The sequence below is a fragment of the Mesorhizobium sp. IMUNJ 23232 genome, assembly GCF_044326205.1.
Lineage (GTDB): Bacteria > Pseudomonadota > Alphaproteobacteria > Rhizobiales > Rhizobiaceae > Kumtagia.
Map to the genome: position 1 here is coordinate 1 of NZ_JBIRCY010000039.1, position 55,617 is coordinate 55,617.

Annotated in this window: 60 protein-coding genes (1 of these 60 only partly in view); 35 read left to right on the plus strand and 25 right to left on the minus strand. The window is 63.3% G+C overall.

What is annotated here, in order from left to right:
* Positions 1-93: 93 nt before the first annotated feature.
* On the plus strand, positions 94-1,083 hold the full coding sequence (locus tag ACH196_RS24665; protein WP_396649573.1) for a DUF2950 domain-containing protein: 990 nt from the start codon (positions 94-96) through the stop codon (positions 1,081-1,083).
* Between the two features lie 99 nt (positions 1,084-1,182).
* Here ACH196_RS24665 and ACH196_RS24670 read toward each other — a convergent pair whose 3' ends face one another.
* Positions 1,183-1,911 (minus strand): Crp/Fnr family transcriptional regulator, encoded by a 729-nt coding sequence (locus ACH196_RS24670; RefSeq protein WP_396649574.1) that lies wholly within the window; start codon positions 1,909-1,911, stop codon positions 1,183-1,185.
* A 210-nt stretch (positions 1,912-2,121) separates the two neighbouring features.
* Here ACH196_RS24670 and ccoN point away from each other — a divergent pair, with 210 nt between their 5' ends.
* From ccoN to ccoS, 8 genes are read left to right on the plus strand one after another with little or no spacing between them, the layout of a single operon-like run.
* The gene (gene ccoN / locus ACH196_RS24675; protein WP_396649575.1) at positions 2,122-3,780 is read left to right on the plus strand and encodes a cytochrome-c oxidase, cbb3-type subunit I; all 1,659 of its coding nucleotides are present in this window, start codon (positions 2,122-2,124) and stop codon (positions 3,778-3,780) included.
* A 3-nt stretch (positions 3,781-3,783) separates the two neighbouring features.
* On the plus strand, positions 3,784-4,518 hold the full coding sequence (gene ccoO, locus ACH196_RS24680; protein WP_396649576.1) for a cytochrome-c oxidase, cbb3-type subunit II: 735 nt from the start codon (positions 3,784-3,786) through the stop codon (positions 4,516-4,518).
* Positions 4,519-4,520: 2 nt separating this feature from the next.
* Positions 4,521-4,682, plus strand: coding sequence for a cbb3-type cytochrome c oxidase subunit 3 (locus tag ACH196_RS24685; protein WP_396649577.1), 162 nt, complete (start codon positions 4,521-4,523; stop codon positions 4,680-4,682).
* Entirely contained in the window at positions 4,673-5,542 is an 870-nt protein-coding gene (gene ccoP / locus ACH196_RS24690) for a cytochrome-c oxidase, cbb3-type subunit III (protein WP_396649578.1), read from the plus strand. Before ACH196_RS24685 ends, ccoP begins: the two co-directional genes overlap by 10 nt.
* The gene (locus ACH196_RS24695) at positions 5,539-5,757 is read left to right on the plus strand and encodes a hypothetical protein (protein ID WP_396649579.1); all 219 of its coding nucleotides are present in this window, start codon (positions 5,539-5,541) and stop codon (positions 5,755-5,757) included. Before ccoP ends, ACH196_RS24695 begins: the two co-directional genes overlap by 4 nt.
* A 10-nt stretch (positions 5,758-5,767) precedes the next feature.
* Complete coding sequence (locus tag ACH196_RS24700; protein WP_396649580.1) at positions 5,768-6,550, plus strand: DUF2189 domain-containing protein; 783 nt, start codon at positions 5,768-5,770, stop codon at positions 6,548-6,550.
* Positions 6,547-8,799, plus strand: coding sequence for a heavy metal translocating P-type ATPase (locus tag ACH196_RS24705; RefSeq protein WP_396649581.1), 2,253 nt, complete (start codon positions 6,547-6,549; stop codon positions 8,797-8,799). Before ACH196_RS24700 ends, ACH196_RS24705 begins: the two co-directional genes overlap by 4 nt.
* A complete protein-coding gene (ccoS, locus tag ACH196_RS24710) occupies positions 8,796-9,032 on the plus strand; it encodes a cbb3-type cytochrome oxidase assembly protein CcoS (protein WP_396649582.1) in 237 nt (78 codons plus the stop codon). The genes ACH196_RS24705 and ccoS overlap by 4 nt, the downstream gene beginning before the upstream one ends.
* A gap of 87 nt (positions 9,033-9,119) precedes the next feature.
* On the opposite strand, the gene ACH196_RS24715 is transcribed toward ccoS, so the two are convergent.
* Complete coding sequence (locus tag ACH196_RS24715) at positions 9,120-9,440, minus strand: hypothetical protein (RefSeq protein ID WP_396649583.1); 321 nt, start codon at positions 9,438-9,440, stop codon at positions 9,120-9,122.
* A gap of 290 nt (positions 9,441-9,730) precedes the next feature.
* A complete protein-coding gene (locus tag ACH196_RS24720) occupies positions 9,731-9,922 on the minus strand; it encodes a hypothetical protein (RefSeq protein ID WP_396649584.1) in 192 nt (63 codons plus the stop codon).
* Positions 9,923-10,499: 577 nt separating this feature from the next.
* Between ACH196_RS24720 and ACH196_RS24725 the strand changes: the two genes are divergently transcribed.
* From ACH196_RS24725 to ACH196_RS24735, 3 genes are all read left to right on the plus strand, one after another.
* Entirely contained in the window at positions 10,500-12,548 is a 2,049-nt protein-coding gene (locus ACH196_RS24725) for a calcium-binding protein (RefSeq protein WP_396649585.1), read from the plus strand.
* 429 nt (positions 12,549-12,977) lie between these two features.
* A complete protein-coding gene (locus ACH196_RS24730) occupies positions 12,978-14,909 on the plus strand; it encodes a hypothetical protein (protein ID WP_396649586.1) in 1,932 nt (643 codons plus the stop codon).
* Between the two features lie 215 nt (positions 14,910-15,124).
* Complete coding sequence (locus tag ACH196_RS24735; RefSeq protein WP_396649587.1) at positions 15,125-15,571, plus strand: hypothetical protein; 447 nt, start codon at positions 15,125-15,127, stop codon at positions 15,569-15,571.
* A 72-nt stretch (positions 15,572-15,643) separates the two neighbouring features.
* Here ACH196_RS24735 and ACH196_RS24740 read toward each other — a convergent pair whose 3' ends face one another.
* From ACH196_RS24740 to ACH196_RS24750, 3 genes are all read right to left on the minus strand, one after another.
* The gene (locus ACH196_RS24740; protein WP_396649588.1) at positions 15,644-16,324 is read right to left on the minus strand and encodes a hypothetical protein; all 681 of its coding nucleotides are present in this window, start codon (positions 16,322-16,324) and stop codon (positions 15,644-15,646) included.
* 167 nt (positions 16,325-16,491) lie between these two features.
* The gene (locus ACH196_RS24745) at positions 16,492-17,253 is read right to left on the minus strand and encodes a TylF/MycF/NovP-related O-methyltransferase (RefSeq protein ID WP_396649589.1); all 762 of its coding nucleotides are present in this window, start codon (positions 17,251-17,253) and stop codon (positions 16,492-16,494) included.
* A gap of 99 nt (positions 17,254-17,352) precedes the next feature.
* A complete protein-coding gene (locus ACH196_RS24750) occupies positions 17,353-17,553 on the minus strand; it encodes a hypothetical protein (protein WP_396649590.1) in 201 nt (66 codons plus the stop codon).
* 268 nt (positions 17,554-17,821) lie between these two features.
* Here ACH196_RS24750 and ACH196_RS24755 point away from each other — a divergent pair, with 268 nt between their 5' ends.
* Together ACH196_RS24755 and ACH196_RS24760 are read left to right on the plus strand one after the other, a co-directional pair.
* Entirely contained in the window at positions 17,822-18,754 is a 933-nt protein-coding gene (locus tag ACH196_RS24755) for a hypothetical protein (protein WP_396649591.1), read from the plus strand.
* A gap of 336 nt (positions 18,755-19,090) precedes the next feature.
* Positions 19,091-20,143, plus strand: coding sequence for an aldo/keto reductase (locus tag ACH196_RS24760; RefSeq protein WP_396649592.1), 1,053 nt, complete (start codon positions 19,091-19,093; stop codon positions 20,141-20,143).
* A gap of 127 nt (positions 20,144-20,270) precedes the next feature.
* Here ACH196_RS24760 and ACH196_RS24765 read toward each other — a convergent pair whose 3' ends face one another.
* The 4 genes from ACH196_RS24765 to ACH196_RS24780 all read right to left on the minus strand — a co-directional run bounded on the left by ACH196_RS24765 (position 20,271) and on the right by ACH196_RS24780 (position 23,721).
* The gene (locus ACH196_RS24765) at positions 20,271-20,888 is read right to left on the minus strand and encodes a hypothetical protein (protein ID WP_396649593.1); all 618 of its coding nucleotides are present in this window, start codon (positions 20,886-20,888) and stop codon (positions 20,271-20,273) included.
* 472 nt (positions 20,889-21,360) lie between these two features.
* Positions 21,361-22,113, minus strand: coding sequence for a DNA repair protein RadC (radC, locus tag ACH196_RS24770; protein WP_396649594.1), 753 nt, complete (start codon positions 22,111-22,113; stop codon positions 21,361-21,363).
* A 150-nt stretch (positions 22,114-22,263) separates the two neighbouring features.
* Complete coding sequence (map, locus tag ACH196_RS24775) at positions 22,264-23,091, minus strand: type I methionyl aminopeptidase (protein ID WP_396649595.1); 828 nt, start codon at positions 23,089-23,091, stop codon at positions 22,264-22,266.
* Positions 23,092-23,217: 126 nt separating this feature from the next.
* Complete coding sequence (locus tag ACH196_RS24780; RefSeq protein WP_396649596.1) at positions 23,218-23,721, minus strand: DUF1993 family protein; 504 nt, start codon at positions 23,719-23,721, stop codon at positions 23,218-23,220.
* 146 nt (positions 23,722-23,867) lie between these two features.
* On the opposite strand from ACH196_RS24780, the gene ACH196_RS24785 reads away from it, so the two are divergent.
* Positions 23,868-24,911 (plus strand): DUF1176 domain-containing protein, encoded by a 1,044-nt coding sequence (locus ACH196_RS24785; RefSeq protein ID WP_396649597.1) that lies wholly within the window; start codon positions 23,868-23,870, stop codon positions 24,909-24,911.
* 62 nt (positions 24,912-24,973) lie between these two features.
* Here ACH196_RS24785 and ACH196_RS24790 read toward each other — a convergent pair whose 3' ends face one another.
* The 7 genes from ACH196_RS24790 to ACH196_RS24820 form a co-directional block, all read right to left on the minus strand.
* Positions 24,974-25,861, minus strand: a complete 888-nt coding sequence (locus ACH196_RS24790; protein ID WP_396649598.1) for an alpha/beta hydrolase family protein — start codon at positions 25,859-25,861, stop codon at positions 24,974-24,976.
* A 283-nt stretch (positions 25,862-26,144) separates the two neighbouring features.
* A complete protein-coding gene (locus tag ACH196_RS24795) occupies positions 26,145-27,752 on the minus strand; it encodes an NTP transferase domain-containing protein (protein WP_396649599.1) in 1,608 nt (535 codons plus the stop codon).
* Positions 27,749-28,459 (minus strand): XdhC family protein, encoded by a 711-nt coding sequence (locus ACH196_RS24800; RefSeq protein ID WP_396649600.1) that lies wholly within the window; start codon positions 28,457-28,459, stop codon positions 27,749-27,751. Before ACH196_RS24800 ends, ACH196_RS24795 begins: the two co-directional genes overlap by 4 nt.
* 3 nt (positions 28,460-28,462) lie before the next feature.
* Complete coding sequence (locus tag ACH196_RS24805; RefSeq protein WP_396649601.1) at positions 28,463-28,798, minus strand: XdhC family protein; 336 nt, start codon at positions 28,796-28,798, stop codon at positions 28,463-28,465.
* A gap of 23 nt (positions 28,799-28,821) precedes the next feature.
* Positions 28,822-30,072, minus strand: a complete 1,251-nt coding sequence (locus ACH196_RS24810) for a VWA domain-containing protein (RefSeq protein ID WP_396649602.1) — start codon at positions 30,070-30,072, stop codon at positions 28,822-28,824.
* 4 nt (positions 30,073-30,076) lie between these two features.
* Complete coding sequence (locus tag ACH196_RS24815; RefSeq protein WP_396649603.1) at positions 30,077-31,006, minus strand: AAA family ATPase; 930 nt, start codon at positions 31,004-31,006, stop codon at positions 30,077-30,079.
* A 15-nt stretch (positions 31,007-31,021) separates the two neighbouring features.
* Positions 31,022-31,516 carry a flavin reductase family protein gene (locus tag ACH196_RS24820; RefSeq protein ID WP_396649604.1) on the minus strand — a complete coding sequence of 165 codons (495 nt, stop codon included), beginning with the start codon at positions 31,514-31,516 and terminating at the stop codon, positions 31,022-31,024.
* 183 nt (positions 31,517-31,699) lie between these two features.
* On the opposite strand from ACH196_RS24820, the gene ACH196_RS24825 reads away from it, so the two are divergent.
* From ACH196_RS24825 to ACH196_RS24855, 7 genes are all read left to right on the plus strand, one after another.
* Entirely contained in the window at positions 31,700-32,755 is a 1,056-nt protein-coding gene (locus ACH196_RS24825; RefSeq protein ID WP_396649605.1) for an ABC transporter substrate-binding protein, read from the plus strand.
* On the plus strand, positions 32,752-33,750 hold the full coding sequence (locus ACH196_RS24830) for a P1 family peptidase (protein ID WP_396649606.1): 999 nt from the start codon (positions 32,752-32,754) through the stop codon (positions 33,748-33,750). The genes ACH196_RS24825 and ACH196_RS24830 overlap by 4 nt, the downstream gene beginning before the upstream one ends.
* Before the next feature lie 120 nt (positions 33,751-33,870).
* On the plus strand, positions 33,871-34,608 hold the full coding sequence (locus ACH196_RS24835; RefSeq protein ID WP_396649607.1) for a DUF2259 domain-containing protein: 738 nt from the start codon (positions 33,871-33,873) through the stop codon (positions 34,606-34,608).
* Between the two features lie 6 nt (positions 34,609-34,614).
* Positions 34,615-35,151, plus strand: a complete 537-nt coding sequence (locus ACH196_RS24840; protein ID WP_396649608.1) for a hypothetical protein — start codon at positions 34,615-34,617, stop codon at positions 35,149-35,151.
* A 57-nt stretch (positions 35,152-35,208) separates the two neighbouring features.
* Positions 35,209-36,510: an adenylosuccinate lyase gene (purB, locus tag ACH196_RS24845; protein ID WP_396649609.1), complete on the plus strand. Its 1,302-nt coding sequence runs from the start codon at positions 35,209-35,211 to the stop codon at positions 36,508-36,510.
* A gap of 53 nt (positions 36,511-36,563) precedes the next feature.
* The gene (locus ACH196_RS24850) at positions 36,564-37,136 is read left to right on the plus strand and encodes an RBBP9/YdeN family alpha/beta hydrolase (RefSeq protein ID WP_396649610.1); all 573 of its coding nucleotides are present in this window, start codon (positions 36,564-36,566) and stop codon (positions 37,134-37,136) included.
* A gap of 72 nt (positions 37,137-37,208) precedes the next feature.
* Positions 37,209-37,376: a hypothetical protein gene (locus tag ACH196_RS24855; protein ID WP_396649611.1), complete on the plus strand. Its 168-nt coding sequence runs from the start codon at positions 37,209-37,211 to the stop codon at positions 37,374-37,376.
* Positions 37,377-37,651: 275 nt separating this feature from the next.
* Here ACH196_RS24855 and ACH196_RS24860 read toward each other — a convergent pair whose 3' ends face one another.
* Complete coding sequence (locus ACH196_RS24860) at positions 37,652-38,551, minus strand: VOC family protein (protein ID WP_396649641.1); 900 nt, start codon at positions 38,549-38,551, stop codon at positions 37,652-37,654.
* Positions 38,552-38,751: 200 nt separating this feature from the next.
* On the opposite strand from ACH196_RS24860, the gene ACH196_RS24865 reads away from it, so the two are divergent.
* Both ACH196_RS24865 and ACH196_RS24870 read left to right on the plus strand, forming a co-directional pair.
* On the plus strand, positions 38,752-39,306 hold the full coding sequence (locus tag ACH196_RS24865) for an RBBP9/YdeN family alpha/beta hydrolase (RefSeq protein WP_396649612.1): 555 nt from the start codon (positions 38,752-38,754) through the stop codon (positions 39,304-39,306).
* Between the two features lie 7 nt (positions 39,307-39,313).
* Positions 39,314-40,393 (plus strand): NAD(P)/FAD-dependent oxidoreductase, encoded by a 1,080-nt coding sequence (locus ACH196_RS24870; RefSeq protein ID WP_396649613.1) that lies wholly within the window; start codon positions 39,314-39,316, stop codon positions 40,391-40,393.
* A 566-nt stretch (positions 40,394-40,959) separates the two neighbouring features.
* Here ACH196_RS24870 and ACH196_RS24875 read toward each other — a convergent pair.
* Positions 40,960-41,925 carry an AraC family transcriptional regulator gene (locus tag ACH196_RS24875; protein WP_396649614.1) on the minus strand — a complete coding sequence of 322 codons (966 nt, stop codon included), beginning with the start codon at positions 41,923-41,925 and terminating at the stop codon, positions 40,960-40,962.
* A 70-nt stretch (positions 41,926-41,995) separates the two neighbouring features.
* On the opposite strand from ACH196_RS24875, the gene ACH196_RS24880 reads away from it, so the two are divergent.
* Complete coding sequence (locus ACH196_RS24880) at positions 41,996-43,216, plus strand: MFS transporter (protein WP_396649615.1); 1,221 nt, start codon at positions 41,996-41,998, stop codon at positions 43,214-43,216.
* On the opposite strand, the gene ACH196_RS24885 is transcribed toward ACH196_RS24880, so the two are convergent.
* Entirely contained in the window at positions 43,213-43,992 is a 780-nt protein-coding gene (locus tag ACH196_RS24885; RefSeq protein WP_396649616.1) for an HpcH/HpaI aldolase/citrate lyase family protein, read from the minus strand. The genes ACH196_RS24880 and ACH196_RS24885 overlap by 4 nt on opposite strands.
* A 112-nt stretch (positions 43,993-44,104) precedes the next feature.
* Positions 44,105-44,425, minus strand: coding sequence for a DUF1476 domain-containing protein (locus ACH196_RS24890; protein WP_396649617.1), 321 nt, complete (start codon positions 44,423-44,425; stop codon positions 44,105-44,107).
* A 271-nt stretch (positions 44,426-44,696) separates the two neighbouring features.
* Between ACH196_RS24890 and purC the strand changes: the two genes are divergently transcribed.
* From purC to purQ, 6 genes are read left to right on the plus strand one after another with little or no spacing between them, the layout of a single operon-like run.
* Positions 44,697-45,488, plus strand: coding sequence for a phosphoribosylaminoimidazolesuccinocarboxamide synthase (purC, locus tag ACH196_RS24895; RefSeq protein WP_349006003.1), 792 nt, complete (start codon positions 44,697-44,699; stop codon positions 45,486-45,488).
* 50 nt (positions 45,489-45,538) lie between these two features.
* A complete protein-coding gene (gene purS, locus ACH196_RS24900) occupies positions 45,539-45,781 on the plus strand; it encodes a phosphoribosylformylglycinamidine synthase subunit PurS (protein ID WP_396649618.1) in 243 nt (80 codons plus the stop codon).
* A gap of 20 nt (positions 45,782-45,801) precedes the next feature.
* Positions 45,802-46,059 carry a hypothetical protein gene (locus tag ACH196_RS24905; protein WP_396649619.1) on the plus strand — a complete coding sequence of 86 codons (258 nt, stop codon included), beginning with the start codon at positions 45,802-45,804 and terminating at the stop codon, positions 46,057-46,059.
* Positions 46,056-46,355 (plus strand): hypothetical protein, encoded by a 300-nt coding sequence (locus ACH196_RS24910; protein ID WP_396649620.1) that lies wholly within the window; start codon positions 46,056-46,058, stop codon positions 46,353-46,355. The genes ACH196_RS24905 and ACH196_RS24910 overlap by 4 nt, the downstream gene beginning before the upstream one ends.
* A 3-nt stretch (positions 46,356-46,358) precedes the next feature.
* Positions 46,359-46,619, plus strand: coding sequence for a hypothetical protein (locus tag ACH196_RS24915; RefSeq protein ID WP_396649621.1), 261 nt, complete (start codon positions 46,359-46,361; stop codon positions 46,617-46,619).
* 25 nt (positions 46,620-46,644) lie between these two features.
* Complete coding sequence (gene purQ, locus ACH196_RS24920; RefSeq protein ID WP_396649622.1) at positions 46,645-47,313, plus strand: phosphoribosylformylglycinamidine synthase subunit PurQ; 669 nt, start codon at positions 46,645-46,647, stop codon at positions 47,311-47,313.
* 71 nt (positions 47,314-47,384) lie between these two features.
* On the opposite strand, the gene yidD is transcribed toward purQ, so the two are convergent.
* Entirely contained in the window at positions 47,385-47,747 is a 363-nt protein-coding gene (yidD, locus tag ACH196_RS24925) for a membrane protein insertion efficiency factor YidD (protein WP_396649623.1), read from the minus strand.
* Positions 47,748-47,850: 103 nt separating this feature from the next.
* Positions 47,851-48,456: a LytTR family DNA-binding domain-containing protein gene (locus ACH196_RS24930; protein WP_396649624.1), complete on the minus strand. Its 606-nt coding sequence runs from the start codon at positions 48,454-48,456 to the stop codon at positions 47,851-47,853.
* 895 nt (positions 48,457-49,351) lie between these two features.
* Between ACH196_RS24930 and ACH196_RS24935 the strand changes: the two genes are divergently transcribed.
* A complete protein-coding gene (locus ACH196_RS24935) occupies positions 49,352-52,411 on the plus strand; it encodes a calcium-binding protein (RefSeq protein WP_396649625.1) in 3,060 nt (1,019 codons plus the stop codon).
* A 21-nt stretch (positions 52,412-52,432) separates the two neighbouring features.
* Here the strand turns inward: ACH196_RS24935 and ACH196_RS24940 are convergent, their stop codons facing one another.
* A complete protein-coding gene (locus ACH196_RS24940) occupies positions 52,433-52,630 on the minus strand; it encodes a hypothetical protein (RefSeq protein WP_396649626.1) in 198 nt (65 codons plus the stop codon).
* 233 nt (positions 52,631-52,863) lie between these two features.
* Here ACH196_RS24940 and ACH196_RS24945 point away from each other — a divergent pair, with 233 nt between their 5' ends.
* Positions 52,864-53,814 (plus strand): LysR substrate-binding domain-containing protein, encoded by a 951-nt coding sequence (locus ACH196_RS24945; protein ID WP_396649627.1) that lies wholly within the window; start codon positions 52,864-52,866, stop codon positions 53,812-53,814.
* Positions 53,815-54,003: 189 nt separating this feature from the next.
* On the opposite strand, the gene ACH196_RS24950 is transcribed toward ACH196_RS24945, so the two are convergent.
* Positions 54,004-54,288 (minus strand): glycine zipper 2TM domain-containing protein, encoded by a 285-nt coding sequence (locus tag ACH196_RS24950; RefSeq protein WP_396649628.1) that lies wholly within the window; start codon positions 54,286-54,288, stop codon positions 54,004-54,006.
* A 427-nt stretch (positions 54,289-54,715) separates the two neighbouring features.
* On the opposite strand from ACH196_RS24950, the gene ACH196_RS24955 reads away from it, so the two are divergent.
* Together ACH196_RS24955 and ACH196_RS24960 are read left to right on the plus strand one after the other, a co-directional pair.
* Entirely contained in the window at positions 54,716-55,033 is a 318-nt protein-coding gene (locus ACH196_RS24955) for a hypothetical protein (protein ID WP_396649629.1), read from the plus strand.
* Between the two features lie 103 nt (positions 55,034-55,136).
* On the plus strand, positions 55,137-55,617 hold the 5' portion of the coding sequence (locus ACH196_RS24960) for an alpha/beta hydrolase (RefSeq protein WP_396649630.1). It continues 1,205 nt past the right edge of the window; the window shows 481 of its 1,686 coding nt (coding positions 1-481); its start codon is at positions 55,137-55,139; its stop codon lies beyond the right edge, outside the window.

Sequence of the window (55,617 nt, forward strand, 5' to 3'; positions counted from 1 at the left end):
GGTCGATGGGCGGCGGCGGCAGACCGCGCGGCGGCGGTGGCGGCCGTGGTGGCGGCGGGCGCAGGCGTTGAGAGCAATGAGAGGAGCAGGACCATGAACGCGATCCTTCATCACATGCTGCGCAGCGTCTGCCTGTCCGCCCTGGCGGCGGGGCTCATCGCCATGCCGGCGGCCTCGTTGGCGCAGGCGCAATCCGATCAGCCGGCACAGGCGGCGGACGCCGGCGAGGACCCCGGCATCTTCGCGCTGGAGGCGGAAGAAGACCCGCCGCTGTTCGACAGCGCGGAGGCGGCCATCGACGCCTTCAAGAAGACGCTGGTCGACAACGACTTCGACGGACTGGCGAAGCTGCTCGGCCTCGACGCGGCGAAGCTCAAGGCCGAGGACGGGATCATGGACACCTTTGCCCGCATCCGCGAGGGGGCGGCCAAGAAACTCGTCGTCACCGACATCGACAACGGCAAGACCCTGCAGATCGGTGAAAAGCTGTGGCCGTTTCCGTTCCCGCTCTTGAAGGGCGGTGAGGACGGCAAATGGGCCTTCGATTCACAGGCGGGTCTGGAGGAGATCGTCAACCGGCGCATCGGCGAGAACGAGCTGGAGGCGATTGCCACCATGCGCGCCTATGTCGAGGCGCAGGAAGACTATACCGAGGATGACCACGACGGCGACGGGGTGGAGGAGTTTGCGCAAAAGCTGATCAGCAGCGAGGGCGCCACCGACGGCCTCTACTGGCCGGCCGACGAGGTCAACGGCGAAAGTCCGGCTGGCGACCTCAACCAGGCGGAACTGGAGGACGCGAGCAAGGGCGAAGGCTATTTCGGCTACCGCTTCAAGATCCTCACCAGCCAGGGCGACAACATCGCCGGCGGAACCTACGACTACGTCATCAACGACAATATGATCGGCGGCTTCGGGCTACTGGCTTGGCCAGCCAAATATGCCGAGACCGGCGTCAAGACCTTCGCGGTCAACCAGGACGGCATCGTCTACGAGACCGACCTTGGTCCGGCAACCGACCAGATCGTCAAATACATCGAGCGATTCAATCCGGATGACAGTTGGGAAGTAGTCAAAGACTAATGGGATTAGAATCTTCGCCAGATTTTCGGGGCGCCTCATTTCGGCGCTCAGGCTTGATCGCAGGCGTGCGAGTCATCTCCACGGAGTTGTGAACACCCATCAGCCGGACCTTTGTAGAAGCCGCAGGCTGTCGAGAATTTCGATCCGTCGGTGGGATTTGATGTCGATCACCTTGTCGCGCCTCAGCTTGGATAATTCTCTCGAGACGGTACCGATGGTCAAACCAAGGAAATCAGCGATCTCGGAACGCGTTAGAGGCAGTTCAAAAACCAGGATGGGAGCGTGGTTTTCGACGATCGGGTCGAGGTGCCTGCCGATCTGGCCTAGAAAGCTTGCCACCTTTTCGGATGCCGTCTTGCGCCCCAGCGCGACCATCCATTCGCGCGCTTCGTCGACCTCTCGCAGCGCCTGTGCGAGCAACCGCCGTTCCAGCGTCGGGTTGTCTGCGACGAGACGCTCCAGCGCCGGTTTGGAAATTCTGCAAAGCTCGACCTCCGAGGCAGCTTCGGCGGTGACCACGCTTGCATCCGCGTGCAGCCTGCCGACAAAATCCGGTGCGAACTGCAAGCCGACGATCTGGCGCCGGCCATCGGCGAGGGTCCTGACAAGCTTCACGACGCCGCGTATCATATTGCCGTATGACGTGATCGGTGCGCCCTCCGTCAGGAGTTCCTCGCCGGCGCCATGCCTCACCACTCTCGTGTGCCTGGCGAAGGCGAGCAGTTCCTCGGCATTCAGCGCGCCGCACATGCCATTGTGCCGCGCCTCGCAGCTTTGGCAGAGTACGGGAACGCGGGAATTGTGGATGTCCTTGCGAGCCGGGCTCATCTCGTTTCGGCGTCTGTCATGCTCACAATGACCCCGAAAGGCCGCGTTCAGGATGCGATGTCATCGACGTGCATACCCCAGATGAACCACCATTCCAAATCACAGGAAAGATTTCGGCAGCTCTTTGCGCTAGCGCAAAGACAACATAGGCGTGCCCTTGTAAGGCGAGCCAACCACCGGCGGTTTTTTCACGCAGAAGGCAGGCCCTGAATGTCCAAACTGACTGTCATCGAACGGCAGATTGGCCTCCTTATTGCCCTGATCGTGGCTGCGATCGGGCTTGCCATGGCCGTTTCCGGCCGGGGAGAATTGTTTGGCGCCCAGGGTTTCATCGTGCTTTTCTGCGCTTTGGCGCTGAGCGGCTTCATCATCGCCAAATGGGATGCGCCAGCGCCCGACCCGTCCCAGTTCGACCGCTACTATGACGATCCCACCAAGGTAGGCATCGTGCTGACCATGATCTGGGCGGTCATCGCCATGTTCGTCGGCGTTTGGGTCGCCGCGCTCCTTGCCTGGCCGGAACTGACCTTCGACGCAGCCTGGGCAAGTTTCGGCAGGCTGCGGCCGGTCCACACCAGCGGCGTCATCTTCGGGTTTGGCGGCAATGCCTTGATCGCCACCTCCTTCCATGTCCTGCAGCGGACGTCGCGGGCACGGCTACCAGATCAGCTTAGCCCGTGGTTCGTGCTGATCGGCTACAATCTCTTCTGCGTCGTTGCCGCCAGCGGCTATCTGATGGGCGTTACCCAGTCCAAGGAATATGCCGAGCCGGAATGGTATGCCGACCTGTGGCTGGTCGTGGTCTGGGTCGTCTATTTCCTCATCTATATCCGCACGCTCGCCCGCCGCAAGGAGCCGCATATCTATGTGGCCAACTGGTACTACATGGCCTTCATCCTGGTCGTGGCGATCCTGCACATCGTCAACAATCTCGCGGTGCCGATCTCCTTCGGCAGCGCCAAGAGCTACTCGGCCTTCTCCGGCGTGCAGGATGCGATGACGCAGTGGTGGTACGGCCACAATGCCGTCGCCTTCTTCCTCACCGCCGGCTTCCTCGGCATGATGTATTATTATCTGCCGAAGCGCGCCGGCCGACCGATCTTTTCCTACCCGCTGTCGATCATCAGCTTCTGGGGCATCACCTTCATGTATATGTGGGCGGGCTCGCACCACCTGCACTACACGGCGCTGCCGCAATGGGTGCAGACGCTCGGCATGACCTTCTCCGTGATCCTGCTGGTCCCCTCCTGGGCCTCGGCCGGCAACGCGCTGGCGACGCTCAACGGCGCCTGGCACAAGGTGCGCGACGACGCCACGCTGCGCTTCATGATGGTCGCCGCGGTGTTCTACGGCTTGTCGACTTTCGAGGGCTCGTTCATGGCGATCCGCGCTGTCAACTCGCTCTCCCACTATACCGACTGGACCATCGGCCACGTGCATGCCGGAGCGCTGGGCTGGGTGGCGATGATCACCTTCGGCTCGATCTATGCCCTTGTGCCATGGATGTGGAAGCGCGAGACCATCTATTCGCCGAAGCTCGTCGAGGTGCACTTCTGGCTCGCGCTCTCCGGCACCATTGTCTACGTCTTCTCGATGTGGAACTCGGGCATCATCCAGGGCCTGATGTGGCGCACCTACAACGCGAACGGGACGCTCGCCTTTTCCTTCATCGACTCGCTTGTGGCGATGCACCCCTATTACATCGCGCGCACCTTCGGCGGATTGCTGTTCCTGCTGGGCGCGATTGTCGGAACCTATAATGTGCTGATGACGATCCGGCAGGCGCGCCTCGAGCGCGATGCCGCGCCGGTCGCGGAACCGGATCTGCCGGTCGGCTGGCCCGCCCGCGTCAATCAGCCCGGAGAATGACCAGTGGCTGACTTCCATCGCAAACTCGAACGCAGCGCGATCGGCTTCATGCTGGCCATCGTCGGCGTCGCCTCGATTGGCGGCCTGGTCGAAATCGCGCCGCTCTTCACCATCGGCGAGACCGTGGAGGCAGCGCCGGATATGCGTGTCTACACGCCGCTGGAGGTCGCCGGCCGCAACATATACATGCGCGAAGGTTGCTATGCCTGCCATTCGCAGATGATCCGGTCGCTGCGCGACGAGGTCGAGCGTTACGGACCCTATTCGCTTGCGGTCGAATCCAAATACGACCATCCGATGCTGTGGGGATCGAAGCGCACCGGTCCCGACCTTGCTCGCGTCGGCGAGAAATATTCCGACGCCTGGCAGGTTGCGCACCTGAACAACCCGCGCGATGTCGTTCCCGAATCCGTGATGCCGGCCTATCGCTGGCTGCTGCGCGATACGCTGAAGACCGACGATCTCGGCGAGCATCTCGCTGCCCTGCGCACCGTCGGCGTGCCCTATACCGACGAAATGATCGCCAACGCCCCGGTCGACGCGTTTGGCCAGTCCGCGCCGGATGACGACAAGGCGGCCGGTGTGACCCAGCGATACGGTGAGGCCACCAATGTGCGGGCCTTCGACGGCAATCCCGGCCGGCTTACCGAAATGGACGCTCTGGTCGCCTATCTGCAGATCCTCGGCGGGCTGACCGATGCCGCTGAGAAGACCGAGCAGACGGCGCTGGGAGATTGACCATGCATGATGCGGTGGTTGCATTCTCGAAAAGCTGGGGCCTGTTCTACCTCATCGCGCTGGCTGTCGGGGTCGTGATTTACGCCTATTGGCCCTCCAACAGGAAGGGCTTCGATCGCGTCAAGAAGAGCATCCTGGACAAGGACGACAAGCCGTGGACGTAGGACATCGCGACTCGATCACCGGTCGCACCACGACTGGCCATGAATGGAACGGCATCGAGGAACTCAACACGCCGGTTCCGAAGGTGGTGCTGTTCTTCCTCGCCTTGGCTGCATTGTTTTGCGTCGGCTACTGGCTGCTGATGCCCGCCTGGCCCCTCGGCTCGACCTATACGAAGGGCCTGCTCGGCAATGACCAGCGCCGCATCGTCGATGAACAGGTCGCAACCGCAAAGGCCGAACGCGCTGCGTGGCTGGACAAGATCGACGGGATGGATTTCGCCGCCGTCAAATCCGACCCGCAATTGATGCAGGACGTCGTGCAGGCGGGCCATGTGCTGTTCGCAGACAATTGCGCTGTCTGCCACGGCGTGAAGGGAACCGGAGGACCGGGCTTCCCCGATCTGACGGCGCAGGCGTGGCTGTGGGGCGGCGAACCCGAGAAGCTCGCCGAGACAATCGGCATCGGCATCAATGCGGCCAACGACGACACGCGGGTGTCGCAGATGATGGCGTTCGGCCGCGACGGAATTCTCAATCGTCAGCAGATCGCCGATGTGGTTGCCTATGTCCGGTCGCTTTCGATGCCCGATACGGGGTCGCCCGAAAGCATCAAGGCCGGTCAGGAGGTTTTTGCCGCCAACTGCGTGTCATGCCACGGCGAGGATGCGAAAGGCCTGCACGATCAGGGTGCGCCTGACCTGACCGACAGCCATTGGATCTATGGCGGCACGCTCGGCGATGTCTATTCGACGGTCTATTCCGGCCGGCAGGGCCATATGCCCAACTGGAATGCTCGCCTGACACCGGCCGAAATCAAGCTGCTTGCCCTCTATGTCGATCAGATGGGGCAAACGAAATGACGGCTGCAAGCGCAGCGCCCGAAGTATTGCCACAGCGGCGCGCCAACCCGCGTCTCAGGTGGTTTGCCGTGATTGCGACGCTGCTGGCCATCTTCGTTGGCGCTAATGCGCACCTCGTCTACGTGGCGATGCAATCCCAGCCGGAATGTGTGGTGCATGACGGCGGGGATGCTGCGTCCGCGACCGCTCTTCGCCCGGCCAAGCCGGCCTGCTGAGGAAAAACGCATGAGCGATGCACCCGATACCTCGCTGTCACGGCCCTATATCGAGCGGAACCGCCGCAACCTGCCGGCAAACACCGCCCTCATCTGGCTCAAGGACGGATGGCGCGACTTCACGATCCAGCCTGCTTTAAGCCTCGCCTATGGCGTAGGGGTTTTCGCGGTATCGCTGGCCATTGTTTGGACGCTGTTTGCGCTCGGCATGGACTACATCCTGTTTCCCGCGCTCGCCGGCTTCATGGTCGTCGGGCCGCTGATCGCCATCGGCCTCTACGAAAAGTGCCGGGCGATCGCCGCAGACCAACCGGCATCGCTGCTGCGGATGATCTTCGTGAAAGCCAATTCGGGCGCGCAAGTGTGGTTCACCGGAGCGATCCTGTGCCTGCTCATGCTGGTCTGGATGCGCGCCGCGGTACTGATCTACGCGTTGTTTTTCGGCCTTACGCCCTTCCCCGGCCTCGACCACGTCGCGTCCATGCTGTTCACCACGGCGACCGGCTGGGCGATGCTGCTGGTCGGATCCGTGGTCGGGGGCGTGTTCGCCGCCTTCGCCTTCGCCGTCAGCACCTTCTCGGTTCCGATGCTGCTTGACGAAAAGACCGACGCCTTCACGGCCATGGGCACCAGCATCTCGCTGGTCTGGAGCAATTTGCCGGTGATGATCGCCTGGGGCCTGATCGTGCTCGCCCTCTTCCTCGTCAGCGTCGCCACTGGCCTGCTCGGCCTCATCGTTGCCTTCCCGGTGCTCGGTCATGCCACCTGGCATGCCTACAAGGCGATGAGATGAGTTGCTGCGCGCCCGGCGTGGAAGCTGCCTCCGAGATCGGCGGGGCTCCGTCGCGCGATGAAATCCTGCTTGCCAGCCGCGACCTCAATAATGGCCTGCGTCAAACGGACCTGTCCGTTCCCGCCATTCATTGCGGCGGCTGCATTGCCGCAATCGAGCGCGCTTTCCGGGATGTTCCCGGCGTGGAACAGGCGCGCGTCAATCTTTCGGCCAAGCGCCTGTCGGTGAAGTGGCGGGGCGAGATGCCGCCCCCAATCATCGAGACGGTCGCTCGGGCCGGCTACGAGGCGCATCTGTTCGATTCGGCGGACGCGGCCGCCGATCCGGAACTTTCGCGCCTGGTGCGCGCGACCGCCGTCGCCGGCTTCGCCTCGATGAACATCATGCTGCTGTCGGTGTCGGTGTGGTCCGGCGCCGAGCCGGAGACCCGGCAGGCATTCCATTGGATCTCGGCGGCGCTGGCTTTCCCGGCCTTGGTCTATTCCGGGCGGGTATTCTTTGCCTCTGCCTGGTCCGCTCTGCGCCAGGGGCGGACCAACATGGACGTACCGATCTCCGTCGGCGTCATCCTGGCGTTCGCGCTCAGCCTCTACGATACGATCGCCGGCGGCGCCTATGCCTTTTTCGACGCGGCGGTATCGCTGCTCTTCTTCCTGCTGATCGGACGCACCCTCGACCACATGATGCGTGAAAAGGCGCGCAGCGCCGTGCGCGGTCTGATCAAGCTCACACCGCGCGGCGCGACCGTGGAACGCCAAGATGGCACGCGCGACTACCTGCCGGCCAACCAGATCGAGTCCGGCATGGTGCTGGCGCTCGCGCCGGGAGAGCGCCTGCTGGTCGATGGCATCGTGCAGTGGGGCCGATCCGATATCGATTGCGCGCTAGTCAGCGGCGAGAGCGCGCCTCAACCGGTCGAGTCCGGATCGGCCGTGCGCGCCGGCACGCTCAACCTCACCGGCGCCTTGAAGGTGACCGCGACGTCCGATGCGAGGAATTCCTCGCTCGCCGAGATGGTGACACTGATGACTGCCGCGGAGGGCGGCCGGGCCCGCTACAGGCGTATCGCCGACCGGGCCGCGCGGCTTTATTCGCCCGTGGTCCACGTCACGGCATTCCTCACCTTTCTCGGCTGGATGTTTGCGACTGGCGACTGGCACCGCGCGATCGGCATCGCCATCGCCGTCCTGATCATCACCTGCCCATGCGCGCTCGGCCTGGCGGTGCCGATCGTGCAGACCGTGGCCGCGCGCCGGTTGTTCGAGGCCGGCATCATGGCCAAGGACGGTTCGGCGCTGGAGCGTCTGGCTGAAATCGACATGATCGCCTTCGACAAGACCGGAACGCTGACGACGGGCCGCCCCAGGCTGGCCAACGCGGCGGAAATCGACCCCAAAGCGCTCGCCCTGGCCGCAGCGATCGCCGCACATTCGACCCATCCCGTTTCGCGGGCTCTGGCCCCCTTTGATGACGGATCGCAACGGACACCCGGCGCTATCACCGAACATCCCGGACTGGGCGTCGAAGCCCGCATCGGCCCGCACCTCTACAGGCTGGGGCGGGGAGAATGGGCCATGCCCGGCGGCAAGGCTGGTACGGTGCTTTCCCGGGACGGTCATGCGCTGGCGACGTTTGTTTTCGAAGACAGCCTTCGGCAGGACGCGGCAAGCTCGGTACAAGCCTTGAACGGCGATGGGTATGCGATCGCGATCCTGTCCGGTGACGCCGCCCAGGCGGTCTCACGGGTCGGCGTGCAACTCGGCGTGAAGGATATTTCAGCCCGCCTGTTGCCTGAAGAGAAGGTTGCCCGCATCGCAGCGCTCGCCGCTGCCGGCCGCAAGGTGCTGATGGTCGGAGACGGGCTAAACGATGCACCGGCATTGAGCGCCGCGCACGCCTCGATGGCACCGTCCAGCGCAAGCGACATAGGCCGCAACACCGCCGACTTCGTCTTCCTTCGCCCTAGCCTGCTGTCTGTTCCCAATGCCATCCGCGTGGCCAGGGACGCCAATCGCCTCGTCCATCAGAACTTCGCCCTCGCGGTCGGCTACAACGCTGTCGCCATACCGTTTGCGATAGCGGGTCACGTTACGCCGCTGATCGCCGCGTTGGCGATGTCTCTGTCGTCGATCGTTGTCGTTGCCAATGCCCTGCGGCTTCGTGGCATCGCGAACCATGATGCAGCCGGCGAACCGGCAACCGATCGAACGCCGCCAAGAGCCTTCCAGCCGTTGGCGGGACACACATGAGCAGTCTCGTCTACCTTGTTCCGCTTGCACTTTTGCTCGGCGCCGTCGCGCTGGGTGCGTTTCTGTGGTCGCTGAGAAGCGGCCAATACGACGATATGCAAGGCGCTGCGGAGCGTATCCTTTTCGATGGTGACGAGCCCGAGAGTTATGTTCGCCCGCAACAGCCACGGCGTCCATCCGAATCAAGCTGGCCCGACGGAATCAGCCAAGCGGCAATCCGGAATACGCATTAACTGAAATCAGCAGCCCTGCGTCCGGCCCCGGACATGTTGACGACCTCCATTTCAACATTGTGGGCTTCTGCGGACAGAGGCCGCCCTTCATTCGGCCGTCGATATCACGCTCGCCACGATTCCACTGTTGGACGTCATGCACAGCCACGGGGTCTTGTCCGGGCCGACGCCGACCTTCACCTGCGAATTCTGTGGGGAATAGACCTTTTCAAGCACCACGAGCTGGGTGCTTTTGGTCGTGCGGCCGACTTCCTTCACGCAAGCATCCTCTGCGACCTGCGGTACGGCGGCGTCCTCCCGATTGTCGGCCGAGCTGGAGGCCATGCTTACTCCCGTATCCTCGTTGGATTGGCAGCCAGCGAGCGCCAGCAAAGCGACGCCAATCGCAAGGCATTGAATCTTGGTCATGCATTGTTCCCTTCCGATGCCCCCTCGGCATCGAGGTGACCATAAGGCAGGCGGTGGAGGCCGTCGAGGGAGCGCACAAATAGAAACGATGGAACTGCTCCGGCATAGGCCGTTAAGCCCGGTTACGTTTCCGCAGCCGGGTTAAATTCAGAAGCGTTCTGGATTTGGTACAGGGCGGGCCGCTGGCCTTCATCCTCGCCGTCGACGGGCGCCTTCACAACCGAGATTTGCGCAATGGCCGGAAAATTTCGACTGTAGTGGTCCGGATGAGTGCTGCCCTGGAGCAGTTCCTATTCAAATTCGTCGGCGACTTCCTGAGCCGTTTCCCGGACCGCAAAAATGTTTCGCCGATCGCCGCCGCTCGAAACGCAGCATACGATCGTGGCCGATGCAGTCGGTGTCCGGTAGACGGCCACGACATGGGCGGGGTTTATGAAAACCGGGGTGGCGGCGTCATCATTCAGCGTCAGTTCGATCAACATCACAGTCTCCCAAGAGGCGGCATCGATCTGGCACGATGCAGGAAAGTGGCGAAAGGGCTTCCACGTCGTCAGCCAAGCCATATTGGAGCATCCGACCTGTCGACGCCAGCGTTCATGGTTTTGAAACGGACGGTGCAATTCCCTCGCCCGGCACGCTGCCTTCGCCGCACCGTACCCTTTGCAGTGATACACCGTAATGACGTCCCTGCAGGGAGACGCCCGAGGTTTCTCCAATTCCCCTTACCCGCCTCTCCAAAGCGGCAGGGAACGGCCTTCCGTTACATCATCCGTTACATGCAGTTTTTGCCGGCGACATCCTGGCGTTGCATGGCCCGGCGATGGTCCGCACGCTTGGAAGTACGTGGGCCTCGTTGAAGCCTGACTGGCGCGAGGCAGTTCATCCGGCCCAGGCTCCGACGCAGATGGATCGTCTGCGGGGAGCCTCTTGCTCGGTTCATATGCGGCCGCGCTTCATCCGCTTCCCGTCGTGCCGATTTCCGCCGGATGCCCCTATGCATCGATCCGGCGAAACAGCCAGGCCTCCGCCTCGTCACCAACCGACGAAAGGAGAAATCCCATGGCCACCGAACTCACCGACAAGAGCGACGCCTACCAGGCCGAGGCAGGGGAGGAAGTGCATGCGCTTCATGGCGACGACCAGATTTGGGTGATCGACGAAGACCCGCGGCTGGAATACGACCCCGCCTATATCTATGGCGACCAGGGCAACGACCAGTTGGTCAGCTATACCTATGGCGACCGCCTCTATGGCGGCTCCGGCCACGACACGCTTTATGGCGGCGGCGGTGCCGACTACCTGAACGGAGGGTCCGGCAACGACACGATCTGGACCGGCGGCTTCGGCGGCGGCGAGATTTTCGGCGGCGGGCCGGATGGCGACATCGTCTGGGCCGGCAGCGGCAACGACACCGTGCACATGCAAGCTGCGTCGAACGACAAGGCGGTCCATGGCGAGGGCGACTACGACACGCTCTATCTCTACAACAGCGAGGACGCGATCGACAATTTCTCGCTGATCCTCGGCGGCTCGACCGGCGGGCTGATCGCCGACGGTTTTGAGGAACTGCACTATTCCGGCGGCGACAATTTCGAATCCATCGAAGGCGGCAATTTCGACGACTGGATTCGCGGCAATGGCGGCACCGACATCATCTCCGGCCTCGACGGCGTCGATTTCCTGTTCGGCGGCGACGGCGCGGACCTCGTCGGCGGCGGCAAGGGCGACGACCGGCTCTATGGCGATGCCGGCGACGACACGCTTCGCGGCGCCGAAAATGATGACCTCATCTACGGCGATGTTGGCAAGGATTGGCTCTACGGCGACGACGGCGACGACCAGCTATACGGCGAAGACCAGGACGACACGCTCTATGGCGGAGACGGCGACGACCTGATCAATGGCGGCACCGGCAACGACACGATCCGCGACGGCGGCGGCGACGATACGGTCAACGGCGACAGCGGCAACGACACCGTCCACACCGGCACGGGAACCGACAAGGTTTATGGCGGCGCCGATAACGACACGATCGACGAGGAAGGCAGCGACCTCAGAACAGTCACCGTCGGTCATTCGACCTTCGTCATCGTCGGCGGCGATATCCTGCAGGGCCAGGGCGGAGACGATACGATCCGGGGCGGTAGCGGTGACGACCACCTTGAAGGCGGCACCGGCAACGACAAGCTGTATGGTGGCGACCACAAGGACTGGATTTTCGACAGCGACGGCGACGACCTTCTCAGCGGCGAGGCCGGCGATGACACGATCGCTACAGGCCGCGGCCGCGATACGGTTGCCGGCGGCGACGGCAATGACACCATCAGCGAGGCATCCCCGGACACCACGACTGTGACGCTCAACGGCCATACCATAACGCTGGTCGGCGGCGACACGATCCGCACCGGCAACGGGGACGACACGGCCTATGGTGTCACCGGCCACGACATCATGGAAGGCGGCGCCGGAGACGACATGCTCAATGGCGGCGAGCACAACGACACTCTGATGGGCGGCACAGGCGCCGACACGCTGATCGGCGAAAGCGGCAATGACACCGCATCCTATCGCGACGCGGCGACGGGGCTGGTCGCCAGCCTGGCCAACCCCGCCATCAACACCGGCGAAGCCAAGGGCGATACCTATGGGTCGATTGAAAACCTGCTCGGCTCGCGCTACGACGACGCACTCAACGGCAACAATGCCGCCAACACCATCAACGGCCAGCTCGGCAACGACGACATCAAGGGCTATGATGGCAACGACACGCTGATCGGCGGCACCGGCAGCGACAATTTCATCTTCAACTCGGCGCTGGACGACACGGACAATGTCGATACCGTCGCCGACTTCAACGTTGCCGCCGACACCATCCAGCTCGACAATGCCATCTTCACCGCCTTGACCGCGACCGGCGCGCTGGCGGCTTCCGCCTTCAAGGATATCGCCGTGAGCCCGAAGGACGCCAACGACCGCATCATCTACAATTCCGATACGGGCGGTCTCTATTATGACGCTGATGGCTCTGCCGGCGCGTTCGGCAACACAAAATTTGCGATGCTCGACGGAACTCCGACGCTCACGGCCGCCGATTTCGTCGTCATCTGACGGACGCAATCTCCAAGCTCTTGAGCGGGAATCGGATCCCGTCCCTCGGGGAATTTGACCTCGTCTCATGCAAGGGCGGGAGACCGGCAGGTCTCCCGCCCTTGGTTCGGCAGAAAGCAGCCTTTCCCAGCCTCATCCGTTACAGGCGGCTCTGCCGGCGACATCCCGCCGTTGCATCGGCAGCCGATAATCGCAACGCTTGGAAGTACGTGGGCCTCGTTGAAGCTGAAATAGCGCGAGGCAGTTCATCCGGCCCAGGCTCCGAACGCAGGAGGTTTTTCTGCGGGGAGCCGAGTGGTTGGCCGGTGGACGATGTCCAGGCTTTTCCGCTCCTCGCAATGCCCCGACGCAGAACGGATTTTTCCGAAGCTGCCGGTGCAACGCCACAGACCTCCCGATGCGTCGGCAACCGCTGGCGAGGAGAATGTCATGGCTACCACTTTGACGACCGGCAACGACGGCTACGTCGCCGATGGCGGCGAGGTCGTATACGCGCTTCAAGGCAACGACCAGATCAACATCATTCACGTCGACGACAGCGGGGGCGGCCAACTCGACTTCGACTATTTTTCACCTGGCCAGGCCTACGGAAACCAGGGTGACGACTTTCTGCGCAGCTTCGATTTCGGAGACATGCTCTACGGCGATTCCGGCAACGACACGATCTATGGCGGAGCGGGCTGCGATCATCTCGAAGGCGGCTCCGGCCATGACACGATCTGGACCGGCACCAGCGAATGGGTGGTCAATGTCTTCGACGAACTCTCCGCCACGCTCGACGGCGAACTCGTCTGGGCGGGCACGGGTGACGACAAGGTCTACCTGCAAAACGCCGACAATGGCGACATCGTGCATGGCGAGGACGGCCACGACACGCTCTATCTCTACAACAGCGACGAACTGATCTCGCAGTTCTCGCTGATTGCCGGCGGTTCCAATTCCGGGCTGGTCACCTCCAGCTTCGAGGTCCTGCACTATTATGGCGGCGACATTTTCGAGGTCATCGAAGGCGGCAACGAACAGGACTGGATCTACGGCAAGGGCGGGACCGACCTCATCTCGGGCTGGGATGGCGACGATCTGCTGCGCGGCGACGAAGGAGCCGACATCATCAACGGCGGTGACGGCGGCGACGACATCCTCGGCGGCGACGAGGACGACGTGCTGCGCGGCGACGCCGGCAACGACCTCGTCCGTGGCGGAAACGGCAATGACGAGATCACCGACGGAGCCGGCAACGACGACGTCTTCGGCGACGCGGGCAACGATACGATGCGCACCGGCACGGGAACCGACACGGTTCGCGGCGGCGCGGGCAACGACGTCATCCGCGAGGACGGATCGGACATCACCTACCGCAGCGTTGGCGGAACCCAGATTCCCATCATCGGCGGTGACACGCTGCGCGGCGAGGACGGCAACGACAACATCCAGGGCGGCTCCGGCGCCGACATCATCGAAGGCGGCAACGACGCCGACACGCTGCGCGGCGGCGACCATAACGACACGATCTCCGACGGCGCCGGCAACGACACCGTCTTCGGCGACGCCGGTAACGACACCATCCACACCGGCACGGGAACCGACACGGTTCGTGGCGGCGAGGGCAACGACATCATCCGCGAGCAAGGCAGGGATGTCGCGACGATCAGCGGAGTGGAGGTCATCGGCGGCGACGTCCTCCACGGCGAGAGCGGCAACGACGACATCCAGGGCGGCACGGGCGACGACGACCTCTATGGCGGCGCCGGCGACGACATCCTCAACGGCGGCGCGCACGGCGATCTTCTCGACGGCGGCAGCGAAACCGACACCGCCTCCTATGCGCTCGCCAGCGCCGGCGTCACCGCCAGCCTGACCAACACCGCCATCAACACCGGGTATGCCGTCGGCGACTCCTATGTCTCGATCGAAAACCTTACCGGATCGAGCTTCGACGACGTCCTCAATGCCGACAATCTCGTCAACACCGTCAATGGCGGCATCGGCAACGACAATTTGAAAGCCTATCGCGGCAACGACACCCTGACCGGCGGTGCCGGCGCCGACAATTTCATCTTCAATTCGGAGCTCGATGACGCGACCAATGTCGACACCATCACCGACTACAGCGCGTTCGCCGACACGATCCAACTCGACAATGCGTTCTTCACCGGCCTTGCAGCCGGGGTGCTGGCAACCTCGGCCTTCAAGGACATCGCAGGCGGGCCGAAGGACGCCGACGACAGGATCATCTACAACTCCGGCACGGGCAATCTCTATTACGACGCCGACGGCTCCGCGGCTGTCTTCGGCAATGTCAAGTTCGCGGTGCTCGACGGAACGCCGACGCTTACGGCGGCCGATTTCGTCGTCATCTGACGGCGACGAAATATGGCCGAAGAGGCCGGACAGTCATCCGGCAGCCTGTATGCGATTCGGGGCGATGGACAGCGCGGCATCGCGCTGCCACCTCTGCGCGATCAATTGCGTGCATCGCAATTGTCTCAATTCCGGCCGAAGGTTCCGGCAGAATCTTAACGCTCCGAGGGTACTGTCGGGACCGAGTTGGCGCTCCGTGGATTGACGCGTCTGTCATGGGAGAATTGGAGAACCGGGATTTTGCATCCCTCCTCGACGATCTGATCGCCGTGCGCGATCAGGCCGGGGCTCCCGCGGCTGCGCCCACCATTCCCTTCGACTATCTCTCCGTCGCCGAGGAACTGCACTCCGGCCGCATCCGGGTCTCGGACGATGCCGTCGAGGCTGAGTATCGCGAGGCCGCGGGCGACGAACTTGCGAACGAGCCACCGGTCGTGGCGCCGCCGGACCCGCCGCTGGCTATCGAACCCGAAGCAATCGCCATCGAACTCGGCCTCGAACGGGCCGGCATCGAGGATTTCACCCGAATCCGCCGCCGCTTCGCCTTCGCCAACCATCCCGACCGCGTCGCGCCGCATCTGCGCGAGCGGGCAATGGTGCGCATGCAGGTCGCCAATATGCTGATCGACGAGGCCTCGCGGCGGGCGATTGCGAGGCGCTGACCAGTCCAACGGGTTGGGTCAGGCCGAACCGTGCTTTGCAGATCTCGTGCGCGTCCGCAAAGATGATACCCGTCACCCCTCCGCGATCGAAATGGCCAGACTTCTAGCCTTCGCCAGGATGACGTTGTCCGGCGCTATCTCGAATTTTTCACAGAATGCAGAGAGGCGATGTTCACCCTTTTCGCGCTCGCCCAAAGCGATAAGGATCAGACCCCAGGCGATGTCCGTCTGCACATAATTATCCAGCGAGAAGCGCTGAAAATCCATTTTCGACCGGTTCTCGAAGCAATCAGCGACGTCTTTCAACGTGTTCAGCTTCGACCAGTCGGCCTTGGCGGCCTTATGGACAGCAAGCGCCACCTTTCCAATTCGCCGGTCACCCTCATTGTTGTCGAATGAGCACCAGCGGGGGATGGAGCCGGACATGTCGATGGGATCAATGCAGAGATCGAAGCGGGCTGTCTTTGCAGTTCTTTTCCAACTCAATCCCTTTGATTTCAAGCAGGGAACGAAGTCGACCGAAATCCCCCAGCATAAAGAAAATGTCATTCCCTTCATTGCATGCAACCGGAACAGGCGGCGTATGTGGTTTGTCGGGGCATTGACCCACAAAACGCCGTCGTTCCGCTGAAAGTCTCCCGGCCATTGGCCTTCCAAGGCGATCTCTATTACGTCGCCAATAGATTCGCCTCGCCTGGCCGGCTTGCTCATATTGTATTGTCGCCGGAACAAATCGATGAACCGCGAAAACATTTCGGCTCCTCAGGCCAGGTAAGTTAGCAGAGGGATCGGCGAGAGTGGCAGGTTCCTGTTCAATGGACGTTGCCTTCTGGAAAACGTTTTGGACGGCAAGTCTGCGTGACGTCAATCAAGAGATGGTTGCAGATTCCAGGCGTACATGATCGGGCTCGGTCCCAACTTCAGACGACGATCACCGCCCCCATCAGGTGACTTTCCAGGAAGAACGCCGGCTTCGCCTTGGCCAGATATTCGTCGACCGCCGTTTTCGAGCCGGGGAACAGCGCCGAGCCGTAATCATCGATGACGATGATGCCGCCCGGGTTCATCCGGGGGTAGAAGAATTCAAGGCTGTCGCGCGTCGGCTCGTAGAGATCGACGTCGATATGGACCAGCGCGAACCGGCTCTCGGCCAGTCCCGGCACATCGAATGACGCGGGAATCCAGCCCTTGTGCAGCGACACGAATGGAAACGGCGCCAGCGACGCCTTCACCGCGTCGTAGTCGGAAAAAAAACTTTCCTTCTGGTTCCTTGTCGCCTCGGGGCTGGTGTCGCCGCGTCCGGTCCGGTCCTTCGGCGTCTTGTCGGACAATCCGCCCTCGAACGAATCGAAGACCCAGAAGTGGCCCGGCCAGCCGCCGGCCTTGAGCAGATTGGCCACCATATAGGTCGAATGGCCGCGCCAGCAGCCGCATTCGGCGACGTCGCCCGCCGGCCCCTGCGCCAGCACCCGCGACGCCATCTGATAGAGGGTGAAGAACCGGTTCTGCTTGAAGATGTTGTCGTTGGAGCCGGTGTTCCGCATCGCCTCGAAATAGGCGGAGAGATAGGCGTCCTTGCCCTCGGCGTGGCGGACATAACGGTCGATACGCTCGACATCGACAACACGCTTTCGGGCTTCGTTTTTCTTCTTGGGGCCGAGCAGGCGCCGGATGAACCGCATCTTCACGTCCAACTGTCGTTGTGTTGAGCCGCTTCATAGTATGGTTTGACGGATCGGCGCCATAGCGGAAGACGCCACTGCGGCTAGAACGCTTGGAAGCTATATCGCGCTGCTCGCCGCGATATCCCGGCAAGCTTCCGTCGCGCCGATTGGCGAGATCGCCACGAATATCTGTTCCCGCGTATGCGCCGGCTCGGCCGCCAGCTTCCGACAAACCGAATTCGGGTTTTCAGGTAGATCGAGTAAACCGTCCCCGGATTCCGATCGCCGCTTCGTCGCTTTTTCAGCCTCCTTGGTCATGCCTGTTCCGCAAAAATCCACGCGGGTTCCGATCAACTCCCTGTTTCTGCTTGGTTTTACAAGCATGACATCCTTTTCGAACCACCGTTGGGAGAGCCCTGAAGCATGCCGCCGCCCATCGAGAAATCAAACCTTTTCAATGTGTTGCGCAGGCAGCGTAACAGCGGGTCGCCGCGCCACCATCGTGAAGGATTATTTTCTTAGGCCGCTTGTGTTTGTTCCCTTTATGTTCCATATTGGATGCCGGCCCTGTCCGGAGGTGGCATCGGTGGAGTTGGGAGACGCGAGGACGACAATCGAGGGATATCGGCAGGCGCTGAAACACATCCTCATGATGCTGGTCGGCATGGCCGAGATGGGTTTTGGCAGGCCGCTGTCGCTGGTGCTCGGGGAAGCCGCTGTCGCCCCGAGGACGGGACGAGCGGGAAAGACGGGGAGAAACAAACCGTCTCCGGCGCTCTGCCTGCCGCGCCATCTCTATCGCGCCATTCTTCTGCTCTTGCGCCCGGTCGAATCCGCGGCGCGGCGGTTGATCATCGCGACAGCGCAAGGCATCGTGGTGACGCTGCCGCCGTTTCGTCCGCGAAAGCCAAAACCAAAAATTTCCGACACGGTGGCCGCCATGCGCCGCCTCGGCCTTGCCGTCACCCTGTCGAGAGAAGACTTTGCCCGTTATGAAGCCGAACGGCGCGCCGCCAAGCCGCGTGGACAAAACCTTTCGCTGCTTGATGCGCTCAAGAATCCGTTCCGCATCCGCCGCAAATATGTGCCGGCGCGTGCCGTGCCGCGCATCCGGTCGCTCGACGACGATGCGCCACGCATCCCCCTGCCGCCGACGCCTTCGCAGAACGATCCGATCAATGCGGCAAAACTGACCTTGCGACTAGACGCGCTGGCCTCAGCGCTCGACGATCTTGACGGCCAGGCGCAGCGTTTTGCCCGCTGGAAGGCGCGCAACGACGCCGCCCTTCAACGCGACAGGGAGGCCCGCGACGCGGCGGCCGCAAGCGGCAAGCCAGGCCCGGCCCGGTTCCCGCGCATGTCGCCGCTGAGGCGCGGGCCACCGCCCGGCGGACGGCTGCCGCGTTTCGATCCGGACGCGCCGAAACGCAAGAACATCCGCGAGGTCGACGAGATTCTGGCGCATGCCAATGCGATGGCGTTCTACGCACTGGAGCCGCCGCGGCGAGATACGTCATGACGTCCGCCTGACGGACGCGGAAAGCCAAATATTCCAGCATGTTAGTGGCCACACGGAAGAGAATCAGGGCGTGGCAGCGATCCGTGCTGTCAAAAAATACCGGTGCGCGCCCGGTGGCGACGCCGGCCAAAAACTGCTTGGGCCATCCCCATAAGTTGAGCCGCTCCGGCGAAACCCGATCCGAAGACTCTGGGCGGTTCACTTCGCAACCCGCGCATGGCGAATTCCGGACCGAGATGCTGCCGGCTCTTGGGATTTTCGGTTTTCCCGGATAGGGTACCGAACGGATACCTCTTCCGTTCCTCCCGCCTGACAAGATTCCGGAGACGACCCGATATGCAGAAGCGCCGCCTTGGCCGCACCGATTTGCTCGTTTCGAGCGTTTGCCTGGGCACCATGACCTGGGGGCAGCAGAACACCGAAGCCGAGGGCCATGCCCAGATGGACCTTGCCTTCGCGCGTGGCGTGAATTTCCTCGATACGGCCGAACTCTATTCCATCCCGCCGAAGGCGGAGACCCAGGGCAGCACCGAGCGCATCGTCGGCAACTGGATGAAGGCGCGGAAAAATCGCGACAAGGTCTTGCTCGCCACAAAAGTCGTCGGGCGCACCCCGATGGACTGGTTCCGTGGGGGCAGGCCGTCCAAACTGGTCCGCAACGACATTTTCGACGCGATCGACAAGTCGCTGGCACGCCTGCAGACGGACTATGTCGACCTCTACCAGATCCATTTTCCGGAACGCCGGGTGCCGTGGGGCGCCAACCCGGCGCGCGTCGGCGACTGGCCGGCGCCGCGCGACGAGGACGAGACGCCAATCGCCGAGACGCTTGCCGTCTTCGACGAACTGGTGAAGGCCGGCAAGATCCGCCATCTCGGCCTGTCGAACGAAAGTTCGTGGGGCATCATGCGCTTCCTGTTCGAATCCGAGACGGGCGGCGGCCCGCGCGTCGTGTCGGTGCAGAACGCTTACAATCTGGTCAACCGCACCTTCGAGGTGAACCTCGCCGAGGTGTCCGACCGTGAGGACGTCAGCCTGCTCGCCTATTCGCCGCTGGCGCAGGGTTTTCTGAGTGGCAAATATGATCACGGGGCTCGGCCGGCCGGATCGCGCACGGCTCTGTTCAACCGCAGCCAGCGCTACCAGACGCCACACGCCGCCGAGGCGATCCTCGCCTACAATGAGCTTGCCCGCTCCTTCGGCATGGAACCGGCGCTGTTTGCCGGCGCTTTCGTGCTCAACCGGCCGTTCGTGACGTCGAGCATCATCGGCGCCACTACCATCCCGCAACTGGAGACGGCCCTGAATGCGGCCGAATTCAAATGGACCGAAGAGATGCAGAAGGCGGTCGACGATGTTCACCAGCGGGTGGGGAATCCGTGTCCGTGAGGGAGTTGGGTGCCTTGCGAGCGGCCCTCGCAAGCCTCTCAGTAACCGACCCCTATTTGTTCTTCCCCTACTCTCTTACATCCCCCGAGCTAGGGAGATCACGTAAGGCAAGTGCGGTGGCGTGCCGCTATTCGGTCCATCGGAGCATGACTTTGCCACCGTGAATAAAAAAAACAGTTTTTTTGTCGCTCCAAGGCGGGTGGATAATTTCTCCATCCAGAATTTTTTTACCGGACCAAGCACTTGCCGCGGTAAGGATCGACGATATTGGGAGAAATGCGGCAGCGAGCGCGAAACCTGCCCAGCCCACGTTCCGACGTACTCCAAGGCCCGCAGTATTTCGCCCGGAAACCGAGCCGCCATTGAGACATAAAACGCTGCCGACGGCTTCCAGAAACTTCCAGCCGTTGTCTCCCTCCGCCACATTGCAACCTTGGAAATAGATGCTGGGGAAATGGGGGAACAATCTGTGATATCCTTTGCCGGCCAGTCCGGACTTCGGATTCTGAATCCATCTTGCATTGATAAAAGTGATGTCTCCCTTGAAGTTGATCGCGCCGTCCACTCCATGGGTGGTGAATACGGCGTTACTAAACTGTTTGCCATTCGCCAGGAGCTTATCCAGTGAGGCTATCAGTCCGTCGGCTCCGCCGGTCACGGCAACGTAATCGCTAGCGGCAACCCCTCGGCCAACCGAGATCGCAATGCTATCGCCGCCATCATAAATCGAAAGAGTTCCAAGCATCGTGCACCCTCGTGATCAAGGTCGTGGAAGGCAAGCGGATAATCCTCGCCTGCCCCATCTGCAATTCGGCCAGTAAATGTTATAATCTGCACATTCACCGATGCCGACTGTTGCGCGTGTTTGCAGCAGGCGACGTTTGAATAACGCGCTTGACTACTGCCGTATTCCCAAAGATTTAGGCTTTTTTTGATGGACGGATACGACGAGAAGCGGGTCTTCCAAACGTCACCGGAAGCCTGGCATGAATGTGAAGATATCCACATTCCAAAGGTTGATCAGCCGGAATTGCTGCTCTTGGTGATGCCTGCCGGCATGCCCGGTATCCGAAGTGTCCTTGTCGGGAACATGAAGCGCGAGAGGTGGAAACGCGCGGGCATGCGATGCTGGATCTCCGAAGATAGTCGGCGCCGATAGTTGTTTCAGATCGGCTAAACCAGGTCAGGCGCTTGTCACGCAGTGGACGGCGCCAGTCTCAGATCAACATCAGCCCTTTCATGCTGGCATGGCCCTTCTTGCCGATGATGATGTGGTCGTGCACGGAAATGCCGAGCGGTTTTGCCGACGCGATGATGGTCTTGGTCATCTCGATGTCGGCACGTGACGGTGTCGGATCGCCGGACGGATGGTTGTGCACAAGGATCACCGCCGTCGCCGACAGTTCCAGCGCGCGGCGGACGACTTCGCGTGGATAGACCGGCGTGTGGTCGACCGTGCCGGTCTGCTGCACCTCGTCGGCGATCAGCGCGTTCTTCTTGTCGAGGAACAGGATACGGAACTGCTCGCGGTCCTCGAAGGCCATCGCCGCGTGGCAATAGTCGAGCACTTGAGTCCATGACGACAGTATCTCGCGGCCCTTGATCTCGCCGCGCGCCATGCGCTGCGCGGCTGCCGCGACGACCTTGAGATCGAGAGCGGCACCTTCACCGATATCGTCCACTTCGCGCAAAAGATGTTCCGGCGCGCCGAGAACCTCGGCCAGCGAGCCGAAACGCTTCAGCAGCGCCTTGGCGCGCGCCTTGGTGTCGGCGCGCGGGATCGAGCGGAAGAGCAGGAGCTCGAGCAGTTCGTAGTCGGCGATAGCGCCGGCGCCCGCCTCGCGAAAGCGCTGGCGAAGACGGTCGCGGTGGCCGGCGTGATGCGGCTTGGATGTGCTTTGCTTGCCGGGCTTCAGCGCGAGCGGCTGCTCGTTGAAAAAACCGCGCTCGTCGTCCCCATCCGCCGCCATGCAGCCCCCCGACTGATCCCGGCCGGCCCTCCCAAAACCTCGCCGCCACGATCAAGGCAAGTCTAGACCATCCTCTTTCGATCTGGAAACGGGAGTTTTGGGAACGGTCGCCGGCGCGGCGGCAGGCCGGATAGACAGGAGGCGGGGTGCTCAGCCCGGCAGGCCGGGCCGGTCGAGACCGCCGGGCGACAGCGTAAATATCTCGCAGCCGTTCGCGGTGACGCCGACCGTGTGCTCGTATTGCGCCGACAGCGAGCGGTCGCGGGTGACCGCCGTCCAGCCATCCGACAGCACTTTTACATGCGGCCGGCCGAGATTGATCATCGGCTCGATGGTGAAGATCATGCCGGGGCGCATCTCGACGCCTTCGTTCGAGCTGCCATAGTGCAAAATATTCGGTGCGTCGTGGAACAGGCGGCCGACGCCGTGGCCGCAGAAATCACGCACCACGGAGCAGCGTTCGTGCTCGGCATAACTCTGGATCGCTGCGCCGATCGCGCCCGTCCGCGCGCCTGGCCGCACGGCGGCCACGCCGCGCATCAGGCATTCATGCGTGACTTCCAGCAGCCGCTCGGCGGCGCGCTTGATCGTGCCGACCGGGTACATGCGGCTGGAATCGCCGTGCCAGCCGTCGAGGATGTAGGTCACGTCGATGTTGACGATATCGCCGTCACGCAGCGGTTTTGCATCCGGGATGCCGTGACAGACAACGTGGTTGATCGACGTGCAGGAGGACTTTGTATAGCCGCGATAGTTGAGCGTCGCGGGCAAGGCGCCGTGATCCATGCCGTATTCGAAGACGAAACGGTCGATCTCCTCGGTGGTCGTGCCGGGCGCGACCAGAGCCACCAGTTCGTCGAGGCAGCGCGCGGTGAGATCGCATGCCCTGCGCATGCCTGCGAAGGCTTCCTCACCATACAGTTTTATCTGCCCGGTGTTGCGGGCTGGTGCGACGTCGGCGTCGAGATAGGTGACCATGGGCCCAGGGGAAAAGTGGATTGGATGCGCGAGCGCTTCATGTGACATCTGCGCGCCGAAGCTTCAAGGGCAAAGCGCACAAAGCCGGTGTCGGAGAGACGAGCCGGCCGGTTCGCCTTGCACCGCTCAGGGCGTCAGAAAATCGATCTTTCCGAGCGGCACGCCATTGTGCCGCAGGATGTTGTAGGCGGTGGTCACGTGGAAATAGAAATTCGGCATCGCAAAATTCTGCAGATATTCGATACCGGTGAATGACAGATCGCGCGTCCGCCCCTTGATCAGGATCGCGACGTCCTCGCTGCCGTCGATCTCGGCCGGCTCGAAAGTGGCCAGAAGCTCGAGCGTACGCGTAATGCGGGCCTGAAGTTCCGCAAAAGTCGTTTCATTGTCCTCGAAGCGCACGATTTCGCGCTCCGCCAGCCGCGATGGCGCGCCCTTGGCATGGTCAGTGGCGATCTGCACCTGGGAGGTCAGCTTCAGCATGTCGGGCGCCAGCCGGTCGTTCAGGAACACCGCGGGGTCGATCTTGCGCTCCTCGGCATTGGCCTCGGCCTTCTTCAAAACGTTCGACAGGCTCTTCAGCCGCGCCTGGAACACAGGCACACTCGCCTGATACATCGACATCGCCATGGGGTTCCTCCGTTGCAACCTGTCCGGCCCGGCCTGCCAAGATTCAGGTCTGCTGTGCAGATAGGGACTTCTGGGCGCCGCTTGCAAGCGTCATCGCCACGCCGCAATCAATCGTGATTCTGCCTTTCGATCCTCGGAGATTCGCGATGCGGACCGCATTCTTGACGACGGCCTTCTCTCTGCTTGCCTGCACCGCCGGTTTCGCGCAGACCGAACCGCCGCCCTATCTCGACGACCGCTCCGACGCCGCGGCGATCATAAAATCCTTCTACAACGCCATCAGCCGGCAGGAATATGCCCGCGCCTGGGACTATTTCGGCGACCAGAAACCGTCCAAGGATTTTCAAAGCTTCGTCAAAGGTTACGAGAACACCCAGTCGATCCGGATCGTCACCGGCGAGCCGGGCGCGGAGGGCGCGGCCGGCAGCACCTTCTATTCGCTGCCCGTCGCCTTCCTCGCCATCAACAAGGATAACAGCGAGCAGGGTTTTGCGGGCTGCTACACGGTGCGGCAGGTCAATCCGCAGATCCAGGAGCCGCCTTTCCGTGCGCTGACTATCGAGAAGGCACAGCTGAAACCCTCCGAACAGCCTTTTGAGGAAAAGCTCCCGCAAAAATGCGGCGACGGGCCGGCGCCTGAACCAAGGGACGCGGTGCTGGAGCAGGTAAAAAAAGCATTCGCCGCGCTGCATGCCGGGCAATGTGATTCGATCACGCCAGATGGGGTCAGCCCCGCCCCGGAAACCTACACAATCGCGTTCCGCCGCGCTTCCAGTTCGGAAGACGAGCCGGAAAGCCAGGCTCGCCTTTTCCGCTTCTATTGCGGCATGGGCGCCTACAATGAGAGCCACGTCTATTATCTCCACGACGAGGTGGAGGGCCTGCGCGAGCAGCAGTTCGCCACGCCGGAACTCGACATCCGCTATGTCGACGACAATCCCGACGGAAAGTTCGAGAGCATGACGATCATCGGCTACACGGTGGACGACGAACTGGTGAACTCATTCTACGACGAAGCCACGCAGACGATCGCCTCGCATGCCAAATGGCGGGGCGTCGGCGACGCGTCGTCATCGGGAACGTGGATTTTTCGGGACGGCGCATTCACCCTCGTCAAGTACGACGTCGACCCCTCCTATGATGGAGAGATCAACCCCGAGACGGTGCTGGATTTTCATACCGGGCCGTAAGCCGCCGTCCCCTTGCCGTTTGCAGACCTGACGCATTTTCCGCGGCGGAACCTCCGGAGCTTTCAGGGGCTGGCGGAAATCATCCAGTTCAACGTCTCGCGCCAGTCGGTCATGCGGATCGGCGTGCCGTGGGTGCCGGTCTCGAAGCGCACGAAGCGTGTCGGATAGGCTTTTGATTTCGTGCGGATAGACCGGAAAAATGCTTCCTGTTTTTCGACCGGGAAAACGGTGTCGTGGCTGCCCTGACCGAAGGAAACCGGCACCTTGCGCTTGAAAGCCGGGCTGGCGAGAAAGCTGTCGTCCCAGTGCGAGCCGAGCAGCAGCAGGCCCGACAGGCGAGGCGCCACCGCCGGATTATTGGCAAGCAACCAGCACAGCCCGCCGCCCATCGACCCACAGGCGACGAAGATTTTTGCGGACGGCGACCTCTCGCCATAATGCGCGATGAGGGTGGCAACCTGCGCCGCGCCCTTCTCGCCGAAATCGGGGAAGTCCGGCGACAGATAAAGGCCACCGTTCGCGGCCATCAAATTCTTGATACGATTGAAATTTCCGCCGAAGGTGAAATCGTCGACGCCCTGCTTGCGGCTGCCGCCCTGGCCGTGCAGGTAAAGCGTGATGAACCGCGCGTTCTCCGTCGTCCCGACCGCCACGTGTCTGATATCGCCGAGATCGGAGCGCAGGACCAAATCCTTCTGCACCTTGCGCACGCCGGTTGACACGTACTTGCCCTGCACCCGCCGTTCCGGAATTTCGTCGCGCGCATTGATGTCGCGCGCCTCCTGATAGTCGACCACCTCGTAGGCGCCGCCGTCGCCGGTCGACAGTATCGCCGGATAGGCAAAAAGCTCGTCCTTGAAGGGTTTTAGGGATTGGGCGGCGGCGGGGGCGGTCAGGAGCACCGTCAAAATTACAGCCAGGCTCGTGGCGAAGCCGGCATTCCCTCGCACCCCCCTCTGTCCTGTCGGACATCTCCCCCTCAAGGGGGGAGATTGGCCCGCCGCTTGGCTTTCGCCAATCGCCAAGGTTGCAGAACGAGCGGCAACGCTAGAGCTGCCAATCTCCCCCCTTGAGGGGGAGATGTCCGACAGGACAGAGGGGGGTGCGAAGGAGTGCTGGCCGACCAGTGCAAGAAAGCGAAACATCGGTGACTTGTAGCGTCGCCAACGCGCGGCGTCATCCCGTGCGGCAGTCAGTGATCTGACCGCCACACCATCACGAAATGCAAAGAACTCAATCCTGCAAGACGCCACCGGCCTCGGCCATGGCCTCGGTGGTGTCGACATCGACAAAAGCCCCCTGCCCGATCTCGACATCGATCACCCCGGCCGACCCGGACTCGATCACGTGACGCGCGCCGACATCGCCTTCCAGTCTCAGCACGTCCGCGAACACCGATCGCGGCAGGATGACCGGGTTGCCGCGCTTTCCGTCATGCGAAGCGCGCACCACCTGCTGGCCACCCGAAGCGACGAAACTCGCGACCAGCCTGTCCAACTCGCGAGCGGAAACTTCCGGCATGTCGCCCAGCACGATCAGGGCGCCGGCCGCGCTAGACGGCAGGCTGGCGATGCCGGTCCTCAGCGAGCTTGCCAGGCCGCTGGCGAAATCGGGATTATCGGCAAAACGCACGTCGAGGCCATCCAGCGCGGCGCGGATACGTTCCGCCTGATGACCGGTGACGACAGTGACAGACCGCGCCTTGCTGGCCAGCGCGGCGGCAACGACACGCCGGATCAGCGGCTCGCCGCCAAAGCGCGCAAGCAGTTTGTTCGGGCCGCCCATGCGGGTCGAGCGGCCGGCGGCCAGCACCACGGCATGCACCGCATCGCCATTCGGGCGGCGTGCCTCGCGCGGCTGCGGCCGGGTCGGGATTTCCATCAGCAGTCCGCCGACACCCATGCCGGCGATGTCCCGCGCGGTGACGTCCAGTCCGGCCAGCAGGCGATCCAGAACCCAATCAAAACCGTTTTCCTTGGGACTGCGGGCGCAGCCCGGCGCGCCGATCACCGTCTTGCCGCCGATCCGGCCCAGCACCATCAGATTGCCGGGATCGACCGGCATGCCGGCCCGCACCACCTCGCCGCCCGCCGCCCGGATCGCAGCCGGGATCACATCGTCAAAATCGCACATGGCGGAAGCGCCGAAGACGATCGCCATGTCGCTACCGCCAAGCACCTGCGCGATGGCCTTTGCCACATGCGTCGCATCATGAGGAATCCGCCTCTCGCCGACAACCACGCTGCCGGAGCGCTCCAGCCGGTCCTCGGTGATACGCGTCGTCTTGGCGACCACGCTGTCCTTCAGGCCGGGCAGCATGGTGTGGACCAGCCCGACCTTCAGCGCGGCGAAAAGGTGGACCTCGAAAAGAGATCGGGTTTTCAGAATCCCACAGGCGGCATCCACGAGATGCCCGGCAATCGCGAACGGGATGATCTTCACCGTCGCGACCATCTGGCCGCGCTCCACCGCCGCCTTGTCGGCCAGCGTGGCGATGGTGATCGCCGGGTCGATGGCGTTGATGGCATCGACCGTCGCGGCATCGACGGTGAACACGCCGGCAGCGGCCGCATGCAGGTTGACGCGGCCAGTCGAGGCCGGCTTCACGTCGACATTGCGCGACCGGATCGCGGCGGCGATGCGTGTCGCGGCTACGTCCTCGTCGAGATCGCCGGGTTCGAGCACAGCGGCGATGACCTGCCCGACGCCGGCGGCGCCGAGCAGCGCGATGTCGTCAGCTGAAATCCGATGCGCCTTCGGAAAGCGCTTTTCGCCGGCATGCACCGCATGCGCCAGCAGCGCGCCTTCGGCGTCGGCTATCCTCACCGGCCCGAACTTCACGCCGCCCTACCCTTCTCGACGCTGCCCAGCCCGCGCGACCGGAACACCTGGATCACCTCAGCCAGGATGGCGACGGCGATCTCCTGCGGACTGATCGCGCCGATGTCGAGGCCGATTGGCGCATGGACACGCGCAATCTGTTCGTCGCTGGCGCCGGCTTCCAGCAGGCGTTGGACACGTGCGGCATGCGTCTTGCGGCTGCCGAGCGCACCGACATAAAAACAGCCGGCATCGAGCGCCGCCTTCAGCGCAAAATCGTCGATCTTCGGGTCGTGCGTGACGGCGGCCAATGCGCAGTAGGGATCGAGCGGCCGTGCGGAAAACACCGGTTCCGGCCAGTCGGCGTGCAGCGGCACGTCGGGAAATCGCTCGGGCGTGGCGAAGGCGGTGCGCGGGTCGATGATTTCCATGTCGAAGCCGGCAACCTTCGCCATCGGCGCCAGCGACTGGCTGATATGCACGGCACCGATCACCACCAGCCGCGGTTTTGGCAGCGCCACCATCAGGAAATAGGCAACGCCATCGACGGTCACGCTGGTCGATACGCCGGTGCGGAACGCCTTCTTCACCGCCTCGCCGAGTTCGCCGGGGATGGTGTCGCCTTCGCGGATGATGCGGTCGGTATCGCTCTTCAGTTCGGTGAGCAGGATCGCCGCGCGGCGGTTGCGGCGTTCCCTGTTGAGGGCCTTCAGCGACAACAGGTCCATCGCTCAGCTCAGTTTCTCGACATAAACTTTGATGCGGCCGCCGCAGGACAGGCCCACCCGCCAGGCGGTCTCGTCGGCGACACCAAACTCCAGCATGCGCGCCTTGCCGTCGCCGATCACGTCCATCGCCTCGGTCACCACCGCGCCCTCGACGCAGCCGCCGGACACCGACCCATGAAAGTTGCCGTCGGCGTCGATGACAAGATGGCTGCCGACCGGTCGCGGCGCGGAGCCCCATGTCTCGATAACGGTGGCGATGGCGACATCACGGCCGCTGTCCATCCATTCTTCCGCGATCGCCAGCGGGTCACGGCTTTCGTCGAGCGTAGTGAGTGACATATGCTCTTCTCCTCGTCTCCCGGTCAGGCCGCACGCTTCTCGGGCGGCGCCATGAACCGGCGTGGATCGACGCCGCCCCTGGGATGTTTGCCCAGCGAGGCGCAAAGATCGGCTAGCGCGTTCAGATTGTGCACCGGCCGGAATTCGTCGACATGCGGCAGCATGGCCCGCACGCCGCGCGCCCGCGCCTCGAAACCGTTGAAGCGCAGCAGCGGGTTCATCCAGATCAGCCGCCGGCAGGATTTTTGCAGCCGCTCCATCTCGGCCTCCAGTTCGCCGACATCGTCGCGCTCCAGCCCGTCGGTGATCAGCAGCACCACCGCCCCCTGCCCCAGCACGCGGCGCGACCATTTTCGGTTGAATTCGTGCAGCGTGTCGCCGATACGCGTGCCGCCCGACCAGTCCTTTACCGCCGCCGAGCAATCGGCGAGCGCCGCGTCTGGGTCGCGGTGGCGCATCTGCCGGGTCAGATTGGTCAGCCGCGTACCGAAGACGAAGGCGTGCACGCGCCGCCGCTTCTCGCTCAGCGCATGCAGGAAATGCAGGAAGACGCGGGTGTACTGGCTCATCGAACCGGAAATGTCGGCCAGCACCACCAGCGGCGGATGAATTTCACGCTGCGAGCGGAATCTTGGCAGGATCACCTCGCCGCCGGTGCGTGCCGAAGAGCGCATCATGGCGCGCGGATCGATCTTTTTGCCGCGCGGATCGGCCTTGAAGCGGCGGGTGGCGACCATGTCGAAGGGCAGCCGAAGTGCCGCGATCTCGCGCCGCGCCTCGCCGAGTTCCGCCGCCGTCATCTGAGCGAAATCCTTGCCGCGCAGCACCTCGCTTCCCGACACCGTGAAGCGGGCGTCTACCTCGATCTCCGGAATCTCGCGCGGCGGCTGCCGGTTCTGCTGGCCTTCGAACATCGCCTGGCTGACCCGGCTTTCGGCGGCGCGCGGCTTCTGCTTCTCGCGCTGGTCGAGCGCGACCGGCGAAAACATGGCAAGCAGTTTTTCGATCAGCTCGCGCGACTTCCAGAACAGGCGGAACGCCTCGTCGAATACGGCGTGGTCCTCATGGCGCGTCACCAGCACGGCGTGCAGCGTCCAATAAAAGTCGTCGCGGCTGCCGATGCCGGCCGCCAGCACCGCCTCGATCGCATCCTTGACCGAGGCCGGCCCCACGCGCATGCCCGCCTTGCGCAGGGCGCGGGCGAAATAAACGATGTTGTCGGCAAGCCGGCCGTCGGCGGAAACGACTTTCCGGTCTGAGCGGAAAGTGTCCATCCTTCTACTCCGCCGCCGCGAGCTCCGCCTTGACCTCTTTCAGGAGGCGGCGGCCCTCGCCCTGCTCGATGCACGCGATGTCGTCCTGATATTTCAGCAGCACGCCGATCGTGTCGGACACGGTTTCCGGATCGAGCGCGACTTTGTCGAGCTCGGTCAGCGCCCCGGCCCAGTCGATCGTCTCGGCGACGCCGGGAACCTTGAACAGCTCGATCTCGCGCAGTTTCTGCACGAATTTCACCACTTCGGCCGACAGCCGGCGGTTTGCCTGCGGCACTTTTCGTGACACGATCTCAAGTTCGCGCACGGCGTTGGGATAGTCGACCCAGTGATAGAGGCAGCGCCGCTTCAGCGCGTCGTGGATCTCGCGCGTGCGGTTGGTGGTGATGATGACGATCGGCGGCTCCTCCGCCTTGATCGTGCCGAGTTCCGGCACGGTCACCTGGAAGTCGGCGAGGATTTCCAGCAGGAACGCTTCAAAAGCTTCGTCCGTGCGGTCGAGTTCGTCGATCAAAAACACCGGCGCCGATCCGGCCTTGCCTTCCAGCGCCTGCAGCACCGGCCGGCGGATCAGGTATTTTTCGGAAAAGACGTTCTTTTCCATCGCCCGCCGGTCGACCGTCCCTTCCGCCTCTTCCATGCGGATCTCGATCATCTGCGCGGCATAGTTCCACTCATAGACCGCCGACGATACGTCGAGGCCCTCGTAGCATTGCAGCCTAATCAGCGGCCGGCCGAGCGCCGTCGCCAGCACCTTGGCGATCTCGGTCTTCCCAACTCCGGCCTCGCCTTCGAGGAACAGCGGCCGTTTCATGCGCAGCGCCAGGAACAGCACCGTCGCCAGCGCCCGGTCGGCGACATAGTCCGCGCCCGACAGAAGTTTCAGCGTCGCGTCGATCGACTGCGGCAGCGGAATGGATTTTGCGTCGGTCATGGGGTCTCCACGCGCCTACAGCACCCGATAGCGCCGGTCGTGGTAAAGCAGCGGCTCAAGGCTATCGCCGATGCGGATGCCTGTCACCTTGCCAAAAAGGATACGATGGGTGGCCATGTCCTTGGATTCGAAGAGTTCGCAATCGAACACCGCCATGGCGTCCACCAGCGTCGGCGCGCCCGACGCAATCGTGTTCCAGCGGCCGAGCGCGAAGCGCTCCGCAGCCGGCAGGCCGGTCGCCCCGGAAAACGCCACGGCCAGCGCCTCATGCGCCGGCGTCAGCGTGTTCAGCGCGAAACGCCCGTTCTTCACGAACGCCTCGTTCTTTTCATTCTCGCGGTTTATGCAGACGAGAATCATCGGCGGGGCGTCGGAGACCGAGCAGGCGGCGATGACGGTCGCGCCGCGCAGGCCCGCCTCGCCATCGGTGGTGACCACATGCACCGCGCCCGCGAAACGCGCCATCGCGTCGCGGTAGGTCTGCGGCTCGACGTCGCTTTTCTTGAGCACCCGGCGTTCCCGATCTGGAGGACAGCTCGCTATATATGGGGAGACACGGCGCGCCACAAGAAACCGCTGATCTGGCCATCCGAAATCGCCTGTTGCGCCAGCGGGATGACGCCGTTACGAGTTTGCCCGGACGCGCGCCGCTACGACGCGCACAAACCGGCTTCGAAAGGACGGCACGCGGGCATGCAGTTCGCCAAGGCAGCGACCGCGCTTATGGCCCTGTCTCTGGCAGTATTTCCGGCGTATGCAGAGGCGCTCAAGCTGGGCCTTGCCGCGCCGCTCAGCGGCTCTTCGGAACTGCTCGGCCGGCAGGTGCTGAACGGCGCACGGGCGGCCGCTGGAGATACGGCTCTCGAGATCGCGGACGATGCCTGCACCGCCGAAGGCGGCGCGGCCGCAGCCCGCCGCTTCGTCGAGGCCGGGGTGAGAATCGCGGTCGGTTTCCTCTGCACCGAATCGATCGAGGCGGCGCTGCCGATCCTGAAGGACGCCGGCATCCCGACGATCACGCCCGGCGTGCGCACCGACAGCCTGACCGACCGCCGCGAAAAGACGGGATGGCTGGTCTATCGGCTGGCGCCACGCGCCGACGGCGAGGAAAACGCCATCGGCACGCTGCTGGTCACGCTGTGGCGCGACAGCCTGTTCGCGGTGGTCGACGACGGCACGATCTACGGCCGCGACCTTGCCGAGAATTTTCGCGCGGCGGCCGGAAACCGGGGGCTGAAGCCGGTCTTCGTCGACACCTATCGCCCGCAGATGGAAAACCAGATCGGCCTGGCCGGCCGGCTGCGCAAGGCGGGCGCGGCCAACGTCTTCGTCGGCGGCGACCGCGACGACATCGCGATCATGACCCGCGACGCCGCAGGTCTCGGCGCACGACTGACCTTTGCCGGCGGCGAAACCTTGCGCTCGGCGTCCAATGGCGTGCCGCTCGCACCGGGCACGCTGATGGTCGGCCTGCCGGAATGGGCCGATGTCGCCGATCCGGCGGCGCTGCAGACGCTGGCGGAGCGGCACATCGCCCCGGAAGGCTATGTGCTGCCGGCCTATGCCGCGATGCAGGTGGCAATCGCCGCCGCAGGCGCCGGGCAGGATTCGGGCACACCGCGCCTCGCCGGCCCTTATCCCACGGCGCTGGGGGAAATCCGCTTCGATTCGAAGGGCGACCTCGCGGCGAGCCCCTACCGGATTTTCCGCTATGACGGCGCGCGGTTCGTGCCGCTGGAGAGCCAATGAGTTTTCGCGCCGGCTCGAAAAACCTGATCACCGACGTCGCGGGCCTCAGGGTCGGCAACGCGGCGGATGCGCGGCTGAAGTCCGGGACGACGGTCGTCGTCTGCGACGAACCAGCGGTGGCCGGTGTGCAGGTGCTGGGCGGCGCGCCGGGCACGCGCGAGACCGACCTGCTGGAGCCGCACAATTCGGTCCAGTCGGTCAACGCCATCGTGCTCTCCGGCGGATCGGCCTTCGGCCTCGACGCCGCTTCAGGCGTGCAGGCGGCCTTGCGCGAGCAAGGCGTCGGCTTCGAGGTGCGCGGCCTGCGCATACCGATCGTGCCTGCCGCGATCCTGTTCGACCTGACCAATGGCGGCGACAAGGACTGGGGCCTGCATCCGCCCTATCGCGAACTCGGCTACGAGGCCGCCAAGGCCGCGGCCACCGATTTCGCCATCGGCACCAAGGGCGCCGGGACCGGCGCTCTGACCTTCGGCATGAAGGGCGGCCTTGGTTCCGCCTCGACCGTCATGCCCGACGGCACGGTGCTGGGCGCGCTGGCGGCGGTCAACGCCACGGGGTCGGTGACGGTCGGCGGGACACGTCACTTCTGGGCGGCGCCCTTCGAGATCGGCGACGAGTTCGGCGGCCTCGGCTACCCCTCGCCGCTGCCAGCCGACGCCAGCGACATCAAGCTGAAATTCCGCGACCAGGGCGCCAACACGACGATCGCGGTGATCGCCACGGACGCGGTGCTCTCCAAGGCGCAGGCGAAACGGCTGGCGATGGCCGCGCATGACGGTTTTGCCCGCGCCATCTGGCCGGCGCACACACCCGCCGACGGCGACCTGATCTTTTCGCTGGCGACCGGCCGCAGCGGCCTCGCACCGGCGCCGGACGCCGCAATCGATCTCTATGCCGCGGCCGGCGCGACCATGGCCCGCGCGATTGCGCGCGGCATCTATGCGGCATCGCCGGCCGAGGGCGACCTGTTCCCGGTCTGGTCGGCGGGGTGAACGCCGGAGCGACCTGGCCCAACCCGGTCGAAGGCGATGGAAGACCGATCCATCACAAGACGTTAAGACCTCTTGGCGATAGAGTGCCTTTTGCGACACGCCCTCTTTGGTGGAACGCCAATGCGACTGCTGCTTCTCGCTAGTCTCCTTGCCATGACAGTGCTTGCCGCGCCCGCAAGCGCAACTGCCGGCGATGCGGCCGAACTCAATATGCTGGGCTTCAGCGCCGATGGCGGCATTTTTGCCTTCGAGGAATATGGCATCCAGGACGGCTCGGGATTTGCCTACGCCAACCGTTATTACATCGACACGGCAAAGGACACCTTCGTTCCCGGCTCGCCGATCCGCATCCAGCCGCAAAGCGAGGATCCGTCGGTGGAAGACGTCCGCGCCGAGGCGCGCAAGAAGGGCGAAGCGATCGTTTCCGACGCAGAACTTGCCAAACATCCGGGCTACACGGCGGCGATAAACCCGGTGTCGGAACTGTCGGCCGATCCGTTCCGCGTCGTCGCCAATTCCAGGCCGCTCTATCCGCAGCCGAGCGACCCGATGGAATTCCGGCTGGAGGAGCTTGAGGGCGTCAAGCCGGGCATCAAGTGCGAGGACTGGCAGGAAATCAGGGGTTTCCGCCTCCTGAAGGTCGATGTGCGTCCCGGCGGCGCGACAAAAATCCTGCATGAGGACAAGCAGATTCCGGCGAGCCGTGGCTGCCCGCTTGGCTACCGCATCGGCGCCGTCCGATCGTATTTTCCGGACGGCGGATCGCATATCGCGGTTGTGGTGCTTGCGGTGCGCTCCTTCGGCTTCGAAGGTCCGGACTATCGCTGGCTCGCCGTTTCAACCACGATCGGGGACTGAGAGAGCGTGTCCGTCGCCCCCGTCATTGCCGAAACCGGCGCGCCGAAGACCGGCCTGACGGCGCGGTTGCGGCTGGCATTTCCCACATGGCGGGTTGCGGTGCTGGGTGCGCTGTTCTGGGCCGGCACAATGGCTGCCAGCGCGTCGATCAACCTGTTGATCGACGGTTGGCAGACCGGCGCGAATATCGCCGATGTCGCCGTGGTCTTCGCCATCGGCGCGGCCATAGCCTTTCCACTGAGCTACGCCATGGCCAGCCTTCTCGCGGCAGGCCGGGGCTGGGAAACGCGGCTGGCGGCAGCCTTCCTCTGCTTCACGGTCGGCACGGTCGGCATCACCTCGGCGCTCTACGCCCTGGACTACCGCCAGTATTACTCCCAATCGCACTCCCATGCCTTTTCGGTGACGTGGATGTTCCAGTTCGCCTTCACCACCGCCGGCGCGCTGATCCAGTTCGCCGCCACCGGGGTCCGGCTGTATTTTCCCGTTGGTTTTGTCGCGCTCGCGGCCGTATCGGTGTGGTTCGCACGCCGCGCGCGTTGAGAAGCAGGCCGGCGTCTGTTAGGACGCGACAAGCTTCTTCGATATCAGGACGGAACGATGATCCCTCGCTATTCGCGGCCGGAAATGGTCGCCATCTGGTCGCCGGAAACGCGCTTCCGCATCTGGTTCGAGATCGAGGCGCATGCCTGCGACGCGCTGGCCGAGATCGGGGTGATCCCGAAGGAAGCGGCGAAAACGATCTGGGAAAAGGGCGGCGCGGCGACTTTCGACGTCGAGCGTATCGACGAGATCGAGCGGGTCACAAAACACGACGTCATTGCCTTTCTGACGCATCTGGCCGAATTCGTCGGGCCGGACGCGCGTTTCATCCACCAGGGCATGACCTCGTCCGACGTGCTCGACACCTGTTTTGCTGTCCAGCTTGCGCGCGCCAGCGACATCCTTCTGGCCGACATCGACGCGCTGCTGAGGGCACTGAAGCGCCGCGCCTTCGAACACAAGGACACAGTCACCATCGGCCGCAGCCACGGCATCCATGCCGAGCCGACGACGTTCGGCATCAAGATGGCGCAGGCCTATGCAGAGTTTTCGCGCAACCGCGAGCGCCTCGTCCGGGCGCGGGAAGAGATCGCCACTTGCGCGATTTCCGGCGCGATCGGCACCTTCGCCAACATCGATCCGCGCGTCGAGGAACATGTGGCGGCAAAACTCGGGTTGAAGCCGGAACCGGTGTCGACGCAGGTGATTCCGCGCGACCGCCACGCGATGTTCTTCGCCACGCTCGGCGTCATTGCCTCCTCCATCGAGCGGTTGGCGATCGAGATCAGGCATCTGCAGCGCACCGAAGTGCTTGAAGCGGAAGAGTATTTCTCGCCGGGCCAGAAAGGTTCCTCGGCCATGCCGCACAAACGCAACCCGGTGCTGACGGAAAACTTGACCGGCCTCGCCCGCATGGTGCGCGCATTCGCGCTGCCGGCGATGGAGGACGTGGCGCTGTGGCACGAGCGCGACATTTCGCACTCCTCGGTGGAGCGCATGATCGGCCCGGACGCCACGGTGACGCTCGACTTTGCGCTGGCGCGGCTTACCGGCGTGATCGACAAGCTATTGGTCTATCCCGACAATATGTTGAAGAATCTCAACAAGTTCCGAGGCCTTGTTCACTCGCAGCGCGTGCTGCTGGCGCTGACCCAGGCCGGCGTCTCGCGCGAGGATTCCTATCGCCTGGTGCAGCGGAACGCCATGAAGGTATGGGAACAAGGCGCTGATTTTCTTGAGGAACTTTTAGCCGACAAGGAAGTCCGCGCGGCGTTGTCGGAGGAAGACATTCGAGAAAAATTCGACCTCGGCTATCACACCGCGCAGGTCGACACGATCTTCAAGCGGGTGTTTGGATAACGCACCATGCAGTCGGCGTCCTTGTTGAAGCGGCCGAAGAGCACGGAAAAACAATGATTTCGACCTTCGGCAATTTCGACTTCCTGGCCCTGCCTGGTCGCGGCAATTGTGGTCCCGATCACTGGATTTCGCACTGGTGCCACGTCTTTCCGAATTCCAGCCGGGTTTTGCAGGCCGAATGGCACAACCCTGATCCGAAAGACTGGATCGCGCGGGTGGACGCGGCGGTCGCCCAAGCGCCGCGAAAAGTTGTCCTGCTCGCCCATTCGCTGGCCGTGGCGACGACGGTAAAGTGGGCAGCAGGGGCAAGCAAAGGCCAACTCGACAAGGTTGCCGGCGCATTTCTGGTTGCGCCGACCAATGTCGCGGACCCCGATCCGTCCTTCGACACGGTCCGGCCCTTCGCGCCCATGCCTTTGAAACCGCTGCCGTTTCCGGCGCTTGTCGTGGCGAGCCGCAGCGATCCGCGCGTCACCTTCGACAAGGCCACGGAATTCGCCACCGCCTGGGGCGCCGAACTCGCCGATGCCGGCGATCTCGGCCATATGGGCAACGAGGCGCGCCTCGGACTGTGGCCTGACGGCCTGCTTCTGCTCGGGAGACTGCTGGAGCGCGCACGGACCTGACCCACGAGGACCGGAACCGGCGCCGGCATTCCGGCGTTTCTGGCTCGGATCAACAGATGGCCGAGGTTGAAGATGGATCGGGTCGTTGCGAATGGCGTCAGCCGGGTCGGCTGGTTTGCCGCGGGAGCTTTGTCACTGGCCGCCGCGATTGCGCTTTTTCTCTTTGCCGACAGTTACTTCAGCGCGAAAGCTGACCTCGCGTCCGATCAAGCGTCGCGCACCATCGTCGAGGGAAAGTAGCCGCATATGCCCCGCGGACGCAGCCGGGACAATCTCGGCAGGAAGCCAGGTCAGGTCTGGAATGCGTGGTCATTCATACATGTTGCGCCAAGATAACGTCTGCAACCGCGCCATGGGCAGGACATTGCCCTTCCTAAGCCGGACATCGCCCTTCCGGAACGGCGTGCAAGTTTAATTGTTGCGCCGGCAGGCCGCTGAACCATCGTTGTCATCGGGGATCATTGTTGCGGTCGGATTTCGGCCGACTTGCCCGCCACGATCCGGCACCAACCGGCTCAAACCGCCGCAGGCACGATACGGATGACGTTGCCCCACGGATCCTCATGGACGGATTCCGCTTTCGCATCTTTCGATCGGAACTCGACGAACGACAGCCCCGTCCGGTCGGCGTCCCGTTCCCTGGCGCCGGCACTCTGCCAGGCATTGGCTCCGACATGATGGTGATAGCCGCCGGTCGACAGGAACACCGCGCTGCCGCCAAAATTCAGCATCGTGTCGAAGCCGAGTTCACTGTTCCACCACTTTTCCGCTTCGGCGGCGTTGCCGACGCGCAGATGGATGTGGCCGACCATACTGCCGGCCGGCGCGCCGGTCCATTCGGGCTGGCCGGGCCGCAATTCGCCGAGCAGGTTCTCGACGTCGAGCGGCAACGTCGCCATCTTCAGTGACTTGCCCTCGAAATCCCAGGCGTCGCGCGGCCGGTCGGCATAAATCTCGATGCCGTTACCCTCGGGATCGGTCAAATAGATCGCCTCGCTGACCAGATGGTCCGAAGCGCCGGTCACCTGGATGCGGCGGTCGATGGCGCGGCGCGTCCAGCGGGCAAGGTCGGCGCGGGCCGGCAACAGGAACGCCGTATGGTAGAGACCGGCCGAGCGCGGATCATCGGGGCGCGCCGCCTTGAACTGCTCGATCTCCAGTAGCGGCAGTCCGCCGGCGCCGAGCACGATCGTGCCGGGACGGCGCGCCACCTCCTGCAGCCCGACGGCATGCTTGTAATAGTCCGCGAGCGTGTTCACGTCGCGGGCCTTGATGCCGACGGTGGTTACGCTCACCGGGGCATCGGCGGCAAAGGGAAGTTTTGTCATCATGGTCTCCGCACGGGAAAAACCCGTCAACGCGTCTAGGGCCAGAATCCCGGCCGCGCCTGAAAAGCTGCGTCTCGATATCCGCATGTCGTCCTCGCCCGGCCGTCCGGTTGTCGTCCACAACATCGGATCCCCTGCCCGCGCGCGCAAGGCAGCAAAGCGCGAACACGGTGTTCACCGTTTCAGCACGGTTGGACGGATTGGGTGCACACCGGATTGACAATGCGTCACTCCGAAGATCGATCCCGAGCATTGCAAGCGCCGCCCCGCATCGCTAAATCCGCGTCATGAAAGTCAAGGATGCCGACATACTGATCGTTCCCGGATACACCAATTCCGGGCCGGAGCACTGGCAGACGCGCTGGGAGGCAAAACTGTCGACCGCGCGGCGCGTCGAGCAGGCCGAATGGTCGAAGCCGGTGCGCGAGGACTGGACGCAAAGGATGGCCAACGCCGTCAACGAGGCCGAGCGGCCGGTGGTCATCATCGCCCATTCGCTCGGCGTGCCGACGGTCATCCAGGCGATTCCGATGTTCGAACGGCCAGTGGCCGGCGCCTTCCTGGTCGCCCCGCCCGACGTCGCCAACCCGTCGATCCGGCCGAAACATTTGATGACCTTCGGGCCGTATCCGCGCGATCCGCTGCCGTTCCCGTCGATCGTGGCAGGCAGCAGCAATGATCCGTTCTGCGCGCTCGATGTCGCCGAGGATATCGCCGCCGCCTGGGGCTCGGTGTTCGTGCATGCCGGGGAGGCTGGCCATATCAACGCCGAATCGGGATACGGCCCGTGGCCGGAAGGCAGCATGGCCTTCGCCAACTTCATGACGCGCCTCGAAGGGTAAGCAATTCATGGCCAAAAAGGTGCTGGTTGTCGGCGCGGGCATCGTCGGCGCGTCGGTCGCCTGGCACCTCGCGAAGGCCGGATGTGCGATCATCGTCGTCGATGCGGGCGAAGGCGGCGGCGTGGCGACGGCGCACTCCTTCGCCTGGATCAACGCGACCTGGGGCAATCCGGAGCGCTATTTCCATTTCCGCCGGCGCTCGATGGCGGGGTGGCGGCGGCTGGAAAGCGAGATTCCCGGCGTCGCGGTGAACTGGTGCGGCGGGATGACCTGGGACATCCCGGCCGAGGATTTTGACAGGTTCGAGACCGAGCACACACGCTGGGGTTACGGCATGCGCCGCGTCGACAACGCCGGGGCGCAGCGCATCGAGCCCGGCCTGAAGACGCCGCCGGACCGGGCGCTGTTCGTCGCCGAGGAAGGCATGGTCGAGCCGGTGGAGGCCGCGCGCGCCATACTTGCCGCCGTTGTCGCAGCTGGCGGCAAGGTGATGACGGGAACGCGCGTCGCATCCTTTGCGACGCGAAGTGGCAAAGTGATCGGCGCGACGACCGGGGACGGAACGCTCATCCAGGCGGACGAGACGGTGATTGCCGCCGGAACCGAGACGCAAAACCTGCTCGAAACGATCGGCGTCCGCCTCAGGATGATCATGTCCCCCGGGCTGATCATGCATTCGACGGTGGCGTCGGAGCGCCTGCTCAACGGCCTGGTCTTCGCGCCGCAATGCAATGTCCGCCAGACAAGGGAGGGCCGGCTGATCGCCGGCTCGGATTTTGCCGGCGCCGATCCGAAAGGCGAGGAAGAGCGGATGGCGCGTGAACTGCTGGCGAGAGTAAAGGCGCTGGTGCGGGGCAGCGAAAGCCTCGATATCGGTTTCATCACCGTCGGGCACCGCCCTACCCCCGCCGACGGCTTTCCGGCGATCGGCCGTCCGGACGGCGTTGAAGGTCTCTATGTGACGGTGATGCATTCCGGCGTGACGCTGGCACCGATCGTGGGGGAACTGGTCGCCCGCGAGATCGCGGAGGGTTTTCGCGATCCAGACCTGGCGCCGTATCACCCAGGTCGGGCGGAGTTGGTTTAGCACTGGCGGAACGGCTTAGGCCCTTACTAAGGCGCTACATCCTGAGCTGTATATAGTATGTTGGACATGCTGTCGCGATGTGACAGTTCATACGACCGGACATAATACGCTTCCAGCGTATAAGTATCGGATAGTTTCCTTCATAAATTGTACTCTCGCATCAATCCGTCGCAAGCTTTGGATTCGAATATGAATAACGGCCACCTAGAGTATTTCCTAAAATGCCTATCCTATCGCGGAATGTACGTAAATACGAAAAGCCTGGAGAGTATTTTGGGCTTTGTCTTAGGCTTTGATGCAGGAAGCAAGGCAGAAATCACACACGGATTCAGAGAGTGGCTCCTGAAAAACTATGACCAATGCGACGGGCCATTCGCCTGGCCTACCTTCATATGTCAGATATTAGGCGAGCGACGCGACGGGGAAGATGCCGTCGACGAGTTTGTGGATATCATAATGCGGTTCATCCGTGAGAAATACGGAATTGATGCCCGATAAGAACATTGCGCTCAGTCCTGCACGCTAGACGGGATATTTCGCGAGCAGTGGCCGTGGCGGGCAACCCCTCATAAAGCCGCCGCCTCGCCCGCCCTGAAATGGCTGGGCGGCGCGCCGATGACGCGCTTGAAGGCGCGGCTGAAGGAGGCCTCGGAATCGTAGCCGAGGCGTTTTGCCACCACGGAAATGCGCATGCGGTCGCGTACCAGCCATTGCCGCGCCTGGTGCATGCGCACCTGGGCGACGTAGCGCGCCGGCGTCTCGCCGACGACTGAAGCGAAACGTTCGGCAAAACCCGAGCGCGAGGCACCCATCAGCCGCGCCAGCGCGGTCACCGTCCAGTCGCGGTCGGGCTGGAGGTGGATCGCCGCCAGCACGCGGCCGACATCCGGATTGCGTACCGCGGCGATCCAGCCGCTGGCGTCGCCGCAGCCTTTCTCCACCCAAACGCGGATGATGCTGGCGGCCAGCACGTCGGCCAGCCGCGCCAGCATGCCACCGGCGCCGACGCGCTCCACCGTCACCTCGCGCGCCATCGCTTCGAGGAGAAAAGCGATGTTCGGCTCGATAGCGGCCAACTCATGCACCCACATCACGTCCGGCATCATGCTGAGCAGCGGGTGCAGGCTGTCGACGTTGAAATGCATGCTGCCGCAGAACAGCAGCGTCACCTCGCCCTCACCGCCGCCGCAGACGTCGAAGACGTTGCCGCAGATCGGCTTGACCTCGTAGGTTTTTATCGGCAGCGCCGTCACATCCGGCTGGCTCGCCAAAATGTGTTCGGCGCCGCGCGGCAAAAGCACCGCGTCGCCCTCCTTCAGTTCCACCCATTGCTTGCAGGGCGTCAGCAGCCAACAGCCGCGGCGGCCGATGAAATGAAAGCGCGCCGCTTCCTGCGCCGGGAATAGGATACCCCAGGGCGCCGTCATCTGGCAGCGGCCATAGTCGACGCCGTCGAGCCGCAGCCCGCGCAGCATCTCGGTCAGCGGATCGTTGACGCCTGCCGGCACAAGTCTGGACGAATGGTCAAGCATTTTGGCTCTTCTAGCATGGAAACTCCAGACGGTCACTCCTTATCTTGCGGTGCACAAAAGGAGTGTTTCCATGACCGATTCCCTCGCCGCCGCTCAAGAGGCGGGTTCCACGGCCAATGATACCGCCGAACGAACGGAGGCGCTGTGGGCCGCCGTGGTTTCGCTCTCCCTTGGCGTGTTCGGCTTAGTGACCGCCGAATTTCTACCGGCCAGCCTATTGACCCGCATCGCCGGCGACCTCGGCATCACTGACGGCGCAGCCGGCCAGGCGGTCACCGCCACGGCTGTCGTCGGCGCCATCGCCGCGCCGACCATTGCCATCGTGACGAAGAACATCGACCGCCGGCTGGTCATGTGGACGTTCACGCTGCTGCTGATCGTCTCCAACATTCTGGCGGCCACCGCTTCTGGCCTCACCATGCTGCTGGTGGCGCGCGTCATCCTCGGCGTCGCGCTCGGCGGCTTCTGGTCGATGGCTGGCGCCATGGCGATGCGGCTGGTGCCGGCAAAACTGATGCCGCGCGCCATGTCGATCGTCTTCACCGGCGTGTCGGTGGCCACCGTCTGTGCCGCTCCCGTCGGCGCCTACATCGGTGAATTGTGGGGCTGGCGCGCCGCCTTCGGGCTGGCGGGCATCGTCGCGGCGGTGACGCTGGTGGTGCAAATGCTGACCATTCCGAAACTGCCGCCCATCGGTTCGCCCGGACTGGCCGCTCTCGCTGGCCTGCTGGGGCGGACCAGCGTGCGCATGGCAATCGCCGCCACGCTGCTGATCGCCTCGGCGCACTTCGCCGGCTTTACCTATGTCCGGCCGTTCCTGGAGCAGGTGCCGGTGTTCGACGTGGAGGCGATCTCGCTGACGCTGCTGGCCTTCGGCATCGGCGGCTTTTTCGGCAATCTCTTCGGCGGTTTCCTGATCGAGCGCAGCCTGAAGGCCAATATCGGCACCGGCGCGCTGGTCATCACCGCGACGGCGCTGGCCCTGGTGACCTTCGGCGCGACGGATTGGGTCTCGGCGGTCGCCGTCACCGCCTGGGGTTTTGCCTTCGGCATGCTGCCGGTCGGGTTGCAAACCTGGATGGTGCGCGCCGCGCCCGACGAGGCCGAAAGCGCCGGCGGGCTGCTGGTCACCGCCTTCCAGGTGGCGATCGCCGGCGGCGCGATCTTCGGCGGGCTCATCGTCGACGGGTTCGGCGCGCCGGGCGCCTTCATCTATGCCGGAGCAGCCATGCTCATGGGCGCCCTTCTGGTGCTTTCGTTGGGCGGCAAGGCGTTGCCGCGGGCGGTCTAGCCGCCCTGCCCGATCGAGCCTTTGATGGCGCCGAGCTGCTTTTCGGCACCGAGCGCGATCAGTTGGCCCTCGCCGCCAGTGGCGAGCAGCCGGTAGCCCATCTTCACGTAGCGGCCGGCGATCGTCGCGTCGACGACGTAGATGCCGGTGAATTTTCCCGCCGCCCGCGCCCGGGCGGCGACGGAGGCCACCGTCTCCATCATGTCTTCCAGCATGGAATTGACGGTCTTGCCGCGGCTCCAGGCGATCGAGAAATCCGAGGGGCCGAGGAAGATGGCGTCGATGCCTGGCACCGCCAGGATATCGTCAAGGGCATCCAGCGCCTGCCGCGTCTCGATCATGGCGAAGGCGAGCGTGCGCCTGTTGCTCTGTTCCAGCCAGGCCTGCATCGAGGTCTTGCCGTCGCGCGGCAGCGCGTAGGTCGGACCCCACGAGCGCTCGCCGATTGGCGGATATTTCATGGCGGCGGCGAAACGGCGGGCGTCCTCGACGGAATTCACCATCGGCGCGATGACGGCGTCGGCGCCGAAATCCAGCGCCCGGCTCGCCATGTCGAAGCGGCCGACCGGGATGCGCACCAGCACCGGCTTTTGCGCGCGCTTCACCGGCACGACCGAGCGCAGCACGCTGTCCTCGTGATGGCCGCCATGCTGCATGTCGAGCGTCACGGCGTCGAATGGCTGGGCGGCCACGATCTCGACGGTGAGCGGATCGGGCACGCCCGACCATGCCGTGACAACAACCTCGTCGGCGGCCAGCCGGTCTCTCAGCGACATTGCTCTCTCCTCAAAATCTGTTGGCGCGGAGATTGGCCCGGAAGCCGGCGAAAAGGCAAAGAAAAACCGCCCGTCAAAGCGGGCGGTCGGATTGGTCCAGTCAGGACTGCGGTCAACTATTCCTGACCTGTTCGAGAGCCTGTGCCATCAGCTCGTCCATGGTGCGGCGGATCTGGTGTTCCGACTGGTCGACGCCGGCGGCGTCAAAGTCGCCTTTTACCTTGCGCAGCACGTCATGGTCGCCGGCTTCCTCGATGTCGGAGACCACCACATCCTTGGCATAGGCATCAGCGTCGGCGCCTGACTTGCCGAGTTTTTCGGCCGCCCAGAGGCCGAGCATCCTGTTGCGGCGCGCGGTCGCGCGAAAGCGCTGTTCCTCGTCTATCGCGAACTTGCGCTCAAAACCTTCCTCGCGGTCTTTCATGCTGGTCATGGCTGTTCCTCCGGCTGGGAATTCTGTTCCGTCGATCCCATATAAGGGGTTCGTCCGCACAAACCAAAACGTTGCGCTGGGGTCAATACGGGCAAGCATGCTGCGCTGCGGCAAATCGCGCCCGAAAGCCGTTGATTGCAGGGAAATGCCGATTGAGGAAATGTCCGCTTTGCGTTAGAGACCGCCGTTGAAACCCATCATCGCGCGCCCGGTCGCGCGAGTCGGAGGGTACGGGTATGATCCGCCTTCCAGTCAATCCAGAGAAACCGCTATGAAAAATCGCCGCCGAATCTACGAAGGCAAGGCAAAGATCCTCTATGAGGGACCGGAGCCGGGCACGCTCATCCAGTTCTTCAAGGACGACGCCACCGCCTTCAACAAGAAGAAGCACGAGATCGTCGACGGCAAGGGCGTCATCAACAACCGCATCTCGGAGCACATCTTCAACCATCTGAACCGGATGGGCATCCCGACCCACTTCATCCGCCGCATCAACATGCGCGAGCAGTTGATCAAGGAGGTCGAGATCATCCCGCTGGAAGTGGTGGTGCGCAACATCGCCGCCGGTTCGCTGGCTAAACGCCTCGGCATCGAGGAAGGCACCGTGCTGCCGCGCTCGATCATCGAGTTCTATTACAAGGCCGATGCGCTGGACGACCCGATGGTCTCGGAAGAGCACATCACCGCCTTCGGCTGGGCCTCTCCGCAGGAGATCGACGACATCATGGCGCTGGCCATCCGCGTCAACGATTTCCTGTCCGGCCTGTTCATGGGCATCGGCATCCAGCTCGTCGACTTCAAGATCGAATGCGGCCGCCTGTTCGAGGGCGACATGATGCGCATCGTCGTCGCCGACGAGATCTCGCCGGATTCCTGCCGGCTGTGGGACGTGGCGACGCAGGACAAGCTCGATAAGGACCGATTTCGCCGCGACATGGGCGGACTGGTGGAAGCTTATCAGGAGGTCGCCCGCCGGCTCGGCATCATGAACGAGAACGAGCCGCCGCGCCCGACCGGCCCGATCCTCGTCGCCTCCGGCAACGGCAAGGGCAAGCCGCACTGAGCGGCTGCCCTCCCCGCCATTTCAGTATTTCTGCAAGGAACGATTGTCTCGTGATCAAGGCCCGCGTCACCGTCACCCTCAAGAACGGCGTGCTCGACCCGCAAGGCAAGGCGATCGAGGGCGCGCTCGGCACGCTGGGCTTTTCCGGCGTCGGCCAGGTGCGCCAGGGAAAAGTCTTCGACGTTGAGCTTGAGGGCAGCGACACGGCGAAGGCAGAGGCCGACCTGAAGGCCATGTGCGAGAAGCTCTTGGCCAACACGGTGATCGAGAACTATAGTGTGACGCTTACCTGAGGTTGTGCCCGGAGGGCGCGATGGCGGAAGTCACGAACGAACTGATTTTCGAAGTGCTGAAGAGCCTTCAGCACGAGGTTCGCCTTCTCAAGGACGGACAGGGCGAGATCAAGCAGGAGTTGATCTCGATCCGTGGGCATATCCTGTCGATGCAAAACGACATTCACAACATCTATGGCATGATGGCGCGTCACGACGCCCGGCTGGACCGCATCGAACGCCGGCTTGAACTGCGCGAACTCGCGGAACCACAACGCCCTTTCGATCCGAGCACATGAACGGACTTCAGCCAGCAGCGAAAATTGGAACCGGCATGGCGGAAGTGACGAACGACCTGATTTACGAGACACTCAAGCAGGTCTACTCCGACCTGTCGGACGTAAAGTTCGACGTGCGTGAATTGAAGAAACGGATGACCGGTGCCGAAGAGGCGCTCGTCGGCATGAACCGTCGCCTGGACCGCCAGGACGGCCGGCTGGAGCGCATCGAACGCTGCCTCGATCTCCGTCAACTCGCCGAACCAACGCGCCCTGGTGGATACGAATGTATCAACAGGCGCTCCGCGGCGAGCTAGAGTATGACCGCAACTGAAAAGGTGGCAATTGTTTTCGGCCACGTAGTGCAGGCGTTGGCCTTTATCGTGCTTGTCGTGGGTTTGCTACTTACAGCGGTCTTCTTTCGCGATTGGTTTCGAGTTAGTAGGGACTGGACCGACCTGCTTTTTGGCGAAAAGAGGGGTATGGGAGTTCTCGGCGGGTTGACGCTTCTCTTTACATTGTCACTATCCGTCGCCCTGCGGAGCGTTGCGCGATGGGTGCAACGCCAAGCTAAAAAGTGAATTGCGCCTGAGGGTCTAACTTGAAATGAAATCCGCCGTCGTCCTCCTCCCCGGCCTCAATCGCGACCGCGACATGATCGCGGCGCTGACGAAGATTTCCGGAAAGCCGCCGGTTACCGTCTGGCAGACCGAGACGGAAATCCCGGACGTCGACCTCATCGTCATCCCCGGCGGGTTTTCCTATGGCGACTATCTGCGCTGCGGCGCGATCGGCGCGCGCAAGCCGGTGATGCAAGCGGTCGCCGAAAAGGCGAAAAAGGGCGTGCCGGTGATCGGCGTCTGCAACGGCTTTCAGATCCTTCTCGAGGCCGGCCTGTTGCCGGGCGCGCTGATGCGCAACACGTCGCTGAAGTTTGTCTGCCGCGAGGTGAAAATGTCGGTGGCCAACGCCAACACATTGTTCACGCGCAACTATGCGCCCGGCCAGATCATCCGCACGCCCGTCGCTCACCATGACGGCAATTATTTCGCCGATGCCGAGACGCTCGCCCGCATCGAGGGCGACGGCCAGGTGGTGTTCCGCTACGCCGACGGCACGAACCCGAACGGCTCGATCAACGACATCGCCGGCATCATGAATGAAGATGGCAATGTGCTCGGCCTGATGCCGCATCCGGAAGATTTGATCGAAGCCGCGCATGGCGGTATCGACGGACGCGGGCTTTTCGAAAGCGCGCTGGGCATCGCCGCGTGACCGACTGAAATGTCGCGGCATTCGCGTGAAATGGACGCCGCGCAGCGTTCTTTCCCTCACCTGAACCCTTCTCACAGCCCCCTTCTCTTGCCGATTCCCCAATATCGCCACGGCAAGAACCATCGGTAGCGCACCGCCAATCGCTCCGGCACGTTATCGATGCCGCTGGTGCCGCCGGGGCCGCAGCGCATCACCCGGAACAGGCCCATCCAGCCGCCCGCCCAGAGGCCGTGGCGGGCGATCGCCTCATAGGCATATTCCGAACAGGTCGGCAGGTGACGGCAGGAATTGCCGACGAAACCCGACAGCGTCAACTGGTAGAGTCGCACGAACGACGTGCCCAAAAGCCGCCCCGGCGTCCTGCGCCAGGGGCCGAGCCAGTTCCGCCCCCTCCCCGGCACGCCATGGTCGTGGCTGTGCGGGTTATGCGGCACGGCGATAGGGGCACGGAGCGTTTGACATAAGCAGAAGATGTCGATCCGCACCGCGCTCCGCAAGGGCGCCGCCGCGGCCGCGCCACATCCTTCCACCCGCTGTTCAGGAAGCCGTAGCATCCGCGCTCGCCAGTTTGCGGGCCTCGTCCAGATAGGGCCGGCTCACGGGCAGACGCCGGCCGTCGACAAGCTCGATCATGGTCCGGTTCTTCTCGCGCAGGATACGCTTCGCCCGGCCGCTCGCCACCCAATGCGAGCGATGCACCTGCGCGCCCGGATAGCCCGCGAGTTCCTCGACCGCGTCGGCGAACCGGATCAGGATCATCACCGAGGCCCGGCTTGTCGTCACCCGCACATAGTGGTCCTGCATCGAAATCGAAATGATCTCCCGTCCGGCCTCGCGCGGCAGCCGGCCGAGAAAGCGAACTTCGGCCGCCTCCTCATTCGAAGCGGGAAGCGGCATCGCCGGACGCCTTCCGAAGTTCGCGTAATGGACGAGAGAGATGGGAAAGCCGATGCCGGCCACACAGAACCAGAACCACAGATAATGATCGAACACCGCATCGTTGTAACGCATCACTGTTTCCAGGATGCCGATCAGCGCCGCGCCGGGAAAGGCCGCGAGCATGCACCCCAACGCGATGCGCGGCAGGCGCGGCCACTCAGCCAGCCACGGCGCCGCCAATGCCGCGCTCACCCCGACATGCATCAGCAGGCCGACGCCGCTGGCCGCGATGATCCAGTAAGCCAGGCTAAGCGGGGCTGGCAGGTCGACGAAAGTCCCGAATGGACCGGTCAACGTCAATAGGATGATCAGTGCCCCGTCTATCGCCACTCGCCGGCGCCATCCCTGTAGAATGCGAAATTCACGCATCGTGAAATTTCCAGTCCTCCGAATTCGCGAATATTCGAAAGAATTCGCGGAAGTTCGATGGCGCGGACATTCTGCAAATATTCAATTGCGCCATCAACAACCAGGGTGTGTCGAGATTCAGGTCAGGCCGAGCCGAAAATGGTGGATTTCGAGAACCGGAGCGGAGCGTACATTTGGGTACGTGAGCACCGGAAGCGCAGAAATTCGCCATTTGCAGGCCGGCATCACCTGAATCTCGACATATCCCAGACCAGCCGCGTCGGCCTCCTCCCGGCATTCGACGCGGCGGCAGGGAGCGGACCATGCTGCGATGGTATTTCCAAGGCTATGCTGACACGATTCTTCTGGCGACGAGATTCAGGGTCCGGGATTCGCAGCCCGATATTGCCACCAGAGTGCCGGACCGTTTGCCATATGACGCCTCGGGCAGGCTTGGCGGAGAGAAGATCGCGGCGGACGACACTCCGCCTCGTGGCAGGCACCGCCGCGCCAGAGCGAGATGAAACGATCCACGACAATTCCGTTTGTCATTTGGAGAGGCGATCCGCGCGGGTCCGGAAACCCGGAGGGCCGCGCCGGTTTGGACTAAATTCTTCGGGCGCGACCTTCGGTGGGGTGCTGGCCGTTCGGCAACAGTCCGCCACTTTGGCGGCACCGTCCTGAATCACGCGGGGAGGAACCTGCGAAGCTGGTGCGATCGAAGCACTGCCGGTCCGGAGGGTGAAATCCCATGGCCAATTTTTACGGAACCACGTCGCTCGATATTTTCATCGGGCCGAACCAGGTCAACAACTACTACTTCGATACGTTCGAGCTTTCTCCCACGGATATCATTGCTGGCGGAACCGCGGCCGACGAGATCCACTTCTCCGGCGTGCAGGTCCTTGGTTGGACCGGCTCGAATTATTTCGCCAATGTCAGCAGTGTCGAGTTCCTGTATTTCGACGATTTTACCGACATCGTCGAAATCCCGGACAGCCTGGTCACATCGACACCCGGAACGGCGATCTACCGCCTGATCATTCGCGCCGGCGGCGGCAATGACGAAATCGACGCATCCGACGTGACCTCGGCCCTGCCGATCCTGATCGAGGGCGAGGACGGGGACGACACGATCGGCGGCGGCGGCAGCGGCAGCAAATACACCGGCGGCGAGGGCGACGACATTTTTAACCTCGGTTCGGGCATCGAGGAGGCGTTGGGCGGGGATGACGACGACGATTTCTCCGGCACCGTGGCCGAGATCGACGGCGACACCATCGACGGCGGCGCGGACTACGACACGCTGGTGATGCTCTCGGCCGGGACGTTCACGTTCTCGATGGCCGGGATCGAGTCGATGCTCCTGGTGAGCGCAGCCAACGACGTGACCATCGAAAGCCGAAAATATGACGGCGGCAGCGCGGTGACCGCGCATGTGGAGGGCGGAGCCTTCGCCGACAATATCGAAGTCGATTCCGTCGACAGTCCGTTCTACGCCCACACCTGGGAGAATTTCCGTATCGACGCCAATGGCGGCAACGACATCATCACCGGCGGCAATGGCGACGACACGCTGGACGGTGGTGCCGACGTGGACAGCCTCGCCGGCGGCGATGGCGACGATACGCTGATCGGCGGCAGCCAGGCGGACATTCTGTCGGGCGGCGACGGCGACGACACCTATGTCGGCGTCGAGAGCGGCGACCTCGTCAACGAGCTCCTCAGCGACGGCACCGATACGGTCCAGACCGCGCGTGCCGTCTATACGATGCCCGTCAACATCGAGATTCTCGACTACACCGGGACCGCCGCCATGACGGCGACCGGCAACTCGAGCGGCAACACCATCGACGGCACCGGCAAGGGCGATACGATGTACGGCCGCGACGGCGGCGACATCCTGAACGGGCTGGGCGGCAACGACGTCCTGCGCGGCGAGGACGACGGCGACACGCTCGATGGCGGCGCCGACAACGACACGCTGCGCGGTGGGCAAGGCGAGGACACGCTTTTCGGCGGCACCGAGGTCGACACGCTCTATGGCGACGGCGAGAACGATACGCTCTATGGCGGGCTTGGCAATGACACGCTGAACGGCGGCGGTGGCGACGATTTCCTGCAGGGCGACAGCGGCCTCGACACGCTGAATGGCGGGAGCGGCATCGACACTGCCAGCTACCTGATACCGATTTCCGGCGTGGATGTGGACCTGGAGCGCACGGTCAACCAGACCCAGGGCGTCTATCTCAACCAACTCTCCGGCATAGAGAACGTCATCGGCACCTGGAACGGCGACGTCATCCGCGGCGACGCCAATGCCAACGTTCTGACCGGAGACGACGGGAACGACACGCTCGACGGGCGCGGCGGCGCCGACACGCTCTACGGCGGCGACAATGACGACATTCTCTTGCCGGGCGCCGGCAACGATACCGTCGACGGTGGCAACAATATCGATACGGTCGACTATGCCTACGCCGTGTCGGATATCGTCGCGGCCCGCCCGACGGGCACGACCGTTGCGTCGGGCGCCGATATTGGCTCCGACTATCTTGTCAGGGTCGAGAACATCATTGCCGGTGCCGGCAACGACACGCTCTCCTACTGGGCCGAGGCGCACGGCAACGCCGGCAACGACATCTTCAAGGCCAACAGCGGCGTCAACGCCTTCTACGGCGACGAAGGTACCGACACGGTCGTTTACCTGAACGCGTCGGGCACGACGGATCTCCTGGTCGATCTCGAGGATGCGTCGCTCAACCGCCAGGCGGCGGCCGGCGACACGCTGGATTCGATCGAAAACGTCACCTATCAGGGCACCAACCGCGCGGACCTCCTCGGCGACGACAACGACAACCGGCTGGAGATATCAGGCTCCGTCAGCACGGCTTCCGGTCGCGGCGGCAACGATACTCTGGTGGGAGCCGGTTTCGCTGATATCCTCGACGGCGGCGAAGGTTTCGATACGGCGGACTACAGCACGGCCACCTCGGGCATCGTGATCACGCAGGTGGGCACGGTGCTGCAGGGCGCCGGCGGCGCCGTCGGCGACGGCGCGGTCAACATCGAGGCCATAAAGGGTTCCGCCTTCGCCGACGTGATGACGGTGGCCGACACCGGCTTCACACTTTTCGGCCTCGGCAGCGCGGACACGCTGACCGGCGGCACCGGGGCCGACACGCTGGATGGCGGCAGTGACGCCGACACCATGGCTGGAGGGGACGGCAACGACCTCTATTATGTTAACAATGCCGGCGACGTCATTGTCGAGGCGTCCGGCAAGGGCACGTTGGACCAGGTCGCGACGAATGTCAGCTACACCCTTGCCACCGGCATCGAAGTGGAAAAGCTCAATACGACCAGCGTCAACGGCACCGCGGCCATCAACCTGACCGGCAATGAGTTCGGCCAGACGATCTTCGGCAATGCCGGCGCAAACACCATCAATGGCAAGGGCGGCAACGACACGCTGACAACCGGCGGCGGCAACGACATCCTGGTGTTCGATACGGCGCTCGACGACGCCACGAATGTCGACACGATCACCGATTACGACGTTGCGGCCGACCTGATCCACATCGACAACGCGGTCTTCACCGCGCTGGCCGCCACGGGCGCGCTTGCCGCCTCTGCGTTCAAGGACATCGCCGCCGCCCCGAAGGATGCCGACGACCGGATCATCTACAATTCCGCTACCGGCAATCTCTACTACGACGCGGATGGCTCAGGGGGAGCCTTCGGCAATATAAAATTCGCCGCGCTGGCCGGCGCCCCTGCCCTCACCGCTTCGGATTTTCTGGTGATCTGAGGCAAGCGTCCAGGCGATCAGTCAGCGTCCCGGCAACGTCCCGCCGGCAGACTCGTGGTTGGCATGGTTCGCAGCGCCGGTCCAGGTCGGGCGGGACTGGCGCACCCTGCCCGGAAATGCACCGTCGGGCTCGAAAAATTCCCGCCGCATCGGACGCTGCCGCTGCTGGAATGTCACGAGGCGAAGCACATCGCTGAAAATGTCCAGATAGGCGTTCATGGCCAAATCTCCTTCTGGCCATGATTGGACCACCGCTGGCCTTCGCCCTCAAACGAGTATAATTTCGCCTTCGGATGACTTGAGGTTATGCTAAGGTCTGCCGAGATTCAGGTCAGGACGAGCCGAAAATGGCGGTTTTCGAGAACCGAAGCGCAGTGTACGAACATGAGCATCGGAAGTGCAGAAAAGCGCCGTTTGCAGGCCATCATGACCTGAATATCGGCAGGCCGTAGATGAAACGCGGACGCCTGCCGCTCACCGCCTTGCGCAGCTTCGAGGCCGCCGGCCGGCATCTGAGCTTCAGCCGCGCGGCCGATGAGCTTTTTGTGTCGCAGGCCGCAATCAGCCGGCAGATCCGCGAGCTTGAAAGCCTTCTCGCAAAACCGCTGTTCGAGCGCCTGCACCGGAAGGTCGTTCTGACCGAAACCGGCACACGCCTCCTCGACCAATTGACCACGAGTTTCGACGCGATCGACCGCCGGCTGGACGAGATCATGGCTGTCGGCGCACCCGATACGGTGAAGGTAAGCGTCGAGCCGTCGCTGGCCGCGTGCTGGCTCATACCGCGGCTGGAAATGTTCCGGCGGTTGTATCCCGACATCGATGTTCTGATCGATGTCGATCCGCGCATCATCGACTTCCACGGTCACGGCGCCGAACTGGCGATCCGCTACAGCGCGCGCAACACGTCCTGGCCGGATACCGATGCCGAATTGCTGGCGGAGGTTTTCGACACGCCAGTGCTTTCGCCGACCCTGCTGCAATCCGGGACGGCGCTTTCCGCGCCCGAGGACTTGCGGCAGCATGTGCTGCTGCACGAGGAGACCCGCCATTACTGGGACCGCTGGTTCAAGGCGGCCGGCGCCCCGGAAAGCTTTGTTGCGGCGCGCGGCCCCCTGCTGGCCGACATGGCGCTTGTCCTGCAGGCAGCGCTACGCGGCCACGGCGTCGCGCTCGGCTGCATGCTTTTGGCCGAGGACGACCTGGCTTCCGGCGCCCTGGTCACGCCGTTCGAGACCAGGATCGCCGCCGGCGCCTACTGGCTGGCCTCGCGCGACCTGAAAGCCCTCAGCGAGCCGGCCAGCCGCTTCGCCGAATGGATAAGGGCGGAGTTCAGGAAGAGCGCGGCGGCGACCGGACCGAAGATCGCCGGGGCAGCGCGCGGCTCCAAGATCATCGCCTGAGCCTGGCTCCCTTGGTTGCGCGCCGCCACCCTGGCCACGGGCTTCTTCCGGCATCAGCCATGTCGGCGCGGCCGCCAGGTTCCGCCCGACGGCACAAGCCATTCGACACAAACCATCTTTTGCGCCCGATGCGCGGCGCGCGAGGCATTGCCCGAAGGGAATTCCGCGCCCTGGCTTTTCCGTCAGATATCAGCAGCGAGCCGTATAGATCGTGCCGTCCGGACGCCGATAACGACAATATTGCGAAGACTGTGGTGTGGTGGCAGTGCCGACGACTGCGCCGAGAAGGGCCCCTGCTCCGGCCCCGACCACGGTGCTCGCCGTGTTGCGGCCAATTGCCTGTCCCGCCAACGCTCCCGCGCCGGCCCCTATCAGGGCACCCGTTCCTGCCCGCTGTTCCTGCTCGGTCGCCGCGCAGCCTGCCAGAAGGACAGCGAGCAAAGCGGCGGTGATGATGGTTTTGCGATTGGTCATTTGCATTTCTCCTAAACAATCCCGCCCAAGAAGTGATCTCAAACTATAGCGTGAGTGCACGCGATTCGAACTCGCCTTGAGCCATCAACCGCCGAAAGCGGTCGCCGTCGTCAATTCGACATGCTGAGTCTGGCAAGAATCGTTCGCGCAATCTCATTCGGCATAAGTCTCCGCGTCGATCGGAGTTGCATCGGAGCGGAGGAAAAAAACAACGGCGGTTCCAGATTCGGTTTTCCACGCGGCCAACATGACGCCGGATACCGACGCCCGCCCGGCAGACTGCATGTGCCGGCCAACCTAATCCTCGACGCGGAAGAGTCATGAGCACAGAATCCAAATCGTGGGCAGTCTGTCCCGACTTTGAAGCGCGTTCCGGCATCTCCTTGACAACCGTGCCTTGACGACTTGATGTCACTCAAAACGCGTCATGGAGGATATGATGCATCGTCCCTTGTTCGCTTGCCTGGCTCTCGCTCTCACCCTTGTCATGCCCTTGACGCTGCCGACACCAGCGCAGGCAGTCACGATCAACCTGACCATCGGCACCAGCCTGAACAATGGCCGGGCGATCACCTGCCGGGGCGGCGAGAGAATCCTGCGCAATCGTGGTTTTCGGGACATCCGGCGCGTCGATTGCCGCGGCCGGTTCCTCGTCTATCGGGCCTGGCGCGGCGGCAGGCGATTTGAAATCGCCGTGAGCGCGCACAATGGCCGTGTGGTCGATGTGCGCCGGATCAGAAGATGATTTGTTCAGGGTGATCCTTTCGCCACTCCCATCCCGTCGGATGCCCCCCAAGGCGGTGGCATCCTGCCGTGGGCCATTCATGCCGGCTGCCTGGTAGCAGGGAATGCTTGGAGCCACGGGATTACATCCGATCTTGGCGAGGCTCGGGAGTTCGTTCCTCGCCGTCGGCGTGCTGGTTGGGACGCTGTCCTTCGCGGCTTCGCTGACACCGAGCCTGATACCGCGATCTTATCTCATCCAGGGCGTGCTCTCCGGGATCTCGGCGGCGCTCGGATATGGCATCGGCGCACTCGCCTATTGGCTGTGGACCTATCTCGAATTGCCGCAGTTACGGGGGCGGGTCCTGAAGGCGGCGCGTATCGCCATTGTCGGCGCGTGTATCGCCATTGCCGTCATCTTCCTCTGGAAGACTTCCGGCTGGCAGAATTCGATCCGCACACTGATGGAACTCCCGCCTCTGGATACGGCAAATCCCTTCAAGATCGGCGCGATTGCCTGTCTCGTCTTTGCCGTTCTCATGATCCTTGCATTCCTTTTCAAATACACCTTCCTGCTGTTTTCCAACTGGCTTGGCCGCTTTGTCC

Coding starts and splice junctions, on each gene's coding strand:
- ACH196_RS24880 (WP_396649615.1), top strand. CDS start 41,996: ATGACCGATTCCCTCGCCGCCGCTCAAGAGGCGGGTTCCACGGCCAAT.
- ACH196_RS24905 (WP_396649619.1), top strand. CDS start 45,802: ATGGCGGAAGTCACGAACGAACTGATTTTCGAAGTGCTGAAGAGCCTT.
- ACH196_RS24930 (WP_396649624.1), bottom strand. CDS start 48,456: ATGCATGTCGGGGTGAGCGCGGCATTGGCGGCGCCGTGGCTGGCTGAG.
- ACH196_RS24825 (WP_396649605.1), top strand. CDS start 31,700: ATGCAGTTCGCCAAGGCAGCGACCGCGCTTATGGCCCTGTCTCTGGCA.
- ACH196_RS24890 (WP_396649617.1), bottom strand. CDS start 44,425: ATGACCAGCATGAAAGACCGCGAGGAAGGTTTTGAGCGCAAGTTCGCG.
- purB (WP_396649609.1), top strand. CDS start 35,209: ATGATCCCTCGCTATTCGCGGCCGGAAATGGTCGCCATCTGGTCGCCG.
- ACH196_RS24685 (WP_396649577.1), top strand. CDS start 4,521: ATGCATGATGCGGTGGTTGCATTCTCGAAAAGCTGGGGCCTGTTCTAC.
- ACH196_RS24940 (WP_396649626.1), bottom strand. CDS start 52,630: ATGAACGCCTATCTGGACATTTTCAGCGATGTGCTTCGCCTCGTGACA.
- ACH196_RS24865 (WP_396649612.1), top strand. CDS start 38,752: ATGAAAGTCAAGGATGCCGACATACTGATCGTTCCCGGATACACCAAT.
- ACH196_RS24915 (WP_396649621.1), top strand. CDS start 46,359: ATGACCGCAACTGAAAAGGTGGCAATTGTTTTCGGCCACGTAGTGCAG.
- ccoN (WP_396649575.1), top strand. CDS start 2,122: ATGTCCAAACTGACTGTCATCGAACGGCAGATTGGCCTCCTTATTGCC.
- ACH196_RS24935 (WP_396649625.1), top strand. CDS start 49,352: ATGGCCAATTTTTACGGAACCACGTCGCTCGATATTTTCATCGGGCCG.
- ACH196_RS24875 (WP_396649614.1), bottom strand. CDS start 41,925: ATGCTTGACCATTCGTCCAGACTTGTGCCGGCAGGCGTCAACGATCCG.
- ACH196_RS24720 (WP_396649584.1), bottom strand. CDS start 9,922: ATGTTGATCGAACTGACGCTGAATGATGACGCCGCCACCCCGGTTTTC.
- ACH196_RS24945 (WP_396649627.1), top strand. CDS start 52,864: ATGAAACGCGGACGCCTGCCGCTCACCGCCTTGCGCAGCTTCGAGGCC.
- ACH196_RS24735 (WP_396649587.1), top strand. CDS start 15,125: ATGGGAGAATTGGAGAACCGGGATTTTGCATCCCTCCTCGACGATCTG.
- ACH196_RS24785 (WP_396649597.1), top strand. CDS start 23,868: ATGCGGACCGCATTCTTGACGACGGCCTTCTCTCTGCTTGCCTGCACC.
- ACH196_RS24730 (WP_396649586.1), top strand. CDS start 12,978: ATGGCTACCACTTTGACGACCGGCAACGACGGCTACGTCGCCGATGGC.
- ACH196_RS24835 (WP_396649607.1), top strand. CDS start 33,871: ATGCGACTGCTGCTTCTCGCTAGTCTCCTTGCCATGACAGTGCTTGCC.
- ACH196_RS24850 (WP_396649610.1), top strand. CDS start 36,564: ATGATTTCGACCTTCGGCAATTTCGACTTCCTGGCCCTGCCTGGTCGC.
- ACH196_RS24800 (WP_396649600.1), bottom strand. CDS start 28,459: ATGGACCTGTTGTCGCTGAAGGCCCTCAACAGGGAACGCCGCAACCGC.
- ACH196_RS24815 (WP_396649603.1), bottom strand. CDS start 31,006: ATGACCGACGCAAAATCCATTCCGCTGCCGCAGTCGATCGACGCGACG.
- ACH196_RS24695 (WP_396649579.1), top strand. CDS start 5,539: ATGACGGCTGCAAGCGCAGCGCCCGAAGTATTGCCACAGCGGCGCGCC.
- ACH196_RS24725 (WP_396649585.1), top strand. CDS start 10,500: ATGGCCACCGAACTCACCGACAAGAGCGACGCCTACCAGGCCGAGGCA.
- ACH196_RS24810 (WP_396649602.1), bottom strand. CDS start 30,072: ATGGACACTTTCCGCTCAGACCGGAAAGTCGTTTCCGCCGACGGCCGG.
- ACH196_RS24885 (WP_396649616.1), bottom strand. CDS start 43,992: ATGTCGCTGAGAGACCGGCTGGCCGCCGACGAGGTTGTTGTCACGGCA.
- map (WP_396649595.1), bottom strand. CDS start 23,091: ATGGTCACCTATCTCGACGCCGACGTCGCACCAGCCCGCAACACCGGG.
- ACH196_RS24870 (WP_396649613.1), top strand. CDS start 39,314: ATGGCCAAAAAGGTGCTGGTTGTCGGCGCGGGCATCGTCGGCGCGTCG.
- radC (WP_396649594.1), bottom strand. CDS start 22,113: ATGGCGGCGGATGGGGACGACGAGCGCGGTTTTTTCAACGAGCAGCCG.
- ACH196_RS24805 (WP_396649601.1), bottom strand. CDS start 28,798: ATGTCACTCACTACGCTCGACGAAAGCCGTGACCCGCTGGCGATCGCG.
- purQ (WP_396649622.1), top strand. CDS start 46,645: ATGAAATCCGCCGTCGTCCTCCTCCCCGGCCTCAATCGCGACCGCGAC.
- ccoS (WP_396649582.1), top strand. CDS start 8,796: ATGAGCAGTCTCGTCTACCTTGTTCCGCTTGCACTTTTGCTCGGCGCC.
- ACH196_RS24780 (WP_396649596.1), bottom strand. CDS start 23,721: ATGGCGATGTCGATGTATCAGGCGAGTGTGCCTGTGTTCCAGGCGCGG.
- ACH196_RS24670 (WP_396649574.1), bottom strand. CDS start 1,911: ATGAGCCCGGCTCGCAAGGACATCCACAATTCCCGCGTTCCCGTACTC.
- ACH196_RS24765 (WP_396649593.1), bottom strand. CDS start 20,888: ATGCTTGGAACTCTTTCGATTTATGATGGCGGCGATAGCATTGCGATC.
- ACH196_RS24705 (WP_396649581.1), top strand. CDS start 6,547: ATGAGTTGCTGCGCGCCCGGCGTGGAAGCTGCCTCCGAGATCGGCGGG.
- ACH196_RS24715 (WP_396649583.1), bottom strand. CDS start 9,440: ATGACCAAGATTCAATGCCTTGCGATTGGCGTCGCTTTGCTGGCGCTC.
- ACH196_RS24750 (WP_396649590.1), bottom strand. CDS start 17,553: ATGACCAAGGAGGCTGAAAAAGCGACGAAGCGGCGATCGGAATCCGGG.
- ACH196_RS24910 (WP_396649620.1), top strand. CDS start 46,056: ATGAACGGACTTCAGCCAGCAGCGAAAATTGGAACCGGCATGGCGGAA.
- ACH196_RS24760 (WP_396649592.1), top strand. CDS start 19,091: ATGCAGAAGCGCCGCCTTGGCCGCACCGATTTGCTCGTTTCGAGCGTT.
- ACH196_RS24860 (WP_396649641.1), bottom strand. CDS start 38,551: ATGCGGATATCGAGACGCAGCTTTTCAGGCGCGGCCGGGATTCTGGCC.
- purC (WP_349006003.1), top strand. CDS start 44,697: ATGAAAAATCGCCGCCGAATCTACGAAGGCAAGGCAAAGATCCTCTAT.
- ACH196_RS24855 (WP_396649611.1), top strand. CDS start 37,209: ATGGATCGGGTCGTTGCGAATGGCGTCAGCCGGGTCGGCTGGTTTGCC.
- ACH196_RS24700 (WP_396649580.1), top strand. CDS start 5,768: ATGAGCGATGCACCCGATACCTCGCTGTCACGGCCCTATATCGAGCGG.
- ACH196_RS24830 (WP_396649606.1), top strand. CDS start 32,752: ATGAGTTTTCGCGCCGGCTCGAAAAACCTGATCACCGACGTCGCGGGC.
- ACH196_RS24665 (WP_396649573.1), top strand. CDS start 94: ATGAACGCGATCCTTCATCACATGCTGCGCAGCGTCTGCCTGTCCGCC.
- ACH196_RS24745 (WP_396649589.1), bottom strand. CDS start 17,253: ATGCGGTTCATCCGGCGCCTGCTCGGCCCCAAGAAGAAAAACGAAGCC.
- ACH196_RS24740 (WP_396649588.1), bottom strand. CDS start 16,324: ATGTTTTCGCGGTTCATCGATTTGTTCCGGCGACAATACAATATGAGC.
- ACH196_RS24950 (WP_396649628.1), bottom strand. CDS start 54,288: ATGACCAATCGCAAAACCATCATCACCGCCGCTTTGCTCGCTGTCCTT.
- ACH196_RS24955 (WP_396649629.1), top strand. CDS start 54,716: ATGGAGGATATGATGCATCGTCCCTTGTTCGCTTGCCTGGCTCTCGCT.